Raw genomic sequence first — 53,395 nt, forward strand, 5'->3', positions numbered from 1 at the left:
CACTGACGTGATCGAGGTGCGTGAGCAGCAGCCAGGCGGGCCCAGGCTCACGGCCCCGCACGAACGCAAGGGCGTTGCCGGCGGCATCGGTGCGGACTTCGTCGAATTGCAGGTCATGCCACTCCTGCACGACGCGGTCCGTCAGCTCGGCCTCCTCGCCAGGCATGGAGCGGGTGCGGATCAGGGCTTGCAGGAAGGCCACCAGGCGGTCAGCAGACATGCGCCAGCATACCCTCCAACGAGAGCGGGGCACCTTCGGGTGCCCCGCTCACTCGGCTTCGGTTACGCCTTGGCGTTGGGGTTGTTGCCTTCGAAGGCGGCCTTGAATTTCTGCAGGTCGTCCGCGATCTGCTGGCTGGGCTCCTCGCCGAACAGCTTGGCGACGGCCGCGCCGAGCGGACCGGCGGGCGGGCGGTAGCTGAGGGCCACGTGTACGCGCGTCCCACCGTCCGGGAGTTTCTCGAACTGCACGCTGCCCGCGTTGTCGACGGTCGCGCCGGGCAGGCTGTGCCAGCCGATGCGCTCGCCGGGCTTGTCGTTCACGATTTCCGCTTCCCACTCCACGTGCGTGCCGAGCGGCGCTTTGGCCACCCAGCGGGAACGGCGCTCATCGAGGACCGTGACGGTCTCGAGGTGGCTCATGATGCGCGGCAGGTTGTCGAGCTTGCGCCAGTAGTCGTACACGGACTGCGCGTCACGGTTGATGACGACGCTCTGCTCCACGAAGATCGGCTTGCTGGCCGTCGCGCCGCTCATGCCGGTCGCCTGCGCAATGGGGTCGTTGCCGGTCACGCCGCGGTACGCGAGGTACCCGCCGGCCGCGGCGAGCGCCAGGCCCAGGAAGCCGCGCTTGCGCAGGCCGATCACAGTCAGGAGGCTGCCGCCCGCGATCGTGGCGAGGCGCGTGGGGTCCTGGAAGTTGGTGTTGTTCGTCATGAGTGATCCTCCTGAGTCCAGTTATGACACGCGCCGCATGCGCATGCCTTGTGAAGTCGTTGGCTTTTCAGGCCGTGGCGGCCACGGTCCCCCCGAAAGGCGCCGAGGTCAGCCGCATGGCGCGAGCATACGGCGCGCGGCCCACACCGCCATGAACGCCGCGCCAACGTCACTTCATGCACGTCGCGCGGCGCCGCCCTCGGCGGTCCCGTCCGTACAATGCGGGCGTAACCTGCCGGGCTGCACGCTGCAGGAAGAAAGGACCCCGAATGCCCCGCACCCTGATGCTCGCCGCGCTGCTCGCCGGCGCCGCTCACGCCGAACCCCTGACCGTGTTCGCCGCGGCCTCCCTCACGGACGCCTTCACGGAACTGGGGCGCGCCTTCGACGCGCGCACCGGCCACCGCACGACCTTCCAGTTCGCCGGCTCCCAGACGCTCCGCGCGCAGCTGGAGGGCGGCGCCCGCGCGGACGTGATCGCGAGTGCGAACGCCGCGCAGTACGACCCGCTGGTCCGCGCGGGCCTGGTGGAGCCCGCGCGGACGTTCGCGCGCAACCGCCTGATCCTCATCGCGCCGCGGCGCAGCGCCCGGGTGCAGACACTCGCGGACCTCGCGCGGCCCGGCGTGCGCCTCGTCCTCGCGGACCGCAGCGTGCCCGTCGGGGACTACGCGCGCCGGATGCTGAGCGCCATTGACGCGAGCGGCACGTATGGCCGTGACTTCAGCGCGCGCGTGCTGCGCAACGTCGTTAGCGAGGAACCGAACGTCCGTCAGGTCGCCCTGAAGGTGCAGCTGGGCGAGGCGGACGCCGCCGTCGTGTACGCCACGGACCTCACGCCCGCCCTGAAGGGGTCCGTGCGCGCCGTGGCGCTCCCGTCGCGCTTCAATCAGACGGCCACGTACCCGCTGGGCGCCGTGCGGAACGCGGGCGCCCCGAACGCCGCGCGGCAGTTCGTGCAGTACGTGCTCTCCCCGGACGGCCAGCGCATTCTGCGCAAGTGGGGCTTCCTGAGTCCGCAGTGACCGGTCGGTCCGCCCCGCCCGCCGTGCTGCTCGCGTTCGCGGCGCTGCTGACGGTGTTCCTGCTGCTGCCCACGGCGGTGCTGCTGCTGCGCGGCCTCACGCCCGCGTTCCTGCCGGCGCTCGCCAGCCCGGCGGTGCTGGACGCGCTGCGCGTGAGCCTCAGCACCACCCTGTGCACCCTGGCGGTCACGTTGCTGTTCGGGACGCCCGTCGCGTACCTGCTCGCACGTCACCGCTTTCCCGGGCGCGCGCTGCTCGACACCACGCTGGACCTCCCCGTCGTGTTGCCGCCCGTCGTGGCGGGCGTCGCCCTGCTGCTCACGTTCGGGCGTCAGGGGCTGCTGGGCGCGCCGCTCACGCTGGCCGGCATCAGCGTGGCCTTCTCGCCGCTCGCGGTGGTGCTCGCGCAGCTGTTCACGAGCGCGCCCTTCTACATCCGCGCCGCGAAAATCGGCTTCAGCGCCATCGACCGCGACATCGAGGCGGCCGCGCTCATCGACGGGGCCACGCGCCGCCGCGCGTTCCGGCACGTCACGTGGCCGCTCGCCTTCCCGTTCCTGCTTGAAGGGCTGGTGCTGGCCTGGGCGCGCGCGCTCGGGGAGTTCGGCGCGACCATCCTGTTCGCCGGGTCGCTGCAGGGCCGCACGCGGACCATCACCCTGTCCATTTACGCGGCGCTCGAGAGTGATCTGGCGCCCGCGCTGGTGCTGAGCGCCGTGATGGTTATCGTGGCGTTCACGTTGCTGCTGGTCGTCCGGCTGGTGACCGCGCGCCGCCAGGACACCGATCACGCCTGAAGCGCCCTGCCGCACCAAAGAGAGGAGGGGAGAACCCAGGTTCTCCCCTCCGACGGTGACAGCGGCGGTCAGCGGGCGACGTTGTAGTACGCGACGTCGGTGATCCAGCTGTTCTGCGGGACGGGGTTCACGACGATGCTGAGCGCCTGCGCGAACTCCTGCTGGTTGTCCTGCTTCACCTGCGCGAAGCTCTGGCCGCCCTGGAAGCTGCTGATGTCCTGCAGGTTCAGCGGGCGGGTGCTGGCGAGCGCGAGGACCTTATTGGTGCCGTACGGGCCGGCCACGTTGAACACGAACTGGTCGCGGGCGCTGGGGAAGGCCTTGACGGTGTTGGCCTTCACGAAGTTGCCGCCACTCTGCAGGTGGTTCGGGAGGATCTGGTCAATGCTGCCGTCCGGGTTGACGTTGAACAGGTACACGTACGCGTCACGGTCGGTGCTGGTGTAGATGCGGATGCGGTCGCCGATGCGGTAGTTGGGGACGCGGGTGCCGCTGGTGTCGCGGTCCACCCAGACCTTGACGCTCACGTCGGTGCTGGGCGCGGGGTTGACGATGATGCTCTGCGCGCTGATCTGGGGCGCGGCGGCGGCGATGCTGGAAACGGTGGCGAGGGCCGCCGCGATCAGGGTCAGGTGTTTGTTCATGGTGAGTTCCTCCTGCTCTTTACGGTACGCGCCGCCACCTGACGCCCGGTGAACCCCCCCTGACGGAACATGAGCCGAGTGGCCAGACCTCTCATCTAGGCTCAGGAGGAACCTCATCTGCTGTGGGCCCAAAGGAAACGCGCGGAACCGGAGTTCCGCGCGTGATTGGCTGGGGCACAAGGATTCGAACCTAGACTAACAGTTCCAAAGACTGCTGTGCTGCCATTACACCATGCCCCAACAGCGCAGCGAGTATACGGGGTGGACGCCCCACAGGTCAACCAGCGCGCCTCGCCCGCGCAGCGCCCACAGCCTGCCCGCGCGCGCCTGACGCCCCCCTGACGGCCCCTCAAGGAAGCGGCAAGGCAGGTGAAAACTCACCGCTCTAGAGTCGGAGGCGTGAACCGCGCCCCCCACCTCCTCGCCGCGCTCCTCACCCTCAGCGCCGCCGCTCACGCCACCACCCCCAAACCCGAACCCCTCAAACTCGTCGTCCGCACCACCGAACCCAAACTGCAGAAAGGCAAAGTCACCGACGTACCCGTCGTGAAATCCTGGACGCTCAACGCCCAGGCGGTCGCGCGCAGCCGCAAGTACGGCAAGCTCAGCAGCACCCTCAACCTCGACCACATCTTCAACGACATTGAACGCCGCGCCCCCCGCCCCGCCACCTTCCGAAACGTGAAAGGTTCCTGGGTCGCCACGCAGCAGACCGGCTGGCGCGTCGATCGCGTCGCCACCAAAAAAGCCCTCCTGAACGCCCTCCAGGACGGCAAAGGCGAGGTGAAGGTCACCCTGAACCACGTCGTGCCCGCCCGGAACGTCCGCACCCTCGCGGAACGCGGCGTGCTGTACCACGTCGCCAGCGGCACCAGCAGCTTCCGCGGCAGCCCCGACTTCCGCGTGACCAACATCATCGTCGGCGCGCAGAAACTCGACAACTTCTTCATCGCCCCCGGGCACACCTTCGACTTCAACAAGGAAGTCGGCGTCATCAACGCCCAAACCGGCTTCGTGAAAGGCTTCGTCATCAGCGGCGGCACGCTCAGCAAAGAAGACGGCGGCGGCATCTGCCAGGTCAGCACCACCATCTTCCGCGCCATGTACCAGGCGGGCCTGCCCGTCGTCGAACGCCACGAACACAGTCACCGCGTGCACTACTACGACCCCGTCGGCTTCGAAGCAACCGTGTACGCCCCCACCAAGAACCTCCGCATGAAAAACGACACCGACAAGCACCTGTTCGTGCAGGCCAGCTGGGACAAACGCGCGCAGACCCTGCGCTTCGACCTGTTCGGCGCGCAACCCGACCGGACCGTGAACATCAGCAAGCCCGTCGTGACGAACTTCAAGGCGCCCGCCCCCGCCACCTACACGCCCGACCCCCGCGTGCGCGTCGGCGGACGCCGCCTGCTCGACCAGCCCATGCAGGGCATGACCAGCGTCATCACCCGCACCGTGAAGCTGCCCGGCGGGCAGGTCCGCAAAGACACCCTCAAGAGCGTGTACAAACCCTGGGGCGCCGTGTACGGCGTGAACCCCCGCGACAACCGCCTCCGCTGAACCCCACCCCGAACGGCGCGCGCCCACCCGTACAGTGGGCGCATGCCAACGCCCGACGTGCCCGGCACCCTCCGCACCGCGAGGCTGCTGCTCCGCGGCCCACGCGTGCAGGACGCCGCGGCCCTGCACGCCGCCATCCACGCCTCCCTCCCCGAACTGCAACCCTGGATGACCTGGGCGCAGACCCCTCCTGACCTCCCCGGCGCCGCCCAGAACCTCGCGAACGCCGCGCACCACTTCCAGACGCGCGAATCCCTCCGGTACCTCGTATGGGACGCCGCCGGCACCACCCTGATCGGCAGCAGCGGCTACCACGCCCTCGACTGGCGCGTCCCCAAAGGCGAACTCGGGTACTGGATCGCCACCGCCCACACCGGCCACGGCTACGCCACCGAAGTCGCCCGCGCCCTCACCGACCTCGCCCTGGGCCCCCTCGGGTTCCGGCGTCTCGAGATCCGCTGCGACAGCCGCAACGAACGCAGCGCCCGCATTCCCCGCGCGCTCGGGTACACCCTCGACGCGACCTTCCGCCACGACGACGTCGCCGCGAACGACCCCACCCAGCTGCGCGACACGCTCGTGTTCGCCCGCGTGCCGTAACGCCCGCAGCGCCCCGCAGGGCACAATCAACGTATGCGTCCCCCCACGACTCTGCTGACCACCCTCGCCCTCCTCGCCGCGCCCCACGCGCACGCCGCCGACACGACCGCCAACGCCGGCCCCCTCACGTACACCGGCACGGTCACCGCCGGCGACCTCGTCGGCACCCCCATCACGTTCCGGCTGCAACTCCAGAACGGCGACCTCACCGGCACCGTCACGGGCGGCGACGCCCTCGGCCTCAGCGGCCCCATCGCCAAAGGCAGCTACTGGGAAAACGGCCGCTGCATCGTGCGCGTCCCCGGCCCGTCCCGCACCACCTACGAGTTCTACGGCCGCTGCACCACCGACGCGTACACCGGCAGTTTCACGCGGTCCGGCCCGAACTTCATCACGGGTGACTTCAAGGCCGCCGGCACCAACACCGCCAAAGCCCCCGCGCCCCTCACCGTGCCGACCACCAAACTCACCTGCGCGTACATGCTCTACAAAGGCCCCAACGAACCGCAGGAGCTGCGCTTCTCGAACATGGGCGCCCTCACGCTGCGCGCCAACGGCACGTACCTCGCCGGCACCGGCGTCACCGGCCGGTGGAAACGCGAAGGCAACACCGTCCGCCTGATCGGCGGCGCGTGGAACGACCGCACCGCCACCCTCGAACTCGACCGCAGCGGCAAAACCAAACTGGTGTTCCGCAGCGTCGACCCGGACATCACTTCCTGCACGCAGGGCCGCTGACGCCCACCCACGCGCTCAGGGCACCAACCGCGTGCCCGCCTCGCCGCGCACCGCAGCTGCCAGCACGCCCGCGCCCATACCGCTGGCGATGGTCGCAAACGGCGCGCCCGCCGCCAGCGCGTCCAGCGCTGCCCGCACCTTCGGGATCATGCCGCCCGCAATCCACCCCTCCACAATGCCGCCCTCCGCCTCCGCGCGCGTCAGCAGCGGCGCGCGGCTCGCCGGGTCCGGGAACGCCCGGTACACGCCGTCCACGTCCGTCAGGAACACCACGCCCTCCCCGAGCGCGCCCGCCACGGCCCCCGCCGCGGTGTCCGCGTTCACGTTCATGACCTCGCCGTCCGGCGCGAGCGCCAGGCACCCCAGCACCGGCGTCACCCCCGCGCCCACCAGCGTCCGCAGCAGGCCCGCGTTCACGCGCGTCACGCGGCCCACCCGCCCCCACCGCGCCGGGTCCAGCAGCTCCCCCGTGAGCAGCTCACTGTCGCGGCCCATCAGGCCCACCGCCCCCCCCACGTCCTGCGCGAGTTGCTTGTTCAGCTGGCACAACCCCAGCTCGATCACGTGCATGGCCGCGTCGCTCGTGACGCGCAACCCCGCCTCGAAGTGACTCTCAATGCCGCGCGCCGCCAGTTCCCGCTCGATCACCGGGCCGCCCCCGTGCACCACCACCACCGGCGCCTCCGCGCGCAGCGCCGCGATTTCCGACGCCACCGCGCGCCGCAACGCCACGCTCTTCATGGCGTTCCCACCGTACTTGATGACCATGCGCGCAGTGTACCGGGCGCTCCCCACCTGAAGTTCAGCGGCAGGGCGGCCCGCGCTCAGCTTGCCGCGCCCGTCGTGACCGGCTGGTTCACGCGCCGCCCGTACCATGTCACCGCCGGGCGCGCATCAATCGCGAACGCGAACCCCTGCCGCTCCCAGAACCGCACCGCGCGCGGATTATCACCCAACACGCTCGCCAGCACCCGCGAGATGTGCGGCGGCACCCGCCCCAGCAGGTGCGCGAGCGCCCGCGTGCCGTGCCCCTGCGCCTGACAATCACCGCGAATCATCAGCAGGTTGATGGTCAGGTCCGACGCCTGCGGGAACGACACCTTGTAATCCAGGCAGCCGATCACGCGCCCATCCCACAACAGCAACTCCAGGCGGCGGCGATCATCGAACAACGCCGTTTCCACTTCGCGCGTGACCTCATGCGGAACAGGCACGGCGTTCCCCAGCGTCTCAAAATACGCAGGCGTGGCGACGTACAGTTCATGAAGCAGCGGAGCGTGTTGCAGGGCCATCGGTTGCGCTTCGAGCACAGAACCTCCAAGGGGGACTGTCCAGACAAGACCGCCTCAGTGTAGGCGGGAACCGTCAGGAAAAGTCACGCGCGATATTCAGGGACCTTTAGGGTCCGCGACGCAGGGCACAAGCGGGGGGGAACGTGCCTGCTACCATACTGAAGCATCCGCGCCACAAGCGACGATGAGATTCACCATGAACCCCGGCTTCTACACCCAACAACTCCAGCGCCCCGGCGCCGTCCTCGCCCCCATGGCCGGCTACAGCGACGCGCCCATGCGCGCACTGTGCAGCGAACAGGGCGCCCTGTGGACCGTCAGCGAAATGCTCAGCGCCCGCGGCCTCCTCGAAGGCGACCTCGCCGTCGACCTCGGCCAGCCGTACCCCGGCGAACAAGGCCGCGTCCTCCAGCTGTTCGGCGCCGACCCGGACATCCTCGCCGCCGGCGCGCAGGAAGCCGTGCGCCTGTTCCAGCCCGCCGCGCTCGACCTGAACATGGGCTGCCCCGTCCCCAAAATCAAAGGCAAAGGCGGCGCGTGCCTGCTCCAGACGCCCGACGTCGCCTACACCCTCGTCAAAGCCATGCGCGACGCCGTGAACATCGACGTGAGCGCCAAAATCCGCCTCGGCTGGGACACCAACCGCAGCGTCGAAATCGCACAGGGCCTCGAAGCGGCCGGCGCGGCCCTCATCACCGTGCACGGCCGCACCAGCGCGCAACGCTACACCGGCTACGCCGACTGGGACGCCATCGCCCACGTCGCCGCGAGCGTCCGCGCGCCCGTCATCGGCAGCGGCGACGTCACCAGCGCCGAACAGGCCCACGCGCGCCGCGCCCACAGCGGCGTGGCCGCCGTCATGATCGGCCGCGGCGCCGTCGGCAACCCCTGGGTGTTCCGCCAGACCGCCGGCACCGGCGGCGCCCCCACCCCCGACGACCGCCTCTGCACCGCCCTGCGCCACGCCGAACTGAACGTCCACTGGTACGGCGAACGCCGCGGCATGCTGCAACTCCGCAAAGTCCTGCACCGCTACTTCCCCGACCAGCCCGAACGGCGCGACGCCCTCGTGCAGGTCAGCACCCTCCAGGAACTGCACGACGTACTGAGCCGCGCGCCCCAGGCCGCCGACTGACCCCCTCCGCCACCTGACGGACGCCCCGCTCCGCCCGCTGCGGAACACTGAGGGCATGAACGCCCTTCTCCGCACCCTCACGGCCGCCCTCGCGAACGAGCGCGGGACACGCGCCGTTCTGCTCGTCGGCAGCCACGCCCGCGGCGACCACGACCCCTACAGCGACCTCGACCTGCAGGTCCTCACCGACAACGAAGACGCCCCCCACACGCAGCTCTCCATGCACGGCGACACCCTCGTCACCATCAGCCGCGCCACCCCCCACGCCCGCGAAGCCGCCTTCACCGACCCGACCACCGCCGCGTGGAACATCCTCCCCCTCCGCACCGCCCAGCCACTCCACGACCCTGACGGCGTGTACGCCACCCTGCGCGCCCGCGCCGAAGCGTTCACGTGGGCCAGCGTCGTGGGCGCCGCCCACGCCCGCATGCGCGAACGCCTCACCCACAGCGCCGAACAGGCCCTCAAGATCCTCGGCGGCCTCACCCGCCCCGACCCCGAAAAAGCCTTGTTCGCCGCCCACGGCCTCGCATGGGCCATGGCCGAAACGAGCATCCTCGCGCACGGCGCGCTGATCCCCACCGAGAACCGCTACCTCCGCACCGCCCACGACGCCGAACCCGATCCCCAATGGCGCGCCGCCTTCTGGGACGCGTTCGGCTTCACGCCCCTGAACGCCACGGGCCGCGCGCGCGCCGCCCTGCACCTCTACACCCGCGCCCTCCACCTGCACGGCCACCACCTCACGAACGACGAGCGCCGCATCACCGCCCACGTCACGCGCCTGGCCGCGCGTTCCCCACGCTCCGGCGCCTGACCGTGCGAACGCCGCGACCCCTCGGCACGCCGCCACCGGCAGCCTCGGCGGAACGACGCACACCTCGCTCATCTCTCCTGCAGTGGTGAGGCCTGACAGCCACGCCACTGCACGTTGAATATCGCCGTCACACGGCTTCGGGTCAGACTCAGAACCTTCTCCTCAGCTCGCACCACGTCTTGCGCGTGGTGGTGTGGTCAGCAACGCCGGTAATCAGGGCGCCGTGGCCGCACACGCGCCCGCGTATGCCGCACTGACCCGCGCAGTCACCCGCCCGCGCTCGCGTTTCAGAAAGAGAGACACTCCTTTCGGCACCCCGCACAACGTCCGGCTCAGGAGGGGGAGCCATTCCTCATCGGGTGCATCTGGGTTGCGGCCCTGCTCGCGGAGACGCTGAGTCTCCACACGGAGCGCCTCCCGAAGGGATTGCCGTCCCCGAACCTGCAGCCCCGGGCGTTTCCTGAGTGCCGTGTCCAGGTGCTCCGTCACCACCGCGAGCGGGGCCGCGGAAGACGCGCACAGGTACGTGTACGGACACCCTTGCACCTGCAGGCCCGCTTCCTGCAGGGCGACGGCCAGCGCGTCGCGAAACGCTTCTGTGCGCGCTTGCGTGGACCGGAACAGCGGTTCCGAGGTGAGCCCGGACGCGTCCAGCAACCACTGCAGGCGCAGCGGCGCACGCGTGGCGGTCTGCTGTGCCGCACGGTCCGCATACACCCAGAACACCGGACGGTGATCCGAATCCTCGAACGTGAGCACCAGATCATCGGCCGTGCGGTACTGCGAAGTACCCGGCGAACACCCGCTCCAGCCGCGCCTGCACAGCTGCGTCCTTGATGTTGAGCGGCTTCGGGGTCCGCACGTGCACCGAGAAGCCAACATGGCCATTCCCGAGCGGCCCATACGACGACGTCCACTGCGCCCTGGTGACGCCGAAGCCGTCCTCCAGGGTCTCGGCAAGAGTCCCGAAGATGCGTGGAACAACTTCAATCGGCATACCCAGCAGGCGGTCGTTGTCGTACGCGCGCAGATCACTGCCCATGAACAGCCCCGCCAGAATCAGCACGACGCCGAGCAGGAACGGCAGGGTGTACCAGGGCCGCGCGCGCCGGTTCGTCATGCCTGCATTTTAGGAACCGGCCCTGGCGAACGTGCCGCAACCTGACACGCGCTCCGGGCGAGCGCCTATCCTCAGGGGCATGGCTGTTCACGTCGCTGGCACGACCGTTACGTTCACGCCGCCCGCCGGGGCGACCGCCCTCGTGGGCGACTTCACCGACTGGAAGAAGAAACCCCCCCTGCCTGTGGTGGGCGGCGCGCCCCTCGTCCTGAGCCTCCCGCGTGATTCGTGGACGGAGTACGCGTGGCTGGGCGCGGACGGGAAGCCGTTCGCGGACCCGGACAATGCGCAGCGGAGCCTGAACCCGTGGTGGCCGTACCCGCGGGCCGTGCAGGTGGGAACGTTCCCGCAGCATCCAATCTGGAGCGCGCCGGAGCCGGAGGCGCGCGGCACGATCACGCGCGTCACGTGGGAGGGGGGGGTGTTCCCGGGAACGCGCCGCGCGGTGGTGTACACGCCGCCCGGGTACGTGCCGGGCGTGCCGCTGCCGGTGTACTACGTGCAGGACGGCGTGGCGTTCTACCGCACGGGGAAGCTGGCGGAGCTGATGGACCGGGCGCTCCACGCGGGCGCGGTGACGCCGTGCGCGTTCGCGTTCGTGGAGCCGGGCGACCGCAGCGAGGAGTACTACCTGAATGACCGGTACCTGGACTTCCTGACGGCGGAGGTGTTCCCGCGCGTGGAAGGGGAGCTCGTGGTGGCGGGCGAGCGTGGGCTGTGGGGGGCGTCGCTGGGTGGCCTGATCAGCCTGCATCTGGGCAGCGCGCACCCGGAGCTGTTCGCGCGGGTGGTGAGTCATTCGGGGGCGTTCATTGCGAGCCGCGCCGCGGCGGCGCGCGGCGAGGTGGACACGACGACCGCTGGCGAGGAACTGCTGGAGCGCCTGCGGCGCGAGCCGCCCACGCACCTGCGCCTGAGCCTGGACACCGGCACGCTGGAGTGGCTGCTCGCGCCGAACCGGCGCATGGCGGCGCTCGTGGCGGACCTGGGGTTGCCGCACCAGTACCGGGAGTACGCGAGTGGGCACAACTGGGTGACGTGGCGCGCGGCGCTGACGGAGGCGCTGCTGTACATGCAGGGGGTGTGACGCGCGGCGGAATTCTCACCCTGGTGTGGGCGGCGGCGTGTCAGGATGCGCGCAGTCATGCGCGCCCTCCTGCTTGCTGCCGCCCTGGGCTTCGCGCCCGCGTCCGCCCTGACCTTCACGAACCCGCTGAGTACGACCACGCTGCTGGACCGCCCGGAGGACTTCGCCCGCGCGGCGCTGAACGGCGTGGTCCTTCAGGACGGCACGCTGCGGGCCAGCGGCGCGTCCGGGACGGTGACGTTGCCGGCGCAGGCCGCCGCGGCGTTCGATGAGCTGATTCCGTCGTGGAACGCGGTGACGCCCGCGTCCGCGAGCGTGACGGTGGAGGCGCGCGCGCAGGTGGGTGGGCGCTGGACGCGGTACTACAGTTTCGGCACGTGGACGAGCGCGCCTCAGCGCAGCAGCCTGGACGGTCAGGAGGACGCCACCGGGCAGGTCCTGACGGACACGCTGCGCCTGAACCAGAAGGCCACGGCGTACCAGCTGCGCGTGACGCTGCGCGGCGCCGCGCGCCTGGCGCGCCTGGCGGTGAACACCAGTGACCGCGCGCGCCGCACGGCGGGGGCGGGGCAGGCGAGTGACCACGCGGCGTGGGGCACGGTCCTGAACGTGCCGCAGCGTTCGCAGATGCTGTACCCGGACGGGGGGGAGGTATGGTGCAGCCCGACCAGCACCAGCATGCTGCTCGCGTACCACGGGGTCAACGTCACCGTCCCGGACGCGGCGCGGGCCACCTTCGACCGGGCGTACGACGGCACCGGCAACTGGCCGTTCAATATGGCGTTCGCGGGCGAGCGGGGCTTGCGGGCGTTCGTGACGCGCCTCCCGAGTCTCGCGGCGGCGGAGGCGTACGTGCGCGCCGGGTTGCCGGTGGGCGTGAGCCTCGGCTGGAAGCGCGGCGAGCTGCCGGGCGCGGCCATTCCCGAGTCGAGCGGGCACCTGATGGTCCTCGTGGGGTTCGACCGCGCGGGCAACCCGGTCCTGAACGACCCGGCCGCGCCCACCGACGCGGGCGTGCGCCGCACGTACCCGCGCGCCGCGTTCGAGCGGCTGTGGCTCGCGCACTCCGGCGGCCTCACGTACGTCGTCACGAAGCCCGGCGCGCCCCTCCCGCAGTGACGCGCGCGTGAACTTCCCGTTCCGCTGCCCGGCGTGTGACGCCGCCACGACCGTCCCGTACGCCGACACCGGCATGCATGACGTGCGCTGCGCCAGCTGCCGCGCGCGGTACGCGCTGTACCTGCGGCAGCACAAGTTCGAGACGCTGTTCGATTTCGGGGCGCGCGCCCTGCTGGACGGGTACGGGCGCGAAGCGACGCTGAACTTCGCCAGCAGCCTGGAGCGCGCGCTGGAGTTCTACCTGCGCGCCACGACGCTGGAACGCGCCGCCGGCACCGACGCGCCGCTGGAGGACGCGCAGGCGGCGCTGGACGCCACGTGGCGCACGGTCGCCAGCCAGAGCGAACGGCAGCTGGGCGCGTTTGCGTTCGCGTACCTCACGCGTGAGGGCCGCGCGCCGGACTTCCTCACGCCGGGCGCGCTCGGCACGGACTTCCGCAACCGCGTCGTGCACCGCGGGTACATCCCCACGCGCGCCGAGGTGGACGCGTACGCCGAGAAGGTCTACGCGATCACCACGCGACTGCTGCGCGACCTCGGGGACGCCGTCACGCACGCGCAGCTGGAGCAGGAACGCGCGTTCGAGGCGCACCTGCTCGCCCTGCCGGACGACGTACAGCCGGTCTTTCTGGAGCACAGCGGCATCCTGCGCGCGGCGAGGCACGCCACGCACGGCGCCCCGGTCGCGGCGCCCGCCAACGACCCGGGCGCGTTCGCGCGGGTGCTGCAGGAACGCGCACCGCTGATCGAGCGGCTGTTCACCAAGATGCCGAAGCGCCACTGACGCGCGTGCCGTACGCTGAGCCGCATGCGCCACGTCCTTGAGGTCTTTGGGGTGTTCCTGCGGCTGGGCCTCACGAGTTTCGGCGGGCCGGTCGCGCACCTCGGGTACTTCCGGGAGGCGTTCGTGACGCGGCGCGCATGGCTGACGGACGCAGCGTACGCGGACCTCGTGGCGCTCGCGCAGTTCCTGCCGGGCCCCGCGAGCAGTCAGGTGGGCATGGCGCTCGGGTGGTTGCGGGCCGGGTGGGGCGGGCTGGTGGCGGCGTGGCTGGCGTTCACGCTGCCGAGCGCCCTGCTGATGTTCGCATTCGCGCTGGGCGTGGGGCGCCTGGGCGCCACGGGCGGGTGGGCGCACGGGCTGATGCTGGCGTCCGTGGCGGTCGTGGCGCACGCCGTGGTGGGCATGGCGCGCACCCTCACGCCGGACGCCCCGACCCGCACCCTGGCGGTCCTGAGTGCGGCGTTCACGCTGCTGGCGCCCGGCCCGGCCGCGCAACTGCTGCTGCTGCTCGTCGCGGGCCTGCTCGGGTGGCGGTTCCTGCCCGCGACCGGGCTGCTGGTCGCCGCAGACGCCTTCCCGGTGCCGCGCGGGGCGCGCCGCGTCGCGCCGGTGCTGCTGGGCCTGTTCGTGGCGCTGCTGGTGGCGCTCCCGTTGCTGAGCGCCGCGTGGCCGGCCCCGGCGCTGCACTTGCTGAGCGCGTTCTACCGCGCGGGCGCCCTGGTGTTCGGCGGCGGGCACGTGGTGCTGCCGCTGCTGGAAGCGGACGTCGTCCGCACCGGCTGGGTGACGCCCGAGGCGTTCACGGCCGGGTACGGCGCGGCGCAGGCGGTGCCCGGGCCGCTGTTCACGTTCAGTGCGTACCTGGGCGCCAGCACGCACCTGAACGTGCCGCCCGCGCTGGGGGCGCTGTGCGCCGTGGTAGGCATCTTCCTGCCGTCGCTGCTGCTGGTGGCGGGCACCCTGCCGTACTGGGCGACGCTGCGCTCGAACCGCGCGGTGCGCGCCGCCCTGCGCGGCGTGAACGCAGCCGTGGTGGGGTTGCTGCTCGCGGCGCTGTACACGCCGGTCATCACGGGCGCAGTGCACGCGCCGCTGGACGTCGTGCTGGCGCTCGCGGCGTTCGCGGTGCTGGTCCGCACGCGCGTGCCTGCGTGGGCGGTCGTGCTGGGCTGCGCCCTGCTCGGGCCGCGCCTGTGACCCTGGAGGGGCGGGCCTCACCGCCCCTCCGGCGCGTTCCCCGTTACTTCCCGGCGCGGGCGAGCTTCAGGTAGTACGCGCTGGTCTTGTCGTTCGGGTCGAGCTGCACGGCCTGCGCGTACGCGTCCGCTGCGCCCGCGTAGTTCTTCGCCTCGTATCGCACGCGGCCCAGCCACGCCCACGCCTTGGCGTACTTCGCGTTCGCGCGCGTCGCCGTCAGGAAGCCCGCTTCCGCGGCGGCCTTGTCACCGGCGGTGTAGCGCGCGTACGCGCCTCGGAACGCCTGCACGGCGCCCAGGCCGTACTGCGCGCCCTCGCGGGCCACGCCGAGGTTGTACGTGTCGCTCGCCGTCGCGCCCGGCAGTTTCGTGAGCGCCTCGTACGACCGGACGGCCGCCGCGGCGTCCCCGAGTTCCAAGGCGACGCGGCCCCCCTCGCGCAGCGCCTCCACGAAGTTCGGCGCGCTCGCGGCCGCTTCGCCGTACAGCGCGAGCGCTTCGGCCTTCTTGCCCGCGTCGTACTGCTGGTACGCGCGCGTGAACGCCCGCGTCGCCGCCGGGCCGTACTTCGCGGCGTTGCGGCTCACCCCCAGGAAGTACGCGCTCACCTTGTCGTTCGGGGCGGCCTTGACGGCCACCTCGTACAGGCGCGTCGCTTCCGCGAACTGCCCGTTCTCGAGGGCCACGCGGCCCGCCCACTGCGCGCACTGCGCGTTGGTCGGCGCGAGCGACAGGCACTTGGCGAACGCCGTGCCCGCCTCGTTCAGGCTGCCGCGCGTGTACGCGGCGTACCCGAGGTTGTACTGCGCTTCTGCGGCGCGCGCCACGTCCGCGTCGCCGCTGCCGCCCGCCGCGAAGTACGCGTCCCACGCGCGCTCCGCCTGCCGCCAGAAGCCCACGTCGGAGTAGATCGTGGCGCGCAGGCGCAGGTACGCCGTGTTGGTCGGTTCGCCCTGCACGGCCCGTTCGGCCGCTGCGGCCGCTTCCTTCCAGGGGGACGTGTCGATGTTCCACGCGTTCTTCGGCAGGGCGCGCCCCTGCGCGGCGAGCGTCTGCGCGCGCTCGGCCGCCTGCGCGGGCGTCAGGGCCGCGAGGGCCGCCGCGGCCGCTTCCGCACTGCTGGGCGCCGCGGCGGTGCTGGTGGTCTGCGTGGTCGTGGGGCTGCCCTGCGCGAGGGCCGCGCCGGTGAGCGCGAGCGCCAGGGTCAGGGCCGGGACGTTCAGGGTCGTCTTCATGCCCTGAGCGGACCACGTGAACATGAGCGGGCCCGCACGCGCACCTGATCGGCACGTTCACGAAGAGGACCACCTGCGTTCGCTACATTGAGCGCGTATGCCCCGTTTCCGCGTCCTCGTGGCGCTCGCCCTTGCGGGCGTCACGGCCCTGTTCGCGCCTGCCGCGCCGGCCCTCCTGAAGTACGGCGCGTTGCCGCGCACGCCGGACGCGCCCATCACGCTGCTGCTCGCGGGCACCACCCCGAACTACGTGGCGAGCGCCACCGCCGCGCCCGAGGACTACACGGGCCTCACCGACACCATCGTCCTCGCGCAGTTCCGCCCGGCGGAACGGGAGGTGCGCCTGCTGAACATCCCGCGCGACACTTGGACGAACATCCCCGGGTGGGGGTACGGGAAGATCAACGGCGCGAACCCGCACGGCGGACCGGACCTGCTGGTCCGCGCGGTGCAGCAGGTTACGGGCGTCGGCGTGGACGGGTACGCGCTGCTGAGCCTGCGCGCCCTGCGGGACCTGACGGACGCCGCCGGCGGCGTGCCCGTAACGGTCGAGAAGCCCATGCGCTACGACGACAACGCCGCGAAGCTGCATATCAACCTGATGCCCGGCGAGCACCGCCTGAACGGCGCGCAGGCCGAAGGGTTCCTGCGGTTCCGGCACGACGGCCTGGGCGACATTGGCCGCGTGCGGCGCCAGCAGGCGTTCCTGGGCGCGCTGAGCGCGCGCCTGCGCAGCCCGCTGAACGTGTGGCGCCTGCCGGCCGTGGCGGGCGCGCTGGACCGCAACGTCCGGACGAACGTAGCGCGCGAGCAGGTCGCGGGGATGCTCGGGGTGCTGCTCACACGGCCGAACGTCAGCACGACGCTGCTGCCCGGCGCGTTCGGGCCGGGCGGCACGTGGACGCCGGACCGCGCGGGCATCCGCGCGCTGGTGCAGGAGCGTTTCCGCGCGCCGAACGCGCGCACCGCGACGGTCGTGCTGCGCAACGTGGCCGCGCCGAACGGCACGGCCCGCCGCACCAAGGCGCGCTTGGACGGCCTGGGGTATGCGGACGTGCGCATCGAGAACGTGGAGCGCGCGGCGCAGCCGGCCACGCTGATCCGCGGGCCGAGCGTGGCCGCGCAGGCGGTCGCGCGGGACCTGGGGTTCGGGCAGGTGCAGGCCGACGACGTGGACGCCGTCACGGTCACGCTCGGCGCGGACGCCCAGTAGGGGCGCCGCGCTTGACGGCGCGGCTCAGCGGTACGTTTTGCGGTACTGCACCCACGCGGGCTGCTTCACGTACCCGAGCGCCTCGTTGATGCTCAGCATCGGGCGGTTCAGGCTCTCGTTGCCGGTGCGCACTTCAGGGGCGCCCTGCGCGCGCGCCCAGCGGAGGCTCGCGAGTTTCAACGCGAACGCGAGGCCGCGGCGGCGGTGTGCGCGGCGCACGCCGGTCAGGCCGGTGTTCAGGTACGCGCCGCTGGACGCGTACAGTTCCGTGAGGCCCGCGTACTCGCCGGTGGGTGTGTGCACGGCCACCAGCACCCCTTCAGGCCGGAACAGCGGGTGCCGCGCGCGCCGCGCGAAGTCCTCCGGCGTGAGCGGCGTGGCCGGTTCCGGGCGCGGCACGTCCTGCCGGACCGCGTCGAACAGCTCGAACAGCTGCTGCTCGAAGGCCGGGTCGTTCGCGCGCAGGTCCTCGTACGTGCGCAGCGTGTACTCCGGGTGCACGCGCGCGCGGTCCTCGAACGGCGCGAAGTCGAACGCCGTCAGGTCCAGCCTCGACTCGAAGTACCGCTTGACCTCCTCGTACCCGCGCGCCTCCAGGAACGCCACGGACCGCGCGTGGTCCTCGCGGGCGTCCGCGAGGGTGCTGAGCACGCCGCGCGCGCCGAGGTGCTCGTCGAGGTGCGCCGTGAGGGCGCGGCCCACCCCGCGCCCCTGCCGCTCGGGGTCCACGATGACGTTCACGAGGTACTTGTCCGGGTGGTACATGCCCGTGAACTGCCCCGCCCAAGACGTGCCGACGACGCGGCCGTTCTGCTCCGCCACGAAGCGGCGCCAGTGCATGTTCGCGGGCGCCAGGTCGTCTTCGGCGCGCAGCATCTCGGCGGTGGTCGGTTCGTCCGGCAGGAAGCGCGTGTATAGCTCGGCGATCACGCCGAGGTCGTCAGGGGTGGCGTCGCGGATGGTCACGGTCATGCTTGATCCTCCCAGGTTTTCAGGAAGTTGATGAGCGCCGGGCCGCGCTCGAACCCGAGGCGGTCGTTCACCGCCAGGATCGGCGCGTTGCCGCTCTCGTTGCTGGTGTGGAGTTTCGGAACGCCGCGCGCGCGGGCGTACTGGACGGCGCGGACCTTCAGGGCCGTGGCGACCTGCTGGCCGCGCGCCGCGCGGCGCACGCCGGTCAGGCCGACGAACAGGTCCTCGCTCGCGCCGCTGGCGTACAGGTCGCTCGCGCCGAGCAGCTGCTCGCCGTGCGCGGCGAGGAAGTAGGCGTCCGGCAGGAACCCCGGGTCCTCCAGAATCCACGTGCGGTACTGCTCGAAGCTGATGGGCGTGGCCGGTTCGCTGCGCGGCACGTCCTGGCGGATGTCCGTGAACAGCGCGTACATGCGTTCGCGCCAGTCCTCCGGGTGCTGCGCGGCGAGGTCCGCGGCGCTCAGGATCGTGATGCCGCGCGCGCGCAGGTCCGCTTCGAGGTGCGCGTACGGCGTGAGGTCCGCGCGGGCCACGTCGAGCGTGCCCGTCCAGTAGCGTTTGCTTTCCGTGAAGCCGCGCCGCGCGAGGAACGCGAGGCTGTCCGGGTCGTTCTCGCGGGCGTTCGCGCGGGCGGACAGCGCGCCGTGCACTTCGACCGCGCCGAGCACCCACGCGGCGAGCGCGCGGCCCACGCCGCGCCCGCGTTCGTCCGGGTGCACGATCAGGTCGAGCGTGAACTTCCGCGGGTGGTACTGCCCGGGCGACTGCGCGTATTCCGCAACGCCGATGACGCGTCCGGCCTGCTCCGCCACGCACCGCGCGTGGTGAAAGCCGAGTTCCGCCTGGTCGCGGTCCTGGTTCGCGAGCTCCTCGGCGCTGATGGCGCTCGTCGGGTCGTTCAGGGTGTACAGGGCCGCGACGGCGTCCAGGTCGGCGGGCGTCGCGGGCCGCAGGGTGAAGGTGAGCTGCGTCATGCGAACGCCCGCGCGTACCGCAGGTGCGCGGTGTGCCGAATGAAGCCGAGGCGGTCATTCATGCCGAGCATCGCAGCGTTCGGCGCGTCATTGAACGTGCGGATCTCACCGCCGCCGTGCGCCTGCGCGTACCGCATGCCCTGAAGTTTCAGCGTGAGCGCCAGCCCGCGGCTGCGGTGCGCGCGCACGACGCCGGTCATGCCGATCACCCAGAACCCGCCCGGGTTCGCGCGCAGGCTGCTCCAGCCGATCAGCGGCCCGCGCGCGCCGCCATCCTCCCCGTCCTGCACCGCCAGGAACGTCGCGTCGGGCACGAACTCCGGGCCGTGCAGTTCCTGCGCGCGCCACGTCTCGAAGGACTTGCCGGTGGGGGTGTCCCCGATGGGCACGTCCAGGAACAGCTCCTCGTCGAGCGCGTGCAGCCAGCGGTCGAGCGGCTCGCCGAAGTCCGCGCGGGCCTGCGTGTACGTCAGGATGCGCGTGCCGTGCGCGCGCACGCGCGCCTCCACGTCCGCGTACGGCGTGAAGTCGAGGTCACGGGTCTGCAGGCGCGACTCGTAGCGGCGCCACACCTCCCGGAAACCGTGCGCGTTCAGGAACCCTTCGGCGCCCGCCTGATCCTCGGCGCGCATGCCCTGCACCAGCCGCAGCGGTTCGTGCGCGTTCGCGCCGCGCAGGAGTTCCTGCAGGAGGTGCGTGCCGACGCCGCGCCGCTGCCAGTCCGGGCGGACGTGCAGCATCGTCCAGTACTTCCCGGGGGCGCGCGCGAAATCATCCAGGGCGATGGTGCCCACGCCGACGATCTCGCCGTCCGCCTCGGCCAGCAGGTCACGGGCGTACATCGACGGGTCGCGCGCGTCGCGCTCCGCCTGCAGGAGCGCTGGCGTCCAGGGCCACCCGGGGTTCGCGAGGGTCATGGCGCGCGCGGCGCCCGCGTCGTCCACGCCGGGACGCGCGTCGCGCACCACGAAAGGAAGGGTGTGGGTCATGCGCGCAGTGTGCCCGGTTCACCGTCAGGGCCGCATCCGTCATCCGGCCCATGCGGGCGCGGCGTGTGGGCGGAGGTGCGCGGGCGTGCGGGTGCGATAGTGGGGGCATGGACAGCGCCCTCGTAAAACTGCTGATCATCGTGCCCCACCCGGACGACGAGGTGTACGGCGCGGCCGGCACCATCATGGACTTCCTCGGGGACGGCGAACGCGTCGCGCTCGTTACCCTCACGCGCGGCGAGGCCGGGCGCACCCTCGGCCTCGCGGACACGGCCGAGGACCTCGCGCGGCTGCGCGGCGCGGAACTGCGCGCGTGCCTCGACACACTCGGCGTGACCGAGCACGTGCAGCTCACGTACCCGGACAAGGTCCTGAACACCACACCGCACGAGGAGCTCGTGGCGGTCGCGCAGCAGTACATCCGCGAGTACCGCCCGGAGATCCTGCTGACGTTCCCGCCGAACGGCAGCAACGGTCACCCGGACCACGTGGAGACCAGCCTCGCGGTGCGCGACGCCATCAAGGCCCTCCCGGACGCCGAGCGGCCCGCGCGCGTGTGGTTCTACGCCGGGCCGCAGCCGGAAGCGCCGCACCTGCGCGACGCGTACCTCCCGCCCACCGTGGAGCGCGACGTGACGCACCACCTCACGCGCAAGCTCACGGCCATCGCCTGCCACCGCTCGCAGGCGCTCAGCACCGTGGACTTCATCCGCAAGTTCGCGGCGCGCATCACGACCGAGACGTTCCATGAGGTGCCCGGCCACGCGGTGCCCTGAACGCGCCGGCCTGCACGCGGGGCGCTGACCACCAGGTCAGCGCCCCGCGTGGGTTCCGGTCACTCAGGGTTTCAGGACGGGCGCCAGCACCATGCGCCGCTTCAGCATGGACCGCAGCTTGCCGAGCATCCCGCCGTCCCGTGGGGCCTCGTCGGGCTGCGGCGCGGCGGGCGGCGCGTCATTCACGTACAGCACGCCGCACAGCGTGCACTCGTACGTGCGGCCCATCTTGCGCACGAACTGATGACGGCAGTTGCGGGCGCGCAGGAACACCAGGTGCGCGCGCTCCTCGGCCTCTTCCGCCGTGGGCGCATTGATGCTGTAGAACGGGAAACGGCGGTAGTCCGTGACAGTGCGGAACCGCTCCTGCGTCAGGTAGAAGGTGCAGCGCACCTCCTGTCGGGGCGCCACGAAATCGTCATGCACGGTCAATCGGGAGTGCTCCTCCAGGGTGACGTGGTAGCCCTCCCACTCCAGCGTCGGTCGCATACCCGCCCATGGTCCCCCCGGGCGCCCGGCCACCGCCGTGAAAAGTTCCATAGCGCCCACCCCCCCTCATGCGTTAAAGGCCGTCCAGGCGCGGCTCATGTCTTCCTCAGCGGCAGGTGCCCCTCTGCTACGCTGAGCGCGTGACCACGGAACCAGCCCGCTCCGCCATCGAGGTGCGCGGCCTCACCAAACGATACGGGCGCCACCCCGTGCTGGACAACGTCAACCTCGACGTGCAGCCCGGCGAGGTATACGCCCTGACCGGCCCGAACGGCGCCGGCAAGACCAGCCTGATCCGCTGCCTGACCGGCCTCGCGTTCCCCACCAGCGGCACCGTCCGTCTGCTCGGGCGCAACGTCCACGAGGACGGGCCGCGCGCCCGCGCGTACCTCGGCGCCGTCGTCGAGGCACCCGCGAAGTTCTACCCGCAGTTCACGGGCACGCAGAACCTCGCCATGCACGCGCGCCTCGCCCGCATGGCCCCCAGCGGCCCGAATGTCACTCGCGACCGCATCCGCGAGGTGCTGGCCCTGCTGGAACTCACCCGCATGGCGGACGTGCGCGTCCGCGCGTACTCGCTCGGGCAGCGCCAGCGGCTCGGCGTGGCCGCCGCCATGCTCGCCGACCCGAAAGTCCTCGTGCTCGACGAACCCACCACCGGCCTCGACCCGCTCGGCATCGGCCTGATCCACCGCATCGTCACCAGCCTCGCTACCAGCGGCTGCGCCGTCGTCCTCAGCACCCACCACCTGCGCGAAATCGCCACGTACGCGCACACCGTCGGCATCCTGAGCGGCGGACGCCTCGTGGACACCGTGAACCTCCGCGCGCGCACCGCCGCGTACCGCTTCCGCGTGGACGACCCCACGCACGCCGCCGGCCTGCTCAACGGCCTGCCGTTCGTGACGCGCACCGCCACCCGCACGCCCTACGCCCTCGCCACGCTCAGCGGGGAAACGTACGTCCCCGACGCCCTCGCGCGCCTCGCTGGCGCCGGTGTGCGCGTGTACGAGGTCAGCCCGGACGTCTTCGACCTGTACGAGTACTACCGCGAGCGGGTGGAGGCCTGATGCTCAGCCTGATTCTGCTGGAGTACCGCAAGCTGTTCGGCGCGCGCAGCGCCCGCTTCGCCCTGGCCGTGTGCGCCCTGCTGCCGTTCCTGTGGTCGTTCGCGCCCGGCCTGCAGGACGTGTACAACCTCGTGCTGGTCAGCGCCTGGCAGGTGCCGGCCCTGGCCATGCTCACCGCCGCGCAGTTCCTGCTGCCGCTGTTCATCAGCATCACCTGCGCCGAAATGATCGGCACGGAGATCGCGCAGGGGACCCTCGCGCCGCTGCTGCTGCGCCCCCTGAACCGCAGCAAGGTGATCCTCGCGAAACTCGTCGCGGCGCTCACGTACCCCGCGATCCTGCTCGCCACGCTGCTGCTGTTCGGCCTGATCGCCGGCGCGCGCTTCGGGTTCATGGACTTCGCGGGCGGCACCGGCCTCACCCCTGCCGGGTTCGTCGGTGCGGGCGTCACCACCACCGCCACTGCCCTGATGGAGACGCTGCGCGGCTTCGGCATCGCCGCCCTCACGCTCATGCCCATCGCGGCGCTCGCGGTGCTGTTCGGCATCCTGTACCTCAACACCGCCGCTGCCGCGCTCGCCACCATCGCCACGCTGCAGGTCATGCGCCTGCTCATCGTGTTCCCCAAGGCGTTCCAGAAGATCCTGCTCACCACGCACCTCGACGCGTACCTGCGCGCCGCGCCCGCCGAGAGCCTCGTGCTGCTGATGATCTACACCGTGGGCTTCTCGCTGCTCGCGCTGTTCATCTTCGAACGCAAGGACGTGTAACCCCACAGGAGGGGGCCACGGCGCGTTGCCGTGGCCCCCTCCTGTGGCGCTCAGCGCGTCCGGCAGTTGCGCAGGAGCGGCTTCGTCTCGCGCGTGTCGGTGCCCGTGAACTTGCTGAGCGTCCCGACGCCCTTCGCCTCCCACCACTCCAGCCCGTGATCATCGACCTTCGGGCCGAACAGCCCCGCGTACCGCTCGCCGCTCGCGCTCGCGGCCTCCGCCAGGCCGAACACGCCGCCACTGTACGACACCACCGCGAACCGCGGCCCACCCGCGCCGTACCGCGCGTACCGCACCTCCACGCGCGCCCCGCCGTCACACGTGTACTGCGCGAGCGTGTACGAGAAGGCCTCCTGCGCGCCCGCACTCCACGCGCCGCACGTCAGCAGCGCGCCCGCAAGGACACCCCGCCACCCAGGCCGTTGAAGCTTCATCCCTCCACGCTAGAGTCCAGCACCCTCAAGTGGATGAGCGCGCGCCGGAAGGCGAATGCTACGCTTCAACACATGAGCGCGAAAGGTGAACTGATCAACCGACTGCGGCACCTCGGCCTGGACGCACCGCACTTCGACGTGCAGCAGGACGGGCCCGCGCACGACCCGCACTTCCGCGCGGACATCCGCGTGGGCAGCCAGATCCTCGCCAGCGGCGAGGGCCGCACCAAACGCGACGCCGAACGCGTCGCCAGCGAAGCCGCCCTCGACGTCCTCGACGCCGACGAGCGCGTCGCCGCGCCCCTGCTGCCCGATGACGAACCCGAAGAGTCCCTCGACGAGCTGGACGCCCCCGCCGACGCCGTGTGGCCCATTTACGCCGACGTCCTCGCGAGCGCCCTGCAGGTCGCGCACAAACGCACCGGCAAGAACGCCTCCCTCGACGACGTCCGCGACGCCGCCGCGCGCCTGTACGCCGACCTCCTCACCGACCTCGGCCACGGCCCGGAGCGCCGTTGACGCCCGCGCCCTTCACGCCCGCCTGGCCGCGCGGCGTGCTGTTCGACATGGACGGCGTCCTCACCGAGAACAACGCCTTCCACCGCCAGGCGTGGCAGGAAAGCGCGCGTGAACTGCTCGGCCTGGACCTCACCGAACACGACCTCGACACCAAAGTCGACGGCGGCCGCAACCCGGAAATCATGGCGCGCCTCACCGGCCGCGACCCCACCCCCGAGGAAGCGCTCGCCCTCCACGTCCACAAGGAACTGAAGTACCGCACGCTCGCGTACGGTCAGCTGCGCGAGGTGCCGGGCGTCAGCGCGTACCTCGACGCCCTCGACGCGCGCGGCGTGCCGTACGCCATCGTCACGAGCGCCGACCACGTGAACGTCGACTTCGGCCTGGACGCCCTCGGCCTCGCGCGCCGCTTTCCCCGGCAGGTGCGCGGCGAGGACGTTACGCGCGGGAAACCCCACCCGGAACCGTACCTGCGCGGCGCCGCCCTGCTCGGCCTGAACCCCGAGGACTGCCTCGTGCACGAGGACGCCGTGAACGGTGTCCTGAGCGGCGTCCGCGCGGGCTGCACCGTCGTGGCCCTCACCACCACGCAGACCGACGACGTCCTGCGCGGCGCTGGCGCGGCCCTCACCGTCCCGGACTTCCACGCGTGGCTGAAGCTGCTGGGCGCGTGAAGGGCGCCGACGCCGAAACGCGCGCCTGGGCGCACCTGAGCGCCCTCGGGCACGCCCTGCTGCACCGCAACTACCGCGTGCCCGGCGGGGAAATCGACCTGATCACCCGCGACGGCGACACGCTGGTGTTCACGGAGGTCCGCCACCGCGCCCGCGCCACCCACGGCACCGCCCTCGAAAGCGTCACGCCCCGCAAGGTCGCGCTGCTGCTGCGCGCCGCCACGGCGTACCTGACGCGCGAATACGGCCGTGACGACCTGCCGTGCCGCTTCGACCTCATCACCATTGACGGGCCCGTGAACGGCGGCGCGCTCCAGCACCACCAGGCCATCACCTGAGCGGGGCAGGGGAGAGGCGCGCCCGCCGCGTCAGAGGCGCTTCACGGGCAGCGTCACCTTCAGCGGCGCGTACCCCTTGAAGTGCAGCGTCACGTTCACTGACGCGCCCGCCTTCAGCGGCGCGCGCACGCCCTTCAGCATCAGGTGGTCCCCGCCGGGCCTGAACACGACCGTCGCGCCCGCCGGCACCGTCACGCTCGTCATGTCGTGCATCATGGTCATGCCGCTCATGTTCATCTGCTGCATCGGCACGACGCTCCGCGCCGCCGCCGTCGAGCCGCCGGTCAGGACGAGCGCGCGCGCCCCCTTGTTGCGGAGCGTCAGGTACACGGACGCGTCCGGCACGCCCGGCGCCGTCGCCTGCACGAACGCGCCGCTCACCAGCACCGGCGCGGCGGGCGCCGCGGCCCCCGCCAGCACGGACGTCGCCGCACCCACGAGCGCCCACGAACGAAGAAAAGCTTTCACGCGCCCACGCTACCGCCCCCCGATGAGGCGCGTGTCCCGCCCGCGTGAGGTGCGCCCGCTACCCTGAGCGCATGCTGCTCAGCGACGCCGACACCGCCGCGCACCTCGAAGCGGCGCAGGCCCGCAGCCTGCTCGCGCAGGGCCGCGCCGCCCGCACCCTGCACCCCGCCGCGCTCATCACGACGCTCAGCGTGCCGGGCGGCGCGGCCCTGTTCACGCGCGCCGCGTGGACCCGCAAACTCAACCACGCGACCACCATCACCCTCAATCCCGACACGCTGCGCACCCTGCAGGAGGCCGCCGCGCGCCACGGCGTCCCCCTCGACGTGGACGTTCCCACCCACGCGCCCGCCGGGACGCTCACGGTCCTCGCGGACGCCGGGTTCCGCATGGTCGCTGCGCAGCACGTGTACGCCGCTGACCTGCGCACCTGGACCGCCCCCGACACGCCACGGCACGCGCAGGCCGTGGCCGTTCCCCCCGACCTGCACGCCGCGTTCGTGGACGCCAGCGTCGCCGGATTCCACGCGCAACCGAACCCACGCGACCCGGACCTGCTGGCCCTGCTCGCCCGCATCGCCCTCACCCGCGTGGACGTGACGCCCTTCGCGGTGCTGGACGGCGCGCGCGTCCTCGGCACAGCCGCCCTCGCGCACCTGGGGGACGTGGCGCACCTGCACCTCGGCAGCACGACGCCCACCGCCCGAGCGCGCGGCGTCCAGACGGCGCTGCTGCACGCGCGCCTTACGCACGCCCGCGCAGCCGGCGCCACGCTCGCCGTCATGAGCGCCCGCCCCGGCACCGCCAGCGCCCGCAATGCCGAACGCGCCGGCCTGCACCTCGCATACGCCCGCCTCACCTGGCGCGCCGGCACTCCCCGCCCGTAGCGCCCCAACAGAGGAAGGACGGCCGTATCCTGGCCGTCCTTCCTCTGTTGGGGCTTCAGCCCTGATTCGTCGCGGGGACGCTGCGCGCCTCGCGCGTGTCCTCGTCGTCCTCCTGATTGCGGGCCGCGAACGCCTCACGGTCTTCCACGCTCTTCAGGTGGTGCTGCCCCATGTGACTCTGCGTGACGTCCTCACTGTCTCGGTCGTACTGGCCGGGCAGGCTGGTCTTCCCCTTGTTCTTGTCGTCCTGGTCAGGCATGCCCCCACTGTCCCGCACACTGAGGGGGCCTGAATGCCCGGGCAGCTCAAGACCCCTTGAGCGTTCCCCCAAGCGAACCTTCACTGTTCGGCCCTCAGAGCTTCGGGAGGGTCACGCCCGTTTGCCCCTGGTACTTCCCGCCGCGGTCGCGGTACGTCACCTCGGGCCGCTCACCCTCGAAGAACAGCAGCTGCACGCAGCCCTCGTTCGCGTACATCTTCGCGGGCAACGGCGTGGTGTTGCTGAACTCCAGCGTCACGTGCCCCTCCCAGCCAGGCTCCAACGGCGTGACGTTCGCGACGATGCCGCAGCGCGCGTACGTGCTCTTCCCGAGCGCCACGACCATCACGGTGTCCGGGATGCACAGGTACTCCACGCTGCGCGCCAGCACGAAGCTGTTCGGCGGAATGATGATCTCGTCCGACACCACGTCCACGAACCCTTTCGCGTCGAAGTCCTTGGGGTCCACGACAGTGTTGAAGGCGTTCACGAACACCTTCCATTCGGGCGCGCAGCGCAGGTCGTACCCGAAGCTGCTCAGGCCGTAACTGATGACGTGCGCGTTCTCGCTCGTGCGGACCAGGCGGTCCTCGAACGGTTCGATCATGCCCTCCCGGGCGAGTTCACGGATGCGCCAATCGGGCAGGATACTCATGCGTGGCAGTCTACCGGCTTCGCGCGCGCCTGCTACCCTGAGCGCGTGACGGACCTTCGCGTGGCGGTCATCAGCGACGTGCACGGCAACGCCTTCGCGCTCGACGCCGTGCTGGCCGACCTTCACGCGTGCGCGCCGGACCTGATCGTGAACCTCGGCGATCAGGTGGAGGGCAGCGCCAACCCCGCGCACGCCCGAGCGCGCCAGGCCGCGCTCGGCGCCACCGAAGTGCGCGGCAACAACGAGGAGAAGCTCTGGCTCGGCGGGCGCCGCGACGACGCCGCCCGCACGTTAGGCGTGTGGCTCGACACACAACTCCCCCCTGAGGAGCGCGCCCGCCTCGCCGCGCTCCCCCTGACCGCCACCGTCGCCCACGGCGAGGTCTTCGCGTGTCACGGCACGCCCGACACGCCCTGGGACAGCCTGCTGTGGGCGTGGCAGCGCGCCGGGGAGGGCGGCTTCTACCGCGCGCGCGACCCGCGCGAACTGCGCGCCCTGATCGAACCGCTCGGCGCGCGCGTCGTCGTGTGCGGCCACACGCACCGCCCCGGCAGCACCCGCCTCGGCGACACGCTCCTCGTGAACGCCGGCGCCGTCAGCGACCAGGTGGACGGCGACCCCCGCGCCCGCTGGACGCTCCTTGACCGCCGCGCCGGCCACTGGACCGCCGACTTCCGCGCGGTGCCGTACGACATTGAGGGCGCCGTCGCGTGGTCCACGGCGCACAGCCCGTTCGGCACGCTCGAAGCGCACCTGCTCCGCACCGGCACCTTCGACGCCCGCCAGAACCTCCCGTAGGCCGCGCCGAACGCAAGCCTCAACGCACGCTGTACCCGCCCGCCCTATCCGGCCCGCGCTGCGCGTGCGACAATCGCGTGTGATGACGGACGCCTCCCAGAACACCCGCGCCGGGTTCGTGGCCATCGTCGGGAAGCCGAACGTCGGCAAGAGCACGCTGCTCAACAGCCTGCTCGGCGTGAAGATCGCCCCGACCAGCCCCCGCCCGCAAACGACCCGCAAGCACATCCGCGGCATCTACAACACCGACACCGAACAGATCATCTTCGTGGACACCCCCGGTCTCCACAAACCCAAGGACGCCCTTGGGAAGTACATGAACAACGAAGTCCACACCGCCCTCGCGGACGTGGACGCCATCATCTGGGTCGTGGACCTCCGCCACCCACCCACCGACGAGGACCAGCTCGTCGCCCGCCAGGTCCGCGAGCTGCGCCAGCCGCTGCTGCTCGTCGGCAACAAGGTCGATGCCGCCAAGTACCCCGACGAGGCGTTCAAGCTGTACCGCGCGCTCATCGAGAGCCGTACGGGCGACACCACCGAGTTCACGCTCAGCGCGCAGAACGACCCGGTCGCCGTCATGGACGTCCGCACGTCCATCTTGGGCCTGCTGCCCGAGAACCCGTTCTTCTTCCCGGTGGGCGCCGCCAGCGACCAGTCCCGCGAGCAGTGGGCGGCAGAAATCGTCCGCGAGGAAGCCATGAAGAAACTCCGCGACGAGCTGCCGTACGCCGTCGCCACCCGCGTGAACAGCTGGACCGAACGCGACGACGGCCTGCAACGCATCGAAGCGGAAATCGTCGTCGAGAAGCCCGCGCACAAGGGCATGGTGATCGGCGCGGGCGGCAAGCAGCTCAAGGAGATCGGCCAGGCCGCCCGCAAGCAGCTGGAGGTGTTCCTGAGCCGCAAGGTGTACCTGGGGCTGCAGGTCATCGTGATCCCCAACTGGCGCGAGGACACTGAGGCGCTGCGCGAACTCGGCTACGAGTAAGGCCCGCAAAGTCCACCACGGGAGCGCCTGTGGGCGCTCCCGTTCTTGCGAGCGAGCGCCGCGCGGTCAGGGCTTGCGCATGGCCTGGTGGTGGATGACCTGGCGCGCGGCTCCCCGTCGCGTCTGCCACCCCGGGTGCAGGAGAGCCTGATCGGGCGCCTGAGGTCTACGCCACCCTGCCCGCACGAGCCACGGACGCTCAGGTCAACGCCGCCGCGGACGCCCCCTGCCCGTGCCGGGGCGACGCCGCATCCCGAACGACCGGGGCGCCTATGACGCGGTGCTGGCGGCGCGCCAGCAGGGTGGCCGGGTGGTGCGGGCCGTCCGCGATCGGCGTTTCGAGCAGGCGCGGTTCACGCTGCAGAAGGGCCGGGTCCGGGTGCTGGGCGCCTGGGCGAACGCCACTACCGGGACGGGAAGCACCCTGGCGCTCTGCACGCCCCTGAAGGTCGCCGTTCAGCGGGCGCGGCGGGTGAGGGCCAGCAGCAGCGCGAACGCCGCAGCGGACAGCGCGGCGCACAGCACGAACACCGCCTGGTAACCGAACACCTGCGCGCACGCGCCGGACACGACGCCCGCGATCATCGAGCCGGCGCTGGTGGTGTTCGCGAACAGCGTCGTGGCAGTGCCGATGCGGTTCGGCATGAGCTGCTGGAAGTACGCCATGCCGAGGCTCGCGGTGATGGCGAGTACGACGGCGCGCACCGCCTGCGCGACGATCAGCAGCCCCACGCCGGGCGCGGTGGCCACCAGCACGAAGTACACGGCGAACAGCGCGAACGCGAACAGGATCAGCCGCTCGTACGAGAAGCGGCGCGGCAACAGCACGAAGCTCAGCATCACCGGGATTTCCAGCAGGGCGCACAGGCCCACCAGGAACCCCACCTGACCGGGCGTGCCGTGCAGCGTCTCGGTGACGTGCAGCGGCAGCATGATTGACCCCATGGCCATGGCGGTGCCGTACAGCACGAAGCTGAGGGCGATGAGGCGCATGGTGCGCGGGGCGGGCGCCGCGTCGCCCGTGACGGTGGCGGACGGCGCGACCGGTTTCGCGTGGGCGCGCGTGCGCGTGGTGCCGACCAGCAGGGCGCCCAGCAGGAAGCACGCGCCGGTTGTGAGGAACAGCGCCGTGAAGTTCGTGCGGGTCAGCACGGCGGCGCTCACGACCGGGCCGACCACCCACGCGAGCGAGAACACGGACCGCAGCGTCGTGAGGCCGTGCTCGGCGGTGCTGGCCGGAGCGGAGGAGATCTGCGCGCGCGCGAACGCGAACAGCTGCGGGAATGCGGCGGCGCCCGTGCCGAGGAACACGCAGGCGATCAGGACGAGCGGCAGGTACGCGGTGGTGTTCGCGAGCAGTGCGTAGCCGGTCGCGGCAGCGAGCAGAGCGAGCAGGACGGTGGGGCGGCGGCTGGCGCGCCGGTCGGACCAGCGGCCCAGCTGGGTGCTGATCATGATGCTGCTGAGCGACATCAGCGTCATGAACACGCCCAGCGCGAGGGGCGTCATGTGCGCCGCCTGACGCCCGAACAGCGAGATGTACGGCCCTGCGAACGACGTGGCGAGGCCCAGCGCGAATACGGCGACGGACAGGCGGGTGAAGTCGGGCAGGCCACGCAGCGCGACGAGTGAAGTGGACGTCATGACTTCCTCCTGAGGGCAGGGCCTCCAGAAAACCCGCCCAGTGTACGCCTGCGCGGCGGTCGGCGCGCCCATCCGGGCTGGGCAGGGACGATACGCCACGGGGCGCCTGCTACCCTGGTAGGATGAATATTCCCGATCTCATCCAGAAGAAACGTGACGGCGGTGAGCACACCCGAGCTGAAATTGAGCAGCTCGTGGGCGGGTTCACGCGCGGGCAGGTGCCCGACTACCAGGTGAGCGCGTGGCTGATGGCCGTGTACCTGCGCGGCATGACGCCCCGCGAAACGGCGGACCTGACGCTCGTCATGGCCGAGAGCGGCGACATGATGGACCTCAGCACCCTCAAGAACACCGTCGACAAGCACTCCACCGGCGGCGTCGGCGACAAGACCAGCCTGATCCTCGCGCCGATGCTCGCCGCGCTCGGCCTGACCGTCGCGAAAATGAGCGGCCGCGGTCTCGCGCACACCGGCGGCACCATCGACAAGCTCGAAAGCATTCCCGGCTGGTCCCCGGAACTCGCGGACGAGCCGTTCCTGCAGCAGGCCCGCGAGGTCGGCATGGCCCTGGTCGGGCAGAGCAAGGACCTCGCGCCCGCCGACGGCCTGCTGTACGCCCTGCGCGACGTGACCGCCACCGTCGACTGCGTGCCGCTGATCGCGTCGAGCATCATGAGCAAGAAGCTCGCGTCCGGCGCGCACACCGTCATCCTCGACGTGAAGGTCGGCGCGGGCGCGTTCATGAAGACCCTCGACGACGCGCGCACGCTCGCGCGCGCCATGGTCGACATCGGCAAGCACGCGGGCCGCAACGTCCGCGCGCTCCTCACCGACATGGAAACGCCGCTCGGGCACATGGCCGGCAACAGCCTGGAAGTGCAGGAAGCCCTCGCGACGCTGCGCGGCGAAGGCCCCGCGGACCTCGTGGAGCTGTGCGTGCTGCTCGCGCAGGAGGCCCTCATGGCGCACGGCGTCGCCGAAGGCGAGGCGCGCGAGCGGGCGCTCGGCGTGCTCCGCGACGGCAGCGCCCTCGCGAAGTTCCGCGCGTTCGTGGCCGCGCAGGGCGGCGACCCCACGTACGTCGACCAGCCCGAGCAGCTGGACGTCGCGCCGGGCCGCGCGGACATCACCGCCCACCAGGACGGGTTCGTGACGCGCGTGGACGCCCTGTCGGTCGGCAAGGCCGTTCTCGTGCTCGGCGGCGGCCGTGAACTCAAGGGCGAACGCATCGACCCGGGCGTCGGCGTAGAACTCGTCCGTAAGCCCGGCGAGGCCGTGCAGGCCGGCGACGTCATCGCGCGCATCTACCACCGCGACGGCCGCGGCCTGGAGCGCGCCACCGAACTGCTCAATGCCGGCCTGATCCTCGGCGCGCAGCAGCCGGACGTGCCGCCCATCATCCTCGACCGCGTCAACTGAACCCCAGCGAAGCGGCGCCCCACGGGGCGCCGCTTCGCGTGCAGCGCGGCGCAAACCCCAAGTTTTTGTAAGCGCTGCGCGCGCCGCCCCGGCGTACCCTGAAGGCATGAAGTTCAACACGCTGCTGCTGATCGTGGTGCTGGTCCTGCTGGCCGTGCTGGCGGTCCTGAACCTGGATTCGCTGCTGTTCGGGCACACGCTGCGCCTCGGGTTCGCGACGTACGAACGCGTCCCGCTCGGCATGATCCTGCTGATCACGGCGGGCGTGCTCGCGCTGCTGTTCTCGCTGCTCACCAGCGTGTCCCACCTCCGCGCCGAAGCGGACCAGGCGCGCACGCTGCGCGAAATGCAGACGCTCCGCCAGAGCCTCGACAGCGCCGAGGCGAGCCGCTTCACGCAGCTGCAGGCGTACCTGGAAGGGCGCCTGAACGACCTGCAGGCCCGCACGGCGGACATGGAGGGCGTGAACGCCCGCGTGGACCGCGTGCGCGATGAACTGTCCGCCGACATCGGCGAACTCGAAGATTACCTGCGCCGCAAACTCGGCGACGAGCGCCCCCCCCTGACCGGACCGAGCCTCACGAAAAGCTGAAGCGAGGGGCCGTGGGGCCGCGCGGGGACGCCCGCGCGGCCCCACGGCGTTGTACCCGGTCAAGCTGAAGGTGAGGCGTGCGGTTAGAATGCCGGGGATTGTGCTTGGGCGGCGCGCCGCCCACGAAGGAGACCCACTTTGGCGCTCGATAAGTTCTTCCGCAGACGCCGCCCGCAGGTCACGGCCGAAACGGAACTCCCGGACCTCTGGACGAAATGCCCGCAGTGCAAGGCGAGCGTGTACAACCGCGACCTCGAAGTGGAGCGGTACGTCTGCCCGAAATGCGGGCATCACCACCGGCTCGGCGCGGACCGGCGCATCGAAACGCTGCTCGACGACGGCACGTTCGTGCGCCTCAGCGGTCACGTGCACCCCGCCGACCCCCTGCACTTCCACGACACCGAAAGCTACCCGGACCGCCTCGCGCGCGCGCAACTCAAAACCGGCCGCCCCGACGCCATCCTCACCGGCACCGGCCGCATCGACGGCGTGGACGTGGTCGTCGCCGTCATGGACTTCGACTTCAGCGGCGGCAGCATGGGCAGCGTCGTCGGCGAGGAAATCACCCGCGCCGCCGAGCACGCCCTCGAACGCGGCCTGCCGTACGTGCTCGTCGCCGCGTCCGGCGGCGCGCGCATGCAGGAAAGCGCCCTGTCCCTGATGCAGATGGCCAAGACCACCGTCGCCATCGAACGCCTCGCGGAACGCGGCCTGCCGTACGTGACCGTCCTCACGGACCCCACCACCGGCGGCGTCACCGCCAGCTTCGCGACCATCGCGGACGTCATCATCGCGGAGCCCGGCGCGCTCATCGGCTTCGCCGGCCCGCGCGTCATCCAGCAGACCGTCCGCCAGAGCCTCCCCGAAGGCTTCCAGCGCGCCGAGTTCCTGCTGGAGCACGGCATGGTCGACCTCGTCACGGACCGCCGCGAACTGCGCGGCACCATCGCCGGCCTGCTCCGCACTTTCCTGCATGCCGAGGTGCCCGCATGACCCAGGCCGTCCTCACGCAACTCGAAGCGCGCATCCGCGACCTCGAAGGGCTCGCGCGCGACACCGGCCAGGACTTCGCCGCGGAAATCCAGGCGCTGCGCGACAAACTCAACCGCGCCCGCACCGAAGCGAACGCCAGCATGACCCGCTGGGAACGCGTGCAGCTCGCCCGCACCGCCGGCCGCCCCACCGCCCTCGACTACATCGAGCGGCTCTGCACGGACTTCACGGAACTCCACGGCGACCGCGCGTTCGGCGACGACGCCGCCCTCATCGGCGGACCCGCCCGCTGGGGCGGCCGCCCCGTCATGCTGCTCGCGCAGCAGAAGGGTCGCGACACCAAAGACAAAATCAAACGCCGCTTCGGCAGCAGCAACCCCGAAGGCTACCGCAAGGCCGTGCGCCTCATGGACCTCGCGGACAAATTCCGCCTGCCCATCGTGAGCCTCATCGACACGCAGGGCGCGTACCCCGGCCTGGAAGCCGAGGAGCGCGGTCAGGGCTGGGCCATTGCGGAAAGCATCCAGCGGATGGTGCGTCTGCGCGTGCCCGCCGTGTGCGCCGTGATCGGCGAAGGCGGCTCCGGCGGCGCCCTCGCCGTCGGCGTCGGCAACCGCGTCCTGATTCAGGAGAACGCGTGGTACAGCGTCATCTCCCCGGAAGGCTGCGCGAGCATCATCTGGAAGGACGCCAGCAAAGCCCCCGAAGCGGCCGAAGCCCTGCAGCTCACCGGCCCGGACCTGCTGCGCCTCGGCATCGTCGAGGAAGTCATCCCAGAACCGCCCGGCGGCGCGCACCTCGACCCGGACGCCGCCGCCGCGCTGCTCGGCGAGGCCATCGGCCGTCACCTCGACGAACTGGCCAGCCTGAGCGCCGAAACACTCCGCGCGGGCCGCGACGCCCGATTCCGCAACCTCGGCGAGTACGAAGAGCGCTAAACGCGCTCGCCTGAACCCCCAGCCGGGCGGCCCGGCTGGGGGTTCAACGTCCCCGTCCCCAGCCCCGCAGACGGTTGCCCGCACCGCACCACGCTACGCTGAGTGCGTGCTCACGCCTGCCCAGCTCGCCTTCGCGGCCGCGCTGCTGTTCTTCACCCTCAACTACCTGCTTGGCCTCACGCTGCAACTGCGCCTCGTCCGCGTGCACGTCCGCCCCCTGCACCACACCCTGTACTTCCTTGCGTGCGCCGCCACCCTCATGGCCGCCGCGCTCGCCGCCCTCACCCGCACCCCCTGGTGGCCGCCCGCGCTGCTCCTCGCCGGCATGCTCCTCGTCCCCCGCACCCGCCCGGGCCGCGCCGACCACGCCGCCCTCGCCACGCTCCTCGCCGTCGGCTACGCCCTCGCCGCCCGGGACGCGTTCACCACCCCATGACGCTACCCTGAACGGCATGGACCTCATCGAGGGCATCCTCGCCCGACGCACCACCAACGGCGCGTTCCTCCCCGACCCCGTGACCCGCGAGCACCAGCACCTCCTCATGCGCGTCGCCGCCGCCGCCCCCAGCCACTTCAACAGCCAACCCTGGCGCTTCGTGCTCATCGAGAACCGCGACACCATCCACCACGTCGCCGACATCGCCGGACGCAGCATGCAGGAACTCATCGAACGCGGCGTGTTCTTCGAACGCTACCGCCGGTACTTCCGGTTCACCGCCGCTGAACTCGACGAACGCCGCGACGGCATCTTCATCGACCACCTCCCCGCCCCCCTCCGCCCGTTCACGCGGCAGGTGTTCAGCGACATGGGCCTGAAACTCATGCGGCAACTCGGCGTGCCCGCCCGCCTCGGCGAGGACAACCGCAAACTCGTCGCCGGCAGCCCCCTGCTCCTCGCCGTCCTCCTCGACAAGAACGAACACCGCCCCGGCGAACTCAGCGGCTTCTACAGCCAGTTCGGCATGGGCGCCGCCGTCGGCAACATCTGGAACACCGTCGGCACCCTCGGCATGGGCATCCAGTTCATCAGCACCCCCATGGAACTCCCGCACCAATGGGACGCCATCCGCGCCATCATCCGCGCGCCCGACGACCTCGACCTCATGGCCGTGTACCGCCTCGGGTACCTCCCCGAAGCGGAACGCCGCCCCACCATCGACTGGAGCAGCCGCCACCGCAAACGCCTCGCGCAATACGTGTACCGCGAAACCTGCGACACGCCCGAACGCGACCCCCAACCCACCCCCTGACCCCCAACCGCCACCTCCGCCACAATCCCCGCCCCCGCCCGCATGGTCAGATGCCCCGAACCACGCGCGCGGGGGCGCCCCCTGCCGCACCCGAGGAGGCACGCATGACGAACCCCACCCCGAACGCACAAGCCAGCGGCACCTTCACTATCGGCGGGGACCTCACCGTCCACCGCCTCGGCTTCGGCGCCATGCGCGTCACCGGCCCCGGCATCTGGGGCGACCCCCAGGACCCCCAGGAAGCCCGCCGCACCCTCGCGCGCCTCCCCGAACTCGGCGTGAACTTCATCGACACCGCCGACAGCTACGGCCCCGCCGTCAGCGAAGAACTCCTCCGCGACACCCTCCACCCCTACACGGACACCGTCATCGCCACCAAAGGCGGCCTCACCCGCACCGGCCCCGACGTCTGGATTCCCGTCGGCCGCCCCGAATACCTCCGCCAGGCCGTTCACCTCAGCCTCCGCCGCCTCGGCGTGGACCGCCTTGACCTGTGGCAGCTCCACCGCATCGACCCGACCGTCCCCCGCGACGAGCAGTTCAGTGTCATCGCCGACATGCAACGCGAAGGCCTCATCCGCCACGTCGGCCTCAGCGAAGTCACCGTCGAGGAGATCCAGGCCGCGCAGCAGCACTTCACAGTCGCGACCGTCCAGAACCTCTACAACCTCGTGAACCGCAAAAGCGAAGACGTGCTCGACCACTGCGAACGCGAAGGCATCGGCTTCATCCCCTGGTTCCCCCTCGCCGCCGGGAACCTCGCCCGCCCAGGCAGCGTCCTCGACACCGTCGCGCACCAACTCGGCGCGACACCCAGCCAGGTGGCGCTCGCGTGGGTGCTGCGCCGCAGCGCCGTCATGCTCCCCATCCCCGGCACCGGCAAGGTCAAGCACCTGGAAGAAAACGTCGCCGCCGCCGACCTGCAGCTCAGCGACGAGGACTTTAACGCCCTGAACGCCGCCGGGCAGGACGAGTGGACGAGCCAGCAGAAGCAGACGCCGCAGGACTGAAGCACAAAAAGGAAGCCCTCGCATGTGCGAGGGCTTCCTTTTTGGTGGCGATGGACAGACTTGAACTGTCGACCCCACGATTATGAGTCGTGTGCTCTAACCAGCTGAGCTAAAACACTGTCCAGGACAGTAAACACCTATTTTTCTAAAAACTCAAGACTCTAGAGAGCACACGATTGCGAATCGGTTGTCTTACCTCTGAATTTTTTCAGACAGTGTATTTTTAAATGATTTGCTAGTCAGATTTTTGAAAATATTCATTGAGATACTATTTTTCTAAATATATATGCGGGTGCTGATATTTTATAATCCTGTAACCTATCTTCGAAGCAGTAAAGATATCTGTAATTCAGTTTTTGCGAGAAGCTTTTCTATAGGATTGCAACAACGTAAGCTTAATGTCCTTAGCTAGTCCTTCTAGTCCTGGATATATGCCTTGATAACTGATTCCGCACTTGCTTAGCATATCAAATGATTCTGTTAGTAAATCATGCCCTATGAGAATGTTTTTCATTGGAATTTGTGAATAATTTTGATTGATTAAGCTTTCAGTGGACTGTGAAATATCTCCCTTAACTAAGAACGTTCCGCCCTGTTTCATTATACGTACATTTTTTAGGGCTGGCTCCATAATCCAAAGAGTAGAGGCTACTTTTTTGTACACGTATTCGGAGAAGAATTCATCGGGAGATAACTGGAATTTACGATAGTCCCAATCGAATTCCATCTCATTCTGCTGAAGCATTTCTAATGATCTTTGATTAAGAGCTCTGTAATCTACACAGAAAATTGAGGACTTTTTGCCGTCATCTGGTATAGCTCCATCCATAGCGAAAAACAGTGCAGTAAAAGGTGAAGTAGTTAAATCAAGCAATCTTGTGGGAGCACCATAATGCTGCATAAGGGACAGCCAAGCAAAATCCGTCGTTGGAAGCTCTTCTGCAACGGCATAGTGCCTAGCAGACGATTCAAACATATGTTTGAGATTCTTCTCCGTTTGATACAAGGTCGAACTGCTAAATCCCGGCTCCACTACTCTGGCAATACCAGGCTCAATCTTCCATGTGGAATCTAGTTGCCCTCTATACGCCCAATGGTTCTCCATTGATATAAAAAGCTCAGCCAGTTCCTTGATATCTGTAACTTCTATAATGTCCACTCAAAATCACCCCAGTCTTAGATTAGAGTAAATGTTTCTGATGACCTCTAGTGCTCTAGCGATCGAACCTTGATTGTCGCCGTCTATAGGTAGATCACGTATGGCTTCTGGATAGTCTTTTGATGAAATCGGGATGGGCTTCGCTGCTCTTTCTTGTTGAATCATAGCCTTTACCTCGTTTCCAGAAGCAATAGCTGAGCGTGCAGTTTCCTCAATCACTTCATGGTCTAGGTTATTTCCTTCTAGGGATAGCTCTCCCTTCCTGCCTCTTGCATCTTGAAGATACTTCTCTAGAGGCTTCTGAATCATTTCCTCTGCGTCAAATGGGTTTGGTGGAGTAAACTCGAAAGCAAATCTCCTAATTGAGTATGCAAATTCAAGTTGTTTCATAAAATCATTGGAGCTATATATGGGATCTATAACGACATCATAATAGGCTTCTTTTATAGTTTCTGAGTTCTCTAAGATCTCTTTGACTCTACGAGCTATAGTGTAAGTGTCAACGGTAAGTTTCGAATTCTTGGCTATTGCTACTAATCCGATGTAGGTATCGCATATTACATGCGTAGAGGGCCAATTTTCTGATGTTGAATCAGTAAATTGTCCCAGGCTACGATCAAAATTGCTTAAGTTTATGCCCGATTGTCTGCCAATTCTAAAGTAGGCAGCATTTCTATCAATGAGGCTAATATTCCCTATGCTCCAAGTGTAGCCTTTGTTTTCTGTCTGGGGTCTTTCGGAAATTGCGTTTAATAATATTTCAGACCTAGGGATTGAGGGAGTGAATAGGCCTTCAAAAAGTCTAATGCGAAACAACTCAAAGGTAACTGTTTCCATCGTGTGCTTGAACTCTACCATCCCGCTAAGCGGAAAAGAGCTAGGTTGAAGCCGTAACATCTTATAGACGCTCGTATCTAAAGTGTTACACTGCTGCCATGACTACCAAGGCCATTGCTTATTTTCGAGTTAGTCGAGAGAAACAGGCGCAAAGTGGCCTTGGGCTGGAGGCGCAAGCTGCTGCTGTCACAGCGTTTGTGCAGCAGCGAGGGTACGACGTTGTTGCGGAATACACCGAAGTTGAGACAGGGACCAGCAGGAAACGGCGTATCGCAATACATCGGGCAATAGAGCATGCAAAACGAGAGGGTGCCGTCTTGTTGATCGCCAAGCTGGATCGGCTATCTCGCAACCTTCATTTCGTCTCTGGCCTCATGGAATCTGGCGTTCGCTTTACAGCTGTCGATATGCCGGAGGCCAATCATCTCTCGATCCAGATCATGGCTGTGATGGCAGAACAAGAAGCCAGAGCCATTAGCACCCGCACCCGGGAAGCCCTCACCGCTGCCAAGGCGAGGGGCGTCAAGCTCGGCTCTCCGAAGCCCATGACAGAAATGGTAAGGGCAAAAGGGCGTGAGGCAGTCAGCCAAGCGTTCAGGGAGGCCTACAGACGAGAATATGGCTACATCAGTCTGATGAGGAAGAGCGGTATGTCTCTTCGAGCAATAGCGGCTAGACTAAACCAGGAAGGGCTACGTACCCGGTCAGGTAGTGAGTGGACGGCGGTACAGGTGAGCCGAATACTCAACAAGTTTGCAGCGTAAAAAGACGGCGGTAAAACCGCCGTTAATCTTTTTTCGTGTGCTCAAGCTTGGTCATGATGGTCTGATGCCCTCGCCTTTGATAAGTTGCCTTGTATTCTTCGTAGGGGTCGCTATATGTAATCTCCTGTTGTACAGGCAACCCATTTTTATCAGCTTTAATCTTGTTATTCGTGATTTCCATTCAAAAAGACCTCCAAAAGTTTTATTAATTATAGCGCTAATCACGTGGACAAAGTGGCTGTAGTTTTTCTCTGCTGCCTTACCTTTTTAGTCTTTTTTACGACTTGGGTATTTACGCCTTCGAAACGTAAATTCAGAATTGGCATCGGTTTTGCACCGGGACAAAGGTGCTGGATGAGGTGTTGCTGCACACGTAGAGCACCTTCCAGTGTGTCCGCAATCTCACCCATCTTCTCTAGTCTATTTTTGCTTTCCTTGGTGAATTTTCCACTAACGGGGTGCCTAAGGCGCTCTCCGAGAATGTAAAGCATGCCATCTGGATGATAAGGCTCCTTGCCTATCTCTATGCCTTCCACTATAATTAATCCCATTTTCAGTAATGTACGCAGAGCGTCTTTTACGGTATTCTTTGAAAGACCCCTATACTTCTCTATCATTGAGACGGTAGTGAAGCAGGATAACTTTCCGTCCTTCCATGCGTCAGCCATCATTTTGCTCGGCATATGCGATTTGTTGCCATAAAATGGCTCTTCGCTGCGATATGCCATATCGAGAAGGAACTCATAGACCTCGCTAGCTGCACTGCGACGGAAATATCTGCTCTCTGGAATCCTGAAAAAATTTGATGGTAATTTTATGAAATACTGTGTCAAGAATCACCCCTTTATGTTTATGTAGTAACTAGTGTTCTCGCAGTGTCAAACGTTTGACACTATATGTCATACTTTTGACAGCCCTCAAGAAAAATGTGTCAATGTATTGACATTGATGTGTCATCATTTTGACACTTGACCTAGCGCAAAGTAATCTAAAAACCAGCTACCACACACTTATTTTTCTGTTTGAGAAAAACATATAGTAGATAACTGGTTAGTAGATAACTTAGTAGTAGAGAACTATTGTCGCATCCTTTTAGATGCGAGCGTAAGGATTAAAGAGCTAGAATGCTTATTTTTTTATAGGAAGCAAGCCATTCTCTTGTGCCTCATCAATAGCACCCTGATTAAAAATGAGGCTTCCGTCAGACTGTTTAACAGCATTGAGTAAGTCGTCTCGGACAAGTTTTCGTATTTGTTTCTCGGTCAATCCAGTTTGTTTAGTCACATTATTCATCGTTATGTACATATAATCTCCTCACGCATGGTTAAGCCATGTGTGCTGTCCGCATTAAAGGGCATGAATTTGGGGCGATTTGATTAAATCCTCTGACAAAATAGGACTTTGCAAAGTGATATGAGTAAGTACCATCAAGCAACAAAAGGCCGAGCTAGGAGTAAGTGTGCACCCTTACCCATCGCTGCATGTGATTCTCCCAATTGCTTCCTACATCTCTATTCTAGCTTATGAACATGAGAATTTAGTAAGTATCTGTCACTGGAATGGCCTCTGGGACGGGATATGTTCACTCATTTTAAATTCTGGTTTTTAACCTATTACGGCAATGGCGTAAACAGCCACCCAAGGGGAAACTGCCTCGGCTCACTCCAGGGTAAGTAAACAGGGGGTAATCAACGCTTCCCTCGGACCAATGCAGGCGCTCCCATCGTCGGGAGAAAACCGCCATGGGAGCTTTGGTACTGGAATACCTAGAGGTTGTCTACGGGCGAGAAGCGTAGATGGGCCGCCTTGAGATCATCGTCAAGAAACGTCACATAGCGGCGAGTCATATCAAGGCTGCTATGCCCCATGATTTGTTGCAGTGTGAACACATCGCCACCATTACGAAGGAACTCGACCGCAAAGCCTCGACGGAATGCATGAGGGGCGCACACTTCTCTCTCTATCCCCGTGTTTTTGGCGAGCTTAGCAAGGCGGATGCTTACACCACTGCGAGTCATGGCTTCACCACTCCGGCTGAGGAAGACGTGTAGTACCCCTGGATGTTGCTGTTTGCGCTCTCGCCTGAGGTAGGCGCTGGTGGCGCTCATAGCTTTGGAACCAATCGGAACAAAACGCTCTTTATTCCCCTTGCCAACCACACGGATCAGCCCTCGTTCGAACAGCAAGTCTTCGACCTTCAGGCCAATTAGCTCGTGTACCCTCACGCCGGTATCAAATAGCGTCAGGAGCATGGCCGTATCCCGCAACTGTTGCCCTGCGCCTTTGCACGCTCCCAGGAGCTTCCAGAGGCGTTCTGAGGTGATGGCAGGCTGTCGTTCGTGGGGAAGAGAAGGCAGCTCCAGACGGCTAGCTAGGTTGCGAGACACTAACTCTTCCCGCTCTGCCCAGTTGAATAGGGCACGTAGCGCACGGGCGTGCGCATGTATGCCTCCAGGTCCAAGTCCCTGCTCTTCCAGCCAGACCAGAAATCCTCGGAGTTGCGAGACTGTCAGGGTATCCGTGGTCGCTTCAACCCCTTGCTCTTCGAGGAACCGTGCGAGGGTACGACGGGTCACGTCGTAGAAGTTGAGCGTGTTCTTGCTGCGGCGTTTGACCTTGAGATGGTAGGCGAAGTGTTGCCAGAGTTGGTCAATGCTCATGCATTAGCCCCTTTCTGACAGGTTTTTGCTTCCGTTGGAGAACACACGACTACGGTTGGATGAACCGAGTACAGCGACAAATGCAAAAAGAAAAAACCCCGTCTAGGACAGGGTTTTTACTCTTGGTGGCGATGGACAGACTTGAACTGTCGACCCCACGATTATGAGTCGTGTGCTCTAACCAGCTGAGCTACATCGCCTTGAAAAGTGCCCCGCATGAAGCGGGGCCTTTTTGGTGGAGCTGAGGGGATTCGAACCCCTGACCTTCTGAATGCCATTCAGACGCGCTCCCAACTGCGCCACAGCCCCGAAGGCTCCGATAGGTTACCAGCGGGACCGCAGGTTGTCAACAGGGGTTTTCGGCGTGGCGGGTGGGGGTGGCCGTTCAGACTGTGAAGCTGTGATGTCGTGGAGTCTGGAGGGCCGCTGGACGGCCGTGTTGGGGGCGTTGACGCTGGCGGTGTGCGGGTGGGCTTTGTGGCCGGCGGTGGTGCCGGGTGCGCGTGCACCGGAGGTGACGCGCGTGGCGGTGCCGGAGGTGCGGGCGCAGGCGGTGGCGCCGGAGTACCCGGCGACAGGAAGTGTGCAGCCGCTGATTTCCGGGCGGGTGAACCTGAATTCGGCGTCGCTGGAGCAGCTGGAGGCGCTGCCGGGGGTGGGGCCGGCGATGGCGGCGCGGTTGGTGGCGGGGCGGCCGTATCGTTCGCTGGCGGATCTGGATGCGGTGCGTGGGGTGGGGGAGGCGACGCTCGCGCGTCTGTCGCCGTTGGTGAGCTTCTGAGTCGGGTGGTGGGGCGCGTGGGGGTGCCGCGCGGGCCTACGGTGACGCCGGTGGTGGCGTCGGCGGTGGTGCTGGAGCGGGGGCGGCGGGCGTTCCTGCCGTGGCCGGTGGTGGGGGCGCTGGCGTTGATGGCGGGGGTGCTGGTGGCGTTCGGCGCGTGGTGGGGGGCGCTGCTGCTGGCGGTCGTGGCGGGCGCGGCGGCGTGGGTGCGGGCGCCGGCGTTGATGCTGGTGGCGCTGGTGTGTTTCGGGGTGGGGTTCGCGCGGGAGCGGGCGTGGTGGGCCGCGCCGGATGTGATGACGCCGTGGGTGGGCGCGCGGGTGACGCTGAGCGGCGAGTGGGACGGGCAGTTCCTGCGGTTGGCGGACCCGCCGGCGCGCGTGTCGGTGCGGCCGAAGCCGCGCGTGGATCCGGGGCGGGTGACGGTGGCGGGGGTGTTGGTGCGGCCGGAGGGGCGGCGCACGCCGGGCGGGTTCGATGAGGCGTTCTGGTTGCGGACGTCGGGCGTGCGGACGGTGCTGGTAGGCGCGCGGGGGCGGGCGTACGCGCCGGAGGCGGGGGTGCGCGGGTGGTTCCGGCGGGGCCTGAACGTGGGCCTGAGTGCGCGGCAGGCGGCGCTGATGGAGGCCGTTGAGCTGGGGGACCGGAGCGACATCGGGCGGGAGGCGTTTGAGGATGGCGTGGCGGTGCGCGAGGCGTTCAACCGGGCGGGCCTGGCGCACCTGATGGCGCTGAGTGGGCAGAACGTGGCGTTGCTGCTGGGGGCGTTGGCGTTCGTGCTGGTGCGGTCGCCGGTGGCGCGCGTGCGGGCGTGGCTGCTGGTGCCGGCGTTGGGGGCGTACTGGTGGCTGGTGGGGGAGAGCCCGAGCGTGGACCGGGCGTGTCTGATGGCGCTGGCGGTGCTGCTGGGCACGGCGACGGGGCGCGGGCGGTTGGATGTGTACGGCGTGATTGGCCTTGCGGCGATGGCGAGCCTGGCGCTGCATCCGGCGTGGCTGTTCGACGTGGGGTTTCAGTTGTCGTTCCTGGCGGTGTTGGCGTTGACGCTCACGCCGCGCGTAGCGGCCATGGTGCCGCGTTTGGGGGAGCGACACCGGGTGGTGCGCGCCCTGGTGTACGGCGCGGCGGCGACGCTGCTGGCGGAGGCGGCGACCCTGCCGGTGGTGGCGCATACGTTCGGGACGGTGCCGCTGGTGGGTCTGCCCGCGAACCTCGTGGCGGAGCTGATCATGGGGGCGCTGGTGCCGCTGGGGTTCCTGGCTGGCCTGCTGGGGCCGCTCGCGGTGGTCGTGAATCCGCTGGTGGGTGTGCTCGCGGACGCGCTGCTGGCGGTGGCGCAGGCGGCGGGGCGCGCGCCGGTGCTCACGTGGGGGAACGTGAGCGCGGCGGGCTTCGCGGCGTACGGGGTATTCGCGCTTGCGGGGGTGCTGGCGGTGCTGGGCCGAGTGCGCCCGCCTGCATTCCTGGCGGTCGCGGGCGTGCTCGCGCTGGGCACGTTGCTGCCCGCGCACCTGAGTCCGCCGCGCGACATCACGTACCTGGACGTCGGGCAGGGCGACAGCACGCTCATCCGCGCGAACGGCCTGCGCGTCCTGATTGACGGGGGTGGCAGTCCCGGCAGTGACTTCGACGTGGGCGCCCGCACGGTCGTGCCGGCCCTGCGCGCCCTGGGTGTGCGCGCGCTCGACGTCGTCGTGGCGACGCACGCGGACGCGGATCACGTGGAGGGCCTCACGGCCGTCCTGAACACCCTGCCGGTCGGGGAGCTGTGGGTCGGGCACCGCCACGAGGCCGACCCGGTCCTGCGGGCCGTGCTGGACGCCGCCCGCGCGCGTGGTGTGCGCGTCCGTGAGGTGCGGCGCGGCGACCACGTGCAGGCGGGCGACGTGGCCCTGAACGTCCTGTGGCCGCGCGGCGCGCCGTGGAGTGCCGCGGACAACGACAACAGCGTCGCCGTGCGCCTGGAAGCGCTGACGTTCCGCACGGCGTTCCTTGGGGACCTGCCCAGTTCGGTAGAGGACACCCTTGGCCTGGGGCGCCTCAGCGTCCTCAAGCTCGCGCACCATGGCAGCCGCCACAGCAGCAGCGCTGCCCTCCTGCGCGAAACGGCGCCCGCCGACGCGATCATCAGTGTGGGGCGCAACACCTACGGCCACCCGCACGGCGACGTGCTGGACCGCCTCGCGGGCGCGCACGTGCGCGCGTGGCGCACCGATCAGCTGGGCACGGTCACCTGGCCGATCCCCTGAACGCCAGAATGTTGAAGGTGTCCTAAGTGCCTTCTGAGCTTCGCGCGGGACGCCGCTCCTACACTGCTCGCAGGAGGAACCCATGAACCACCATCTGCCGCGCGCGGCGGCCCTGCTGCTGCCGCTCGCCCTTGGTCTGGCATCTGCCCAGAGCGCTCCCGGTACGCTCCCCGCCCGTCCCGGCGCGGCGCCCACGCCGGCCACGTCGGCCCCCACGCGGCCCGCGCCGGTCACCCCGGTCGCGCCGGTCGGCAGCGGCGCCAGTGCGGCCACCCAGAACGACCCGTGCCGCGAGTTCACGCGTGAAGCTTTCGCTGGGAAGACCCTGACCGCCGAGCAGGAGCAGCAGCGCGCCGCGAGCGAACGCCGCTGCCGCGAAGCGGAGAGCGGCAACCCCGACGTGCTGCTCGACATCCCGAACGTCAGCGTCGAGCAGATCACCCTGGAAGTCGACGACCTGCAGGCGCACGTCGCGCTCGACGCGCGCCTCGCGAACCTCCTGAAGCTCACGGCGGGCGCGGACGTGTCCATCGCGAAGGTGAAGCTGGACATCAAGGGCGTGCGCGCGCAGGCGCTGCTGAAAGTCAACCTCGACAACGTCGAGCGCATCATCGACCGGACGCTCACCACCATCGACCGCAACCCGCAGATTCTCGAGAAGCTCCTCACGACGGTCGACAACACCGTGAGCACCGTCGGCGGCGTCGCCAACAACGCCCTGCAGCCGGGCGGCGTCGTCGACAAGGCGGTCGGAACGGTGGGCGGCACCCTGAGCAACGTCACGCAGCCGGGCGGGCTGCTCGGGCAGACCGTGAACAACCTCGGGCAGACGGTGCAGCGCGTGCTCGACGCGAGCGGCAACATCGTGGAACGCACCGTCACGCCCGCCGGGGAGGTGCTGGGGCAGGCCGTGAACGTCGGCACGCTCAGCAGCCTGAAGGTCCTCAAGGAGACCACGAACGCCGCCGGGCAGGTCGTCCGCCAGATTCAGGACACCAGCGGCGCGGTGTTCGAGGTGACGCTCGACCAGAACAACAAGGTCATCGCGTACCGCTTGCTGCAGGCCGCGCCCGCGCAGGGCACGCCGAACAAGTAACGCGCGCCGTTCGGGCCTCAAAGACCGGGACGCGCACGCCCAAGGCGTGCGCGTCCCGGTCTGCTGGGGCTGCTGGTGTCAGAACGGCGGGAAGAACAGCGGCAGCACCAGCACCCCACCGTTCAGGCCGATGGACGTGCTCATCCCGATGTTCACCGTGCCGATCGACGTGGACAGGCCCAGCAGGCTGTTCATCTGCTGTGATGTTGGCGACGGCGCGGCCGTGCCGGGCGCCGGGCGGTCCACCTGCAGCAGCGCCGCGAGCGTGACGGGCGCGCCGCCGTTCTGCACCGTCACGTCGCCGAGCGCCGTGCGGTCCGTGACGGGCGCCGCCAGCGGGAACAGCCTTGAGACGCCCGGCCGGGCCACCCGCAGGAACGCGCCCGCGCTGAGGTCCCCGCGCACCGTGAGGCGACCGTTCAGGTCGTACGTGCCGATCACCTGACGTTGCGCGTCCAGAATGTCGAAGGTGTAGGCCGCCGCGGCGCCCGGCGCGCTCGGCGTGGCCGACTGCGCCGCCGCGGGAACAGGCAGCAGCAACGCCGCCAGCAGCAGGGGAAGCTTCATGCCGTCATTGTGGCCGCCCGCCGCGCGGGGCGCGCTGAGCGGCCCTTAACGCGCGCCCGTTACTCTGCCGGCGTGCGCGGCGCGAGACCCTGCTGACGCAGCACCGCCTGCAGGGGACCCTCGCGGGATTCCATGCCGCCGCCCGCCGCGAAGTACCGCGCGAGCGTGCCCGCCCAGTCGCCCCGCACCGTGATGGGCGCCATGACGGCGAGTGCCTCGTCCAGTTCCGCCGCGCTCGGCTCGCGGTACGCGTCCTCGTGCAGCACCAGGGCGCGGGGAATGCGCGGGCGCATGGGCGGCGCCTCATCCGGCACGCCCACGGTGAGCGCCGCATACGGCAGCACGCCTTCCGGCAGGGCGAGCGCCTCCACCAGTTCCGGGAGGTGCGTCAGCACGCCGCCGATCCAGCAGCCCTGGTACCCCAGCATCTCCGCGGCGAGCAGCAGGTTCTGCCCGGCGAGGACGGCGTCGCCCAGCCCGAAATGCACGGCCACGCCCGGCCACTCGCCGAACACGTGCCCGCCGCGCTCCAGCAGGCGCTGCAGGCGGTGCACGTCGAGGCACACGACGAACGCCTCACTGGCGGTCGCCACGTGCGGGTTGACCGTGAGGGCCGCCACGCGCTCGCGCACCTGCGGGTCCACCAGGCGGATGAAGCTGTACATCTGCGCCGTCGCGTCGGTCGGCGCGCGCTGCGCCGCGTGCAGCAGCACGTCCAGGTGCTCCTGCGGCATGGGCACCGGCTGGTACTTCCGCACGGTGCGGTGCGCGTCGAAGAACGCCCGCACCTCGGCGGGCGACAACGAATTCAGGGGGGTCGTCATGACGGGCAGTGTAAGCGCCGGCCCGCGCACATCTGCGTGCGACCGCACACAGCAGCCCTTACGCTGCGGGTATGCGCACCCTGCTTCTGGCCGCGCTGCTCACGCTGAGCGGCGCCCTGGCCGCACCGAAACTGGTCCTGGACGGGCGGCGGGCCGGGCAGCTCACGCCCGGCCTGTCCGAAACCGCGCAGTTCCCCGGCGACACCGCCCTCGTGCGCCGCCTGATGCGCGCCGCGAACCTGAAAAGCTGCGACCCGGCGGTGACGCAGAAGCTCAGCGGGTTCTTCACGACCACCGCGCAGCGCGAGACGCTGTACCTCGTGCGCAACTGCGTCGAGTTCATCGGGAGCGCCGTGCCGATGCAGGAGCCGCCGCTGGACCTGCTGATCACGACGGGGAAACGCGTCACGCTGTACCGCCGAGCGTTCGCGTACGGCGTGCAGGCCCTGCCCGCCCTCGCACCCGGAACGGTCCAACCGGTCGTGGCGCTGCAGTGGTCCGGGCCGCACATGGGGGAGTTCGCGCTGTACGGCGACGTGTACCGCATGAAGGTCGGGGCGTTCACGCGGGCGCTGCCGCCGGAAGGCCACCTGATTCCCCTCTGGCGCTCGTCCTGCCCGTACGAGGCGGACGGGACCGTGGAGGTCAGCACCCTGTGGACGGACGCCGCGCGGCCCGGGACGCTCACGCTCCGCACGTCCAGTTCCGCCGTGAGCGCCAAGGTGTGCGCCGGCAACCGCGAGCCTACCTTCGACCCGCGCACCGCGAAGCCGACCCACACGGTCACGTGGGGGATCAAGTGACGCGCCTTGTGCCCTGGCGCTCCTTTGCGCGTCCGGCTTCGGGTAGAATGCTCGGTTGAACGGCGGCGGGCCCCAGCGCGGGCGGGCCGCGCGGCAGGGCGGCACGTCGGCATGCGGGCGACCCCCTCCAAGGAGACTCTCCCATGACGGACGTACGCACCCCGCCCACCGCGGCGGTCCCCACTGATGCCCTCAAGAAGGTCGGCTTCATCAGCCTCGGCTGCCCGAAAGCGCTCGTGGACAGCGAGCGCATCCTCACGCAACTGCGCGCCGAAGGCTACCAGGTGGCCGGCAGCTACGAGGACGCCGACACGGTCATCGTGAACACCTGCGGGTTCATTACGCCCGCCGTCGAGGAAAGCCTGAACGCCATCGGCGAGGCGCTCGACGCGACCGGCAAGGTCATCGTGACCGGTTGCCTCGGCGAACGCCCCGAAACCATCATGGAACGCCACCCGAAAGTCGCCGCCATCACCGGCAGCGAAGCGGTGGACGACGTCATGCGTCACGTGCGCGAACTGCTCCCGCAGGACGACAACCCCTTCACGAGCCTGCTGCCCAGCACCGGCGTGAAACTCACGCCCCGCCACTACGCGTACGTGAAGATCGCCGAGGGCTGCAACCACACCTGCAGCTTCTGCATCATCCCGAAACTGCGCGGCCTGCAAGTCAGCCGCGACGCCGGCGCGGTGCTGTACGAAGCGTTCCGCCTCATCGCGGGCGGCACGAAGGAGCTCATGATCATCTCGCAGGACACCAGCGCGTACGGCGTGGACGTCCGCTACCGCGAGTCGGAATTCCAGGGCGAGCAGGTGCGTGCGCACCTCGTGGACCTCGCGCAGAAGCTCGGCGAGATGGGCGCGTGGGTGCGCATGCACTACATCTACCCGTACCCGCACATCGAGAACGTCGTGCGGCTCATGGCGGAAGGCAAGATCCTCCCGTACCTCGACGTGCCCCTGCAGCACGCCGCGCCGAGCGTCCTGAAGCGCATGCGCCGCCCCGGCGCCGGCAAGCAGCTCGAAACGATCCGCCGCTGGCGCGAGATCTGCCCGGAGCTCACCATCCGCTCCACATTCATCGTCGGCTTCCCCGGCGAGACCGAAAGCGATTTCCAGCTGCTCCTCGACTTCCTGGAGGACGCGCGCCTCGACCGCGTGGGCGCGTTCACGTACAGCGAGGTTGAGGAGGCGGACGCCACGCACTTCGAGGACCGCGTGCCCGAGGCCGTGAAGCAGGAACGCCTCGCGCGCTTCATGGAAGTCGCGCAGCGCATCAGCGCCGAGAAGCTGCAGGAGAAGGTCGGCCGCGTGATGGACGTCATCATCGACGAGTTCAACGACGACGAGGGCGACGCGCCCGGCACGAAACTCATCGGCCGCACGAAGGGCGACGCGCCCGGTATCGACGGGCAGGTGTACCTGTACGCCGGCGACCTCGCCGGGCAGGTGAAGATCGGCGACATCGTCGAGGCGATCATCGAGGACGCCGACGAGTACGACCTGTACGGCGAGGTGCAGGCCGTGAAGCCCTGGAAGCCGAACGTGCCCATGCTCGGCCACTTCGGGAAGCACTGAACCTCCCGGCGCATGGAGCCACCTGAGACGGGGCCGCGGGTTACACGCTCGCGGCCCCTCGCATTTGCGGCCGAACGCGCCCGCGCCGCCCCTACACTGAGGGCATGCACCGCGCCCTGACCACCACCCTCCTGCTGCTGAGCGCCGCAAGCGCCGCCCCCACCCTCCCGGCGGGTGGGGTGTACCGCGGCACGGTCGGCACCCTTCCGGTCGTCCTGAAGCTCGCCGGGGAGAACAGCGCGTACTTCTACACGTCGCGCGGCGTGAACCTGCGCCTCACGCCCGCCCGCGACGACGCGGGCCGCCTGCGCCTCACGGAAGTCGTGCGCGATTACGAGGCGGACAACGGCACGCGCGTGACCGGGCGGTTCGTGCTGAGCCCGAACGGCGCGGCCCTGCGCGGCACCTGGACGGACGCGAACGGTACGCGCACCCTCCCCGTGAATCTCGCGCCCGTACGCGGCGCGGACGTGCCGCCCGCCCTGCCGCTCACGCCAGTCCTGAAGGCGCTGCGCGCCAGTGACGTGTTCAACTACCTGCGCGTCAACCACGCCTGGGTGAGCGTGCCCGCGCAAAAGGCGTTCGGTGGGCTCGGCGGCGTCCGCGAGCCGCACTCCGGCGTGACGTACCCGCGCGTGCCCGGCGCGGCCGCCCTGAACGGCGCGTTGCAGGACCTGCAGCTGACCGAGGCGCTGGACGCGCTGGAGTGCGAGAGCACCGTCCCGCCCACCCAGGACCCTGAACTCCGCGCCTGGGAGGCCAGCACGCGCGTGGAGTACCGCACGACCCGCACCCTCACGCTGGTCACCGAGGGCATGGGCTTCTGTGCGGGCGCGCACCCCTTTGACATCGCGGACGCCGTCACGCTCGACACCCGCACGGGCGCGCGCGTGAACGTCCGCGGCATCTGGTCCGACCTGAGCGACAAGGCCCTGCGGACCCTGTACCGGCAGCAGTACGCACGCACGCGCGCCACGCCGGACGATCAGCCCTGCCGCGAAGCCATCAACGACGGGTCGGACACCCCGGACGTGTACCCGACCGCGCGCGGGCTGGCGCTGTGGCTGCCGGGCCTGCCGCACGTCATCTTCGCGTGCAACGAGGTCATCACCGTGCCGTACGCGCAGCTGCGCCCCGCCCTGAACAAGGCGGGCGCGTACGCCGCGGACTTCCAGCGCTGAATGCTGCTGTCCGTCGACTGGGACGCCTACAGCGGCTGCGTGGAGCACGTGTTCGACGCGCCCATCTGGGGCACCCGCGACCGCGCGGAGGACCGCCTGGACGCTTGGGTCGCCCGCACCCGCAACCGCGACCCGCACGCGCAGGACTGGACGCCCCTGGCGGGCGACTTCCCGCTCCACGGCGACTGGGTGGCGCTGCAGCAGTACGCGGGTCTCCCGGCCGCTCTGTCGTGGACGCACGCGGACGCCTATGCCTGGGTCGCCGGGCACGCCGGGCAGGACGTCGTGAACGTTGACAGTCACCATGACCTCGTGAGTTACAGCGGCGATCCGGCGCGCGTCCGCCCCGGCAACTGGGCGGGCCTCGCCCTCGCGCGCGGCCTGATCCGCACGTACACCGTCCGCTACCCCGCGTGGCACGCGCACGTCCGCGTTGCCGAAGGGTACGACCTCGAACGCACCCGCGACGAACTGCGCGCCCACCTGCCCACTGACCTGCTGGACCGCGTCCGGTTGGAACGCACGGACGCCCTCCCGCCTGCGCGGGACGTGACGGGTGTCCTGCTGGTCCAGTCGCCCGCCTGGACGAACCCCGCCCACGATGACGCCTTTCGCACGGTCGCCGCCGCGCTGCGCGCGCACGCCGTGCAGCCGTCCTACGTGCGCCCCTGGCCTGCCCCCTGAACCTTCAGGAACCGTGGCGCATCCTGGCACGCCGCGCCGCGCGCGTTCCGGTACAGTGAACGTACCCATGTTCCGTCCGGACCCCAACCCGCCGCTGCCGCCCACCTACCATGTCGGCCTGTACGCCGTCGTGCAGCGCGAGCAGCGCGTGCTGCTGCTCGAGTACAGCAGCGGTGTGACCGGCCTGCCCGGTACCGTCCACACGGACGCGCAGGCGTCCGCCGAGGAGGTCCTGCGGCGCGCCATCATGACGCAGGCAGGCGTCGCCGTCGATCAGTTCACGCTGCTCGGGAGCCGCACCTTCGTGAACACCCTCGGCGCCCTTCAGGTGAACCTGGTGTTCAAGGCCGACTACGTGAGCGGCCTCCCGAACCCCTCCACGAACACCGTCGACCTCGTCGAGTGGGCGCCCGTGCTGTCACTCGCGACGCGCACGGACGTCACGGACCTCACGCGCGACGCCGTCATGCGCGCCAACACCGCCCCCCCACCCGCGGTCGCCGCTGACGCGCGCATTGTGCGGCGCGCCGCCACAGCGGCGCGCCCCTGCGCTACCCTGAAGCACTGGCGCTCGCCCGAGCGGACGCCGACGCGCCCGCCCACACCACCCCGGCGGGCGCGCCCCATGAGGCCGCGACCTGTCCTGTCGCGCTGCCGGAGGAGTCCCCATGACCAAAGGTTCACCTGTGCTGTGGATCGTGCTGTACGTGCTGAGCGTCCTGCTCGCCAACCTCACCCTCAACCACTTCATTCCGCTGCCGCTCTACGGCCAGCTGTCCATCGGCACGATCTTCTTCGCGGCCGTGTTCACGCTCCGTGACCGCATTCACCGCCACGGCCTGAAGTACGTCTTTATCGCCATTGCGCTCGCCGTCATCGTGAACGTCGCCGCCGCGCTGTACACCCACACGCCCACGCGCTTCATTCTCGCGTCGTTCCTGGGCATCCTCGCCGGTGAACTCGCGGACACCGCCGTGTACCAGCGCTTCCTGCAGCGCTCCTGG

The 53,395-nt window shown here is 68.7% G+C and carries 61 protein-coding genes and 3 tRNA genes (2 of these 64 only partly in view); 37 read left to right on the plus strand and 27 right to left on the minus strand.

Translation table 11 applies throughout. The features are described 5' to 3' along the window. Together DEIMA_RS03645 and DEIMA_RS03650 are read right to left on the minus strand one after the other, a co-directional pair. Positions 1–220: the start of a M20 family metallopeptidase gene (locus DEIMA_RS03645; protein ID WP_013555878.1), read on the minus strand. The gene continues 896 nt to the left of window position 1, outside the view; the window shows 220 of its 1,116 coding nt (coding positions 1–220); the start codon lies at positions 218–220; the stop codon falls past the left edge of the window. 62 nt (positions 221–282) lie between these two features. Continuing rightward, complete coding sequence (locus tag DEIMA_RS03650) at positions 283–936, minus strand: SRPBCC family protein (RefSeq protein ID WP_013555879.1); 654 nt, start codon at positions 934–936, stop codon at positions 283–285. Positions 937–1,205: 269 nt separating this feature from the next. Here DEIMA_RS03650 and modA point away from each other — a divergent pair, with 269 nt between their 5' ends. Together modA and DEIMA_RS03660 are read left to right on the plus strand one after the other, a co-directional pair. Beyond that, the gene (gene modA, locus DEIMA_RS03655) at positions 1,206–1,961 is read left to right on the plus strand and encodes a molybdate ABC transporter substrate-binding protein (protein ID WP_013555880.1); all 756 of its coding nucleotides are present in this window, start codon (positions 1,206–1,208) and stop codon (positions 1,959–1,961) included. Then, entirely contained in the window at positions 1,958–2,758 is an 801-nt protein-coding gene (locus DEIMA_RS03660) for an ABC transporter permease (protein WP_013555881.1), read from the plus strand. Before modA ends, DEIMA_RS03660 begins: the two co-directional genes overlap by 4 nt. Positions 2,759–2,826: 68 nt before the next feature. Here the strand turns inward: DEIMA_RS03660 and DEIMA_RS03665 are convergent, their stop codons facing one another. Beyond that, positions 2,827–3,402 (minus strand): DUF4384 domain-containing protein, encoded by a 576-nt coding sequence (locus tag DEIMA_RS03665; RefSeq protein ID WP_013555882.1) that lies wholly within the window; start codon positions 3,400–3,402, stop codon positions 2,827–2,829. A gap of 166 nt (positions 3,403–3,568) precedes the next feature. Beyond that, positions 3,569–3,642, minus strand: a tRNA-Gln gene (locus DEIMA_RS03670). Positions 3,643–3,801: 159 nt separating this feature from the next. Here DEIMA_RS03670 and DEIMA_RS03675 point away from each other — a divergent pair. Genes DEIMA_RS03675 through DEIMA_RS03685 form a run of 3 tightly spaced genes read left to right on the plus strand, consistent with a single transcriptional unit; the run spans position 3,802 to position 6,303 of the window. Continuing rightward, on the plus strand, positions 3,802–4,965 hold the full coding sequence (locus tag DEIMA_RS03675) for a VanW family protein (RefSeq protein ID WP_013555883.1): 1,164 nt from the start codon (positions 3,802–3,804) through the stop codon (positions 4,963–4,965). Positions 4,966–5,007: 42 nt separating this feature from the next. Then, on the plus strand, positions 5,008–5,565 hold the full coding sequence (locus tag DEIMA_RS03680; protein ID WP_013555884.1) for a GNAT family N-acetyltransferase: 558 nt from the start codon (positions 5,008–5,010) through the stop codon (positions 5,563–5,565). A gap of 33 nt (positions 5,566–5,598) precedes the next feature. Then, positions 5,599–6,303, plus strand: coding sequence for a hypothetical protein (locus DEIMA_RS03685; protein WP_013555885.1), 705 nt, complete (start codon positions 5,599–5,601; stop codon positions 6,301–6,303). Between the two features lie 15 nt (positions 6,304–6,318). Here DEIMA_RS03685 and argB read toward each other — a convergent pair whose 3' ends face one another. Both argB and DEIMA_RS03695 read right to left on the minus strand, forming a co-directional pair. Continuing rightward, a complete protein-coding gene (gene argB, locus DEIMA_RS03690; RefSeq protein WP_013555886.1) occupies positions 6,319–7,071 on the minus strand; it encodes an acetylglutamate kinase in 753 nt (250 codons plus the stop codon). Between the two features lie 56 nt (positions 7,072–7,127). After that, entirely contained in the window at positions 7,128–7,613 is a 486-nt protein-coding gene (locus DEIMA_RS03695) for a GNAT family N-acetyltransferase (RefSeq protein ID WP_013555887.1), read from the minus strand. 178 nt (positions 7,614–7,791) lie between these two features. Between DEIMA_RS03695 and DEIMA_RS03700 the strand changes: the two genes are divergently transcribed. Both DEIMA_RS03700 and DEIMA_RS03705 read left to right on the plus strand, forming a co-directional pair. Continuing rightward, positions 7,792–8,730 (plus strand): tRNA dihydrouridine synthase, encoded by a 939-nt coding sequence (locus DEIMA_RS03700; protein ID WP_013555888.1) that lies wholly within the window; start codon positions 7,792–7,794, stop codon positions 8,728–8,730. 55 nt (positions 8,731–8,785) lie between these two features. Beyond that, complete coding sequence (locus DEIMA_RS03705; protein ID WP_013555889.1) at positions 8,786–9,547, plus strand: nucleotidyltransferase domain-containing protein; 762 nt, start codon at positions 8,786–8,788, stop codon at positions 9,545–9,547. A 213-nt stretch (positions 9,548–9,760) separates the two neighbouring features. Here DEIMA_RS03705 and DEIMA_RS03710 read toward each other — a convergent pair whose 3' ends face one another. Together DEIMA_RS03710 and DEIMA_RS03715 are read right to left on the minus strand one after the other, a co-directional pair. Beyond that, positions 9,761–10,306 (minus strand): hypothetical protein, encoded by a 546-nt coding sequence (locus DEIMA_RS03710; RefSeq protein WP_013555890.1) that lies wholly within the window; start codon positions 10,304–10,306, stop codon positions 9,761–9,763. Positions 10,307–10,310: 4 nt separating this feature from the next. Next, positions 10,311–10,667, minus strand: a complete 357-nt coding sequence (locus DEIMA_RS03715; RefSeq protein ID WP_013555891.1) for a hypothetical protein — start codon at positions 10,665–10,667, stop codon at positions 10,311–10,313. Between the two features lie 79 nt (positions 10,668–10,746). Here DEIMA_RS03715 and DEIMA_RS03720 point away from each other — a divergent pair, with 79 nt between their 5' ends. From DEIMA_RS03720 to chrA, 4 genes are read left to right on the plus strand one after another with little or no spacing between them, the layout of a single operon-like run. Then, positions 10,747–11,754: an alpha/beta hydrolase gene (locus DEIMA_RS03720; protein WP_013555892.1), complete on the plus strand. Its 1,008-nt coding sequence runs from the start codon at positions 10,747–10,749 to the stop codon at positions 11,752–11,754. 57 nt (positions 11,755–11,811) lie between these two features. Then, entirely contained in the window at positions 11,812–12,873 is a 1,062-nt protein-coding gene (locus DEIMA_RS03725) for a peptidase C39 family protein (RefSeq protein ID WP_013555893.1), read from the plus strand. Between the two features lie 7 nt (positions 12,874–12,880). Next, the gene (locus tag DEIMA_RS03730; protein ID WP_013555894.1) at positions 12,881–13,657 is read left to right on the plus strand and encodes a hypothetical protein; all 777 of its coding nucleotides are present in this window, start codon (positions 12,881–12,883) and stop codon (positions 13,655–13,657) included. Positions 13,658–13,681: 24 nt separating this feature from the next. After that, a complete protein-coding gene (chrA, locus tag DEIMA_RS03735; protein ID WP_013555895.1) occupies positions 13,682–14,854 on the plus strand; it encodes a chromate efflux transporter in 1,173 nt (390 codons plus the stop codon). A gap of 43 nt (positions 14,855–14,897) precedes the next feature. On the opposite strand, the gene DEIMA_RS03740 is transcribed toward chrA, so the two are convergent. Then, complete coding sequence (locus DEIMA_RS03740; RefSeq protein WP_148234894.1) at positions 14,898–16,088, minus strand: tetratricopeptide repeat protein; 1,191 nt, start codon at positions 16,086–16,088, stop codon at positions 14,898–14,900. Between the two features lie 97 nt (positions 16,089–16,185). On the opposite strand from DEIMA_RS03740, the gene DEIMA_RS03745 reads away from it, so the two are divergent. Further along, entirely contained in the window at positions 16,186–17,301 is a 1,116-nt protein-coding gene (locus DEIMA_RS03745) for an LCP family protein (protein ID WP_013555897.1), read from the plus strand. 24 nt (positions 17,302–17,325) lie between these two features. Here DEIMA_RS03745 and DEIMA_RS03750 read toward each other — a convergent pair whose 3' ends face one another. The 3 genes from DEIMA_RS03750 to DEIMA_RS03760 are packed head-to-tail and all read right to left on the minus strand — an operon-like array spanning position 17,326 to position 20,236. After that, complete coding sequence (locus DEIMA_RS03750) at positions 17,326–18,273, minus strand: GNAT family N-acetyltransferase (RefSeq protein WP_013555898.1); 948 nt, start codon at positions 18,271–18,273, stop codon at positions 17,326–17,328. Continuing rightward, on the minus strand, positions 18,270–19,247 hold the full coding sequence (locus DEIMA_RS03755; RefSeq protein WP_013555899.1) for a GNAT family N-acetyltransferase: 978 nt from the start codon (positions 19,245–19,247) through the stop codon (positions 18,270–18,272). Before DEIMA_RS03755 ends, DEIMA_RS03750 begins: the two co-directional genes overlap by 4 nt. Next, positions 19,244–20,236 (minus strand): GNAT family N-acetyltransferase, encoded by a 993-nt coding sequence (locus tag DEIMA_RS03760; protein ID WP_013555900.1) that lies wholly within the window; start codon positions 20,234–20,236, stop codon positions 19,244–19,246. The genes DEIMA_RS03755 and DEIMA_RS03760 overlap by 4 nt, the downstream gene beginning before the upstream one ends. 107 nt (positions 20,237–20,343) lie before the next feature. Here DEIMA_RS03760 and DEIMA_RS03765 point away from each other — a divergent pair, with 107 nt between their 5' ends. Next, a complete protein-coding gene (locus DEIMA_RS03765) occupies positions 20,344–21,012 on the plus strand; it encodes a PIG-L deacetylase family protein (protein WP_013555901.1) in 669 nt (222 codons plus the stop codon). 63 nt (positions 21,013–21,075) lie between these two features. Here DEIMA_RS03765 and DEIMA_RS03770 read toward each other — a convergent pair whose 3' ends face one another. Next, positions 21,076–21,501 (minus strand): hypothetical protein, encoded by a 426-nt coding sequence (locus tag DEIMA_RS03770; RefSeq protein WP_013555902.1) that lies wholly within the window; start codon positions 21,499–21,501, stop codon positions 21,076–21,078. Between the two features lie 140 nt (positions 21,502–21,641). Between DEIMA_RS03770 and DEIMA_RS03775 the strand changes: the two genes are divergently transcribed. Both DEIMA_RS03775 and DEIMA_RS03780 read left to right on the plus strand, forming a co-directional pair. Further along, positions 21,642–22,571, plus strand: a complete 930-nt coding sequence (locus tag DEIMA_RS03775) for an ABC transporter ATP-binding protein (RefSeq protein WP_013555903.1) — start codon at positions 21,642–21,644, stop codon at positions 22,569–22,571. Then, the gene (locus DEIMA_RS03780) at positions 22,571–23,341 is read left to right on the plus strand and encodes an ABC transporter permease (RefSeq protein ID WP_013555904.1); all 771 of its coding nucleotides are present in this window, start codon (positions 22,571–22,573) and stop codon (positions 23,339–23,341) included. The genes DEIMA_RS03775 and DEIMA_RS03780 overlap by 1 nt, the downstream gene beginning before the upstream one ends. A gap of 50 nt (positions 23,342–23,391) precedes the next feature. Here the strand turns inward: DEIMA_RS03780 and DEIMA_RS03785 are convergent, their stop codons facing one another. Further along, positions 23,392–23,775: an MliC family protein gene (locus tag DEIMA_RS03785; RefSeq protein ID WP_013555905.1), complete on the minus strand. Its 384-nt coding sequence runs from the start codon at positions 23,773–23,775 to the stop codon at positions 23,392–23,394. A gap of 72 nt (positions 23,776–23,847) precedes the next feature. On the opposite strand from DEIMA_RS03785, the gene DEIMA_RS03790 reads away from it, so the two are divergent. The 3 genes from DEIMA_RS03790 to DEIMA_RS03800 are packed head-to-tail and all read left to right on the plus strand — an operon-like array spanning position 23,848 to position 25,306. Then, the gene (locus DEIMA_RS03790; protein WP_013555906.1) at positions 23,848–24,294 is read left to right on the plus strand and encodes a putative dsRNA-binding protein; all 447 of its coding nucleotides are present in this window, start codon (positions 23,848–23,850) and stop codon (positions 24,292–24,294) included. Beyond that, on the plus strand, positions 24,291–24,968 hold the full coding sequence (locus DEIMA_RS03795) for an HAD family hydrolase (RefSeq protein ID WP_013555907.1): 678 nt from the start codon (positions 24,291–24,293) through the stop codon (positions 24,966–24,968). The genes DEIMA_RS03790 and DEIMA_RS03795 overlap by 4 nt, the downstream gene beginning before the upstream one ends. Next, the gene (locus DEIMA_RS03800) at positions 24,965–25,306 is read left to right on the plus strand and encodes a YraN family protein (RefSeq protein ID WP_013555908.1); all 342 of its coding nucleotides are present in this window, start codon (positions 24,965–24,967) and stop codon (positions 25,304–25,306) included. The genes DEIMA_RS03795 and DEIMA_RS03800 overlap by 4 nt, the downstream gene beginning before the upstream one ends. 30 nt (positions 25,307–25,336) lie before the next feature. Here DEIMA_RS03800 and DEIMA_RS03805 read toward each other — a convergent pair whose 3' ends face one another. Next, complete coding sequence (locus tag DEIMA_RS03805; RefSeq protein WP_083810821.1) at positions 25,337–25,774, minus strand: copper chaperone PCu(A)C; 438 nt, start codon at positions 25,772–25,774, stop codon at positions 25,337–25,339. Positions 25,775–25,845: 71 nt separating this feature from the next. On the opposite strand from DEIMA_RS03805, the gene DEIMA_RS18165 reads away from it, so the two are divergent. Next, positions 25,846–26,661 (plus strand): GNAT family N-acetyltransferase, encoded by an 816-nt coding sequence (locus DEIMA_RS18165; RefSeq protein WP_013555910.1) that lies wholly within the window; start codon positions 25,846–25,848, stop codon positions 26,659–26,661. Between the two features lie 55 nt (positions 26,662–26,716). On the opposite strand, the gene DEIMA_RS03815 is transcribed toward DEIMA_RS18165, so the two are convergent. Together DEIMA_RS03815 and dcd are read right to left on the minus strand one after the other, a co-directional pair. After that, a complete protein-coding gene (locus tag DEIMA_RS03815) occupies positions 26,717–26,920 on the minus strand; it encodes a hypothetical protein (RefSeq protein ID WP_013555911.1) in 204 nt (67 codons plus the stop codon). Between the two features lie 94 nt (positions 26,921–27,014). Then, positions 27,015–27,575, minus strand: a complete 561-nt coding sequence (gene dcd / locus DEIMA_RS03820) for a dCTP deaminase (protein ID WP_013555912.1) — start codon at positions 27,573–27,575, stop codon at positions 27,015–27,017. A gap of 45 nt (positions 27,576–27,620) precedes the next feature. Between dcd and DEIMA_RS03825 the strand changes: the two genes are divergently transcribed. Continuing rightward, positions 27,621–28,373: a metallophosphoesterase family protein gene (locus tag DEIMA_RS03825; RefSeq protein ID WP_148234895.1), complete on the plus strand. Its 753-nt coding sequence runs from the start codon at positions 27,621–27,623 to the stop codon at positions 28,371–28,373. An 82-nt stretch (positions 28,374–28,455) separates the two neighbouring features. Next, complete coding sequence (gene era, locus DEIMA_RS03830) at positions 28,456–29,364, plus strand: GTPase Era (RefSeq protein ID WP_013555914.1); 909 nt, start codon at positions 28,456–28,458, stop codon at positions 29,362–29,364. A gap of 456 nt (positions 29,365–29,820) precedes the next feature. Here the strand turns inward: era and DEIMA_RS03835 are convergent, their stop codons facing one another. Then, complete coding sequence (locus DEIMA_RS03835; protein WP_013555916.1) at positions 29,821–31,008, minus strand: sugar efflux transporter; 1,188 nt, start codon at positions 31,006–31,008, stop codon at positions 29,821–29,823. Positions 31,009–31,130: 122 nt separating this feature from the next. On the opposite strand from DEIMA_RS03835, the gene DEIMA_RS03840 reads away from it, so the two are divergent. The 7 genes from DEIMA_RS03840 (at position 31,131) to DEIMA_RS03870 (ending at position 37,209) form a co-directional block, all read left to right on the plus strand. Continuing rightward, positions 31,131–32,426: a thymidine phosphorylase gene (locus tag DEIMA_RS03840; protein WP_013555917.1), complete on the plus strand. Its 1,296-nt coding sequence runs from the start codon at positions 31,131–31,133 to the stop codon at positions 32,424–32,426. 106 nt (positions 32,427–32,532) lie between these two features. Further along, entirely contained in the window at positions 32,533–33,018 is a 486-nt protein-coding gene (locus DEIMA_RS03845; RefSeq protein WP_013555918.1) for a LapA family protein, read from the plus strand. 138 nt (positions 33,019–33,156) lie between these two features. Next, positions 33,157–34,011 carry an acetyl-CoA carboxylase, carboxyltransferase subunit beta gene (accD, locus tag DEIMA_RS03850; protein WP_013555919.1) on the plus strand — a complete coding sequence of 285 codons (855 nt, stop codon included), beginning with the start codon at positions 33,157–33,159 and terminating at the stop codon, positions 34,009–34,011. Then, entirely contained in the window at positions 34,008–34,949 is a 942-nt protein-coding gene (locus DEIMA_RS03855) for an acetyl-CoA carboxylase carboxyltransferase subunit alpha (protein ID WP_013555920.1), read from the plus strand. Before accD ends, DEIMA_RS03855 begins: the two co-directional genes overlap by 4 nt. A gap of 106 nt (positions 34,950–35,055) precedes the next feature. Then, on the plus strand, positions 35,056–35,385 hold the full coding sequence (locus tag DEIMA_RS03860; protein WP_013555921.1) for a hypothetical protein: 330 nt from the start codon (positions 35,056–35,058) through the stop codon (positions 35,383–35,385). A gap of 16 nt (positions 35,386–35,401) precedes the next feature. Further along, positions 35,402–36,199: a nitroreductase family protein gene (locus DEIMA_RS03865; RefSeq protein WP_013555922.1), complete on the plus strand. Its 798-nt coding sequence runs from the start codon at positions 35,402–35,404 to the stop codon at positions 36,197–36,199. Between the two features lie 104 nt (positions 36,200–36,303). Beyond that, the gene (locus DEIMA_RS03870; protein WP_013555923.1) at positions 36,304–37,209 is read left to right on the plus strand and encodes an aldo/keto reductase; all 906 of its coding nucleotides are present in this window, start codon (positions 36,304–36,306) and stop codon (positions 37,207–37,209) included. A 349-nt stretch (positions 37,210–37,558) separates the two neighbouring features. On the opposite strand, the gene DEIMA_RS17220 is transcribed toward DEIMA_RS03870, so the two are convergent. Together DEIMA_RS17220 and DEIMA_RS17750 are read right to left on the minus strand one after the other, a co-directional pair. Next, complete coding sequence (locus DEIMA_RS17220) at positions 37,559–38,368, minus strand: FRG domain-containing protein (protein ID WP_076736848.1); 810 nt, start codon at positions 38,366–38,368, stop codon at positions 37,559–37,561. 6 nt (positions 38,369–38,374) lie between these two features. Next, positions 38,375–39,226: a DUF4747 family protein gene (locus tag DEIMA_RS17750; RefSeq protein ID WP_013555925.1), complete on the minus strand. Its 852-nt coding sequence runs from the start codon at positions 39,224–39,226 to the stop codon at positions 38,375–38,377. A 77-nt stretch (positions 39,227–39,303) separates the two neighbouring features. Between DEIMA_RS17750 and DEIMA_RS03880 the strand changes: the two genes are divergently transcribed. Further along, positions 39,304–39,969 (plus strand): recombinase family protein, encoded by a 666-nt coding sequence (locus DEIMA_RS03880; protein ID WP_013555926.1) that lies wholly within the window; start codon positions 39,304–39,306, stop codon positions 39,967–39,969. A gap of 22 nt (positions 39,970–39,991) precedes the next feature. Here the strand turns inward: DEIMA_RS03880 and DEIMA_RS18170 are convergent, their stop codons facing one another. The 5 genes from DEIMA_RS18170 to DEIMA_RS03895 all read right to left on the minus strand — a co-directional run bounded on the left by DEIMA_RS18170 (position 39,992) and on the right by DEIMA_RS03895 (position 42,938). Beyond that, entirely contained in the window at positions 39,992–40,150 is a 159-nt protein-coding gene (locus tag DEIMA_RS18170; protein WP_013555927.1) for a hypothetical protein, read from the minus strand. 40 nt (positions 40,151–40,190) lie between these two features. Beyond that, complete coding sequence (locus DEIMA_RS17755; protein ID WP_148234896.1) at positions 40,191–40,802, minus strand: hypothetical protein; 612 nt, start codon at positions 40,800–40,802, stop codon at positions 40,191–40,193. A gap of 933 nt (positions 40,803–41,735) precedes the next feature. After that, complete coding sequence (locus tag DEIMA_RS03885; protein WP_013555928.1) at positions 41,736–42,629, minus strand: tyrosine-type recombinase/integrase; 894 nt, start codon at positions 42,627–42,629, stop codon at positions 41,736–41,738. 123 nt (positions 42,630–42,752) lie between these two features. Next, positions 42,753–42,829, minus strand: a tRNA-Met gene (locus DEIMA_RS03890). 33 nt (positions 42,830–42,862) lie between these two features. After that, positions 42,863–42,938, minus strand: a tRNA-Ala gene (locus DEIMA_RS03895). A gap of 94 nt (positions 42,939–43,032) precedes the next feature. On the opposite strand from DEIMA_RS03895, the gene DEIMA_RS03900 reads away from it, so the two are divergent. The 3 genes from DEIMA_RS03900 to DEIMA_RS16750 all read left to right on the plus strand — a co-directional run bounded on the left by DEIMA_RS03900 (position 43,033) and on the right by DEIMA_RS16750 (position 46,755). Next, positions 43,033–43,410 carry a ComEA family DNA-binding protein gene (locus DEIMA_RS03900; protein ID WP_013555929.1) on the plus strand — a complete coding sequence of 126 codons (378 nt, stop codon included), beginning with the start codon at positions 43,033–43,035 and terminating at the stop codon, positions 43,408–43,410. Positions 43,411–43,451: 41 nt separating this feature from the next. Beyond that, complete coding sequence (locus DEIMA_RS03905; protein ID WP_245528346.1) at positions 43,452–45,659, plus strand: DNA internalization-related competence protein ComEC/Rec2; 2,208 nt, start codon at positions 43,452–43,454, stop codon at positions 45,657–45,659. 82 nt (positions 45,660–45,741) lie between these two features. Next, the gene (locus DEIMA_RS16750; protein ID WP_013555931.1) at positions 45,742–46,755 is read left to right on the plus strand and encodes a hypothetical protein; all 1,014 of its coding nucleotides are present in this window, start codon (positions 45,742–45,744) and stop codon (positions 46,753–46,755) included. 78 nt (positions 46,756–46,833) lie between these two features. Here the strand turns inward: DEIMA_RS16750 and DEIMA_RS03915 are convergent, their stop codons facing one another. Then, positions 46,834–47,322 (minus strand): hypothetical protein, encoded by a 489-nt coding sequence (locus tag DEIMA_RS03915; RefSeq protein WP_013555932.1) that lies wholly within the window; start codon positions 47,320–47,322, stop codon positions 46,834–46,836. A 59-nt stretch (positions 47,323–47,381) separates the two neighbouring features. Beyond that, the gene (locus DEIMA_RS03920) at positions 47,382–48,146 is read right to left on the minus strand and encodes a nitroreductase family protein (RefSeq protein WP_013555933.1); all 765 of its coding nucleotides are present in this window, start codon (positions 48,144–48,146) and stop codon (positions 47,382–47,384) included. 71 nt (positions 48,147–48,217) lie between these two features. On the opposite strand from DEIMA_RS03920, the gene DEIMA_RS03925 reads away from it, so the two are divergent. The 5 genes from DEIMA_RS03925 to DEIMA_RS03945 all read left to right on the plus strand — a co-directional run. Next, positions 48,218–48,949 carry a hypothetical protein gene (locus DEIMA_RS03925; protein ID WP_013555934.1) on the plus strand — a complete coding sequence of 244 codons (732 nt, stop codon included), beginning with the start codon at positions 48,218–48,220 and terminating at the stop codon, positions 48,947–48,949. 143 nt (positions 48,950–49,092) lie between these two features. Beyond that, positions 49,093–50,526, plus strand: a complete 1,434-nt coding sequence (gene rimO, locus DEIMA_RS03930) for a 30S ribosomal protein S12 methylthiotransferase RimO (RefSeq protein WP_013555935.1) — start codon at positions 49,093–49,095, stop codon at positions 50,524–50,526. A gap of 104 nt (positions 50,527–50,630) precedes the next feature. Then, on the plus strand, positions 50,631–51,707 hold the full coding sequence (locus tag DEIMA_RS03935) for a hypothetical protein (protein ID WP_013555936.1): 1,077 nt from the start codon (positions 50,631–50,633) through the stop codon (positions 51,705–51,707). Then, complete coding sequence (locus tag DEIMA_RS03940) at positions 51,708–52,391, plus strand: hypothetical protein (RefSeq protein WP_013555937.1); 684 nt, start codon at positions 51,708–51,710, stop codon at positions 52,389–52,391. Between the two features lie 668 nt (positions 52,392–53,059). Continuing rightward, positions 53,060–53,395: the 5' portion of a VUT family protein gene (locus DEIMA_RS03945; RefSeq protein WP_013555938.1), read on the plus strand. 195 nt of this gene lie beyond the right edge of the window; only the first 336 of its 531 coding nucleotides appear in the window; its start codon is at positions 53,060–53,062; its stop codon lies off the right edge, out of view.

It is taken from the genome of Deinococcus maricopensis DSM 21211 (assembly GCF_000186385.1).
Classification (GTDB): Bacteria; Deinococcota; Deinococci; order Deinococcales; family Deinococcaceae; genus Deinococcus_B; species Deinococcus_B maricopensis.

What these genes read in the sequence shown, in the direction of transcription:
- DEIMA_RS03650 (WP_013555879.1), bottom strand. Translation starts at nt 936, where the DNA reads ATGACGAACAACACCAACTTCCAGGACCCCACGCGCCTCGCCACGATC.
- modA (WP_013555880.1), top strand. Translation starts at nt 1,206, where the DNA reads ATGCCCCGCACCCTGATGCTCGCCGCGCTGCTCGCCGGCGCCGCTCAC.
- DEIMA_RS03665 (WP_013555882.1), bottom strand. Translation starts at nt 3,402, where the DNA reads ATGAACAAACACCTGACCCTGATCGCGGCGGCCCTCGCCACCGTTTCC.
- DEIMA_RS03680 (WP_013555884.1), top strand. Translation starts at nt 5,008, where the DNA reads ATGCCAACGCCCGACGTGCCCGGCACCCTCCGCACCGCGAGGCTGCTG.
- DEIMA_RS03685 (WP_013555885.1), top strand. Translation starts at nt 5,599, where the DNA reads ATGCGTCCCCCCACGACTCTGCTGACCACCCTCGCCCTCCTCGCCGCG.
- argB (WP_013555886.1), bottom strand. Translation starts at nt 7,071, where the DNA reads ATGGTCATCAAGTACGGTGGGAACGCCATGAAGAGCGTGGCGTTGCGG.
- DEIMA_RS03700 (WP_013555888.1), top strand. Translation starts at nt 7,792, where the DNA reads ATGAACCCCGGCTTCTACACCCAACAACTCCAGCGCCCCGGCGCCGTC.
- DEIMA_RS03705 (WP_013555889.1), top strand. Translation starts at nt 8,786, where the DNA reads ATGAACGCCCTTCTCCGCACCCTCACGGCCGCCCTCGCGAACGAGCGC.
- DEIMA_RS03715 (WP_013555891.1), bottom strand. Translation starts at nt 10,667, where the DNA reads ATGACGAACCGGCGCGCGCGGCCCTGGTACACCCTGCCGTTCCTGCTC.
- DEIMA_RS03720 (WP_013555892.1), top strand. Translation starts at nt 10,747, where the DNA reads ATGGCTGTTCACGTCGCTGGCACGACCGTTACGTTCACGCCGCCCGCC.
- DEIMA_RS03725 (WP_013555893.1), top strand. Translation starts at nt 11,812, where the DNA reads ATGCGCGCCCTCCTGCTTGCTGCCGCCCTGGGCTTCGCGCCCGCGTCC.
- chrA (WP_013555895.1), top strand. Translation starts at nt 13,682, where the DNA reads ATGCGCCACGTCCTTGAGGTCTTTGGGGTGTTCCTGCGGCTGGGCCTC.
- DEIMA_RS03740 (WP_148234894.1), bottom strand. Translation starts at nt 16,088, where the DNA reads ATGAAGACGACCCTGAACGTCCCGGCCCTGACCCTGGCGCTCGCGCTC.
- DEIMA_RS03745 (WP_013555897.1), top strand. Translation starts at nt 16,186, where the DNA reads ATGCCCCGTTTCCGCGTCCTCGTGGCGCTCGCCCTTGCGGGCGTCACG.
- DEIMA_RS03750 (WP_013555898.1), bottom strand. Translation starts at nt 18,273, where the DNA reads ATGACCGTGACCATCCGCGACGCCACCCCTGACGACCTCGGCGTGATC.
- DEIMA_RS03755 (WP_013555899.1), bottom strand. Translation starts at nt 19,247, where the DNA reads ATGACGCAGCTCACCTTCACCCTGCGGCCCGCGACGCCCGCCGACCTG.
- DEIMA_RS03760 (WP_013555900.1), bottom strand. Translation starts at nt 20,236, where the DNA reads ATGACCCACACCCTTCCTTTCGTGGTGCGCGACGCGCGTCCCGGCGTG.
- DEIMA_RS03765 (WP_013555901.1), top strand. Translation starts at nt 20,344, where the DNA reads ATGGACAGCGCCCTCGTAAAACTGCTGATCATCGTGCCCCACCCGGAC.
- DEIMA_RS03770 (WP_013555902.1), bottom strand. Translation starts at nt 21,501, where the DNA reads ATGCGACCGACGCTGGAGTGGGAGGGCTACCACGTCACCCTGGAGGAG.
- DEIMA_RS03780 (WP_013555904.1), top strand. Translation starts at nt 22,571, where the DNA reads ATGCTCAGCCTGATTCTGCTGGAGTACCGCAAGCTGTTCGGCGCGCGC.
- DEIMA_RS03785 (WP_013555905.1), bottom strand. Translation starts at nt 23,775, where the DNA reads ATGAAGCTTCAACGGCCTGGGTGGCGGGGTGTCCTTGCGGGCGCGCTG.
- DEIMA_RS03790 (WP_013555906.1), top strand. Translation starts at nt 23,848, where the DNA reads ATGAGCGCGAAAGGTGAACTGATCAACCGACTGCGGCACCTCGGCCTG.
- DEIMA_RS18165 (WP_013555910.1), top strand. Translation starts at nt 25,846, where the DNA reads ATGCTGCTCAGCGACGCCGACACCGCCGCGCACCTCGAAGCGGCGCAG.
- DEIMA_RS03815 (WP_013555911.1), bottom strand. Translation starts at nt 26,920, where the DNA reads ATGCCTGACCAGGACGACAAGAACAAGGGGAAGACCAGCCTGCCCGGC.
- dcd (WP_013555912.1), bottom strand. Translation starts at nt 27,575, where the DNA reads ATGAGTATCCTGCCCGATTGGCGCATCCGTGAACTCGCCCGGGAGGGC.
- era (WP_013555914.1), top strand. Translation starts at nt 28,456, where the DNA reads ATGACGGACGCCTCCCAGAACACCCGCGCCGGGTTCGTGGCCATCGTC.
- DEIMA_RS03835 (WP_013555916.1), bottom strand. Translation starts at nt 31,008, where the DNA reads ATGACGTCCACTTCACTCGTCGCGCTGCGTGGCCTGCCCGACTTCACC.
- DEIMA_RS03840 (WP_013555917.1), top strand. Translation starts at nt 31,131, where the DNA reads ATGAATATTCCCGATCTCATCCAGAAGAAACGTGACGGCGGTGAGCAC.
- DEIMA_RS03845 (WP_013555918.1), top strand. Translation starts at nt 32,533, where the DNA reads ATGAAGTTCAACACGCTGCTGCTGATCGTGGTGCTGGTCCTGCTGGCC.
- DEIMA_RS03855 (WP_013555920.1), top strand. Translation starts at nt 34,008, where the DNA reads ATGACCCAGGCCGTCCTCACGCAACTCGAAGCGCGCATCCGCGACCTC.
- DEIMA_RS03865 (WP_013555922.1), top strand. Translation starts at nt 35,402, where the DNA reads ATGGACCTCATCGAGGGCATCCTCGCCCGACGCACCACCAACGGCGCG.
- DEIMA_RS03870 (WP_013555923.1), top strand. Translation starts at nt 36,304, where the DNA reads ATGACGAACCCCACCCCGAACGCACAAGCCAGCGGCACCTTCACTATC.
- DEIMA_RS17750 (WP_013555925.1), bottom strand. Translation starts at nt 39,226, where the DNA reads ATGGTAGAGTTCAAGCACACGATGGAAACAGTTACCTTTGAGTTGTTT.
- DEIMA_RS03880 (WP_013555926.1), top strand. Translation starts at nt 39,304, where the DNA reads ATGACTACCAAGGCCATTGCTTATTTTCGAGTTAGTCGAGAGAAACAG.
- DEIMA_RS18170 (WP_013555927.1), bottom strand. Translation starts at nt 40,150, where the DNA reads ATGGAAATCACGAATAACAAGATTAAAGCTGATAAAAATGGGTTGCCT.
- DEIMA_RS03885 (WP_013555928.1), bottom strand. Translation starts at nt 42,629, where the DNA reads ATGAGCATTGACCAACTCTGGCAACACTTCGCCTACCATCTCAAGGTC.
- DEIMA_RS03900 (WP_013555929.1), top strand. Translation starts at nt 43,033, where the DNA reads ATGTCGTGGAGTCTGGAGGGCCGCTGGACGGCCGTGTTGGGGGCGTTG.
- DEIMA_RS16750 (WP_013555931.1), top strand. Translation starts at nt 45,742, where the DNA reads ATGAACCACCATCTGCCGCGCGCGGCGGCCCTGCTGCTGCCGCTCGCC.
- DEIMA_RS03915 (WP_013555932.1), bottom strand. Translation starts at nt 47,322, where the DNA reads ATGAAGCTTCCCCTGCTGCTGGCGGCGTTGCTGCTGCCTGTTCCCGCG.
- DEIMA_RS03920 (WP_013555933.1), bottom strand. Translation starts at nt 48,146, where the DNA reads ATGACGACCCCCCTGAATTCGTTGTCGCCCGCCGAGGTGCGGGCGTTC.
- DEIMA_RS03925 (WP_013555934.1), top strand. Translation starts at nt 48,218, where the DNA reads ATGCGCACCCTGCTTCTGGCCGCGCTGCTCACGCTGAGCGGCGCCCTG.
- rimO (WP_013555935.1), top strand. Translation starts at nt 49,093, where the DNA reads ATGACGGACGTACGCACCCCGCCCACCGCGGCGGTCCCCACTGATGCC.
- DEIMA_RS03935 (WP_013555936.1), top strand. Translation starts at nt 50,631, where the DNA reads ATGCACCGCGCCCTGACCACCACCCTCCTGCTGCTGAGCGCCGCAAGC.
- DEIMA_RS03940 (WP_013555937.1), top strand. Translation starts at nt 51,708, where the DNA reads ATGCTGCTGTCCGTCGACTGGGACGCCTACAGCGGCTGCGTGGAGCAC.